Genomic DNA, 57017 nt, shown 5'->3' on the forward strand with positions numbered 1-57017 from the left:
ACCGAAAGGCACGCCCCCGGACAGAGTCTGGATGAACACTGCCACCGCGGCCATCAGGTCGGACACGGCCGGGTCCGGGCCGGCGCCCGGGGTCGTGTTCGCCTGGTGCGTGGTGTCGTTCGCCATAATTCAACAATACGCCCCGGCCCCAGAAATTGGTAGTAACCAAAAGGAAAGAAAACCCTTACCCATTACGGCCACCCGGCCAGCACCATCACCCATTTTCGGGCGCCCGCATTCACCGTGAAAATGGCCCTGCGGATAACCCCAAGGGGGTCTTTTTATCGGGCATTCCGGGGCAGGGAAATCCACGCTCACAAACTAAACCTCGCGCTAGAGAATCTCCAGAGCGATGCCCGTCGGCGCAGTGCCCAGCCGACCAAGCCCCGTCGGGTCGCCTCCGGGGATCTTGCTACTGGAGCCAATATCAGCGCTGAAGTCGGCTCTGGTAGCAAGATCCTCGGGATGGGGGTCCCGCACACGTGTCACCCCTGGCCTCAATGCTCGGCCCGGAGCGCCGGGGCCCGGAGGTCATCCGCACACGTGTCACCCCCGGCCTCAATGCCCCGCCGGGAGTGCGCGGGGCGCGCCTGTGCCGTTGCCGTCGCAGGAGCGAGCCACCACCCCCACACCGCAAGCGTCGGCCAGCAGTGTGGCCACCCCAGAGGGTCACCGCGCCGAAGGCGCCCGTAGTGCCACCGTTCCTTTGGGCTGGCGGGAGCCTCGGGGGTGAACGGGGTTCGTCGATGCGGGTCGGGTCAGCCCGGCGAACAGGGCCGGAACGCACACCCCGAGGCGCCCCGAACAACCCACCACAACACCGACACACAAACTCCACCCCGTAGAACTGGCGGGGCGCCGATGCGGGTTGCGAGAAGGCCCGGCCGGGCTACGATCCCGGCCCCGACGAACCACCACCCCCGAGGCAGCACCACAGAACACTCACTCCTCCCGTCTCACCGCCATAACCGACCCCAGTCCCGTCGACCTCGCCACCCCACCGGCCAGAGAGGCACGAACCCGGATCCGGGCAGACAGGGAAGCCCCGGGCCGGCCGCTCCGATTCCGCACGGGATACGGCCCGCCACCATCGCCGGCGAATTCGGCGGGGCACGGTCTCCCCGGTCCGCCCGGGCGGCCGCACTTCGCCCCTGAGCGCTCGGGAGGCGCTGCACCTCCGACCCCGGATACGGACCCACCACAACAACTGCGACCTGCGGTAACGGCTTCTGCCGGGGCCCGCACTCACGCCAGGATCGACCCCGACCCGAACAGGCTTTCGATCCGAGGAGTGCCATGGGCCGATCACCACAGGATTCCCGTACGCAGACCCGCACGAGGGCATCGGGCCCCTCCTACACGACCCCCTCCGACAGGAACGGCCCCGCCCCGGGGTCCCCCGATACCGGGGCTCCGACCGCACAGCTGAAGGACAGCCGCTACTTCCCGTGGCTGGACGACATGTCCCGGACCGCCGCGTGGAAGGTGCTCATGCGCCTGCCGCGGATGGTCGCCGGCATTCTCGCCGTCGCCTGGCGCGCGAACCGCCGCGACACCGCCCTGACCCTCGGGCTGCACACGGCGGCCGGCGCGGCCACCGCCGTCAGCCTCGTGGTGATCGTCGAGGTGCTCGACCGGCTCTTCACCTCCGACCTCGGCTCGGCAACGGTCGCCGACGCGGCCCCGAGCCTGGTGCTCCTGGCGGCCGTGGTGTCCCTGCGCGGGGCCGCGACCACCGGGGCCGGCTGGGCCCAGGCGCGCCTGGGCCCCCAGGTGGAACGGGTACTGGAGGTGGACCTGTTCTCCCTCACCTCCCGTGCCTCGCTCGAGGCGTTCGACCACAGCGACTACTACGACGCGCTCTCCCGCGCCCGTGACCGGGGCATCAGCGAGTCCAACAACCTCATCGCGCACTCGGTCGACGTGCTCACCGGACTGATCAACCTGCTGGCGATCGGGTCGGTCCTGGCGGTGCTCCACCCGGTGCTCGCAATGCTGTTGGTGCTCGTGGTGCTGCCGACCGGTTGGGCGGCGATGCGCGCGTCCCGGCTGCGCTACAACCGGATCCGTGCGCTGACCACGATCCGGCGCCTGCAGTACCTGATCGGTGACCTGCTCGCCGACCGCTACTCCGCCGCCGATCTGCGTTCCTACAACATGCGCTCGGGCCTGCTGCGGGAGTACACGGGCATCGCCGACCACGTCGTGGATCAGCTACTGGCGGTGGCCCGGAGCCAGACGGCCGTGCGCGCCGTCGGCGGGGCCCTGACCGGGGTGGTCACGGCGCTGGTCTACGGCACGCTCGCCGTGATGCTCATGGCGGGCGTGGTCCCCCTCGCCGTCGCGGGTGCGGCCTACTACGCGATCGGGCGCGGAACGTCGTCGCTGGAGCAGCTCACCAACGCGCTCACCCGCGCGTACGAGGCGGGCCTGTACGTGCAGGACGCGCACGAGGTCACAGCCCGCACCCGGGCGCTGATCCCGGCACCGGGGCCGGGCCAGGCCCCGGGACCGCTGGAGCACCTCAGCGTGCGGGGGCTCCGCTTCGCCTACCCGGGCCAGGAGGACACCGCGCTCGACGGGATCGACCTCGACCTGTTCCGCGGCGAGGTGGTCGCGATCGTCGGGGAGAACGGTTCGGGCAAGTCCACGCTGGCCAAGCTGGTCGGGGCCCTGTACACCCCCCAGGGCGGCCGGCTCGAGTGGAACGGCACCGACTACGCCGACCTGGACCCCGAGGGGGTGCGGTCCCGCATCGGGCTGATCGCGCAGGAGTACATCCAGTGGCCGTTCACCGCCGAACGCAACATCACGATGCAGGGCCCGGGCGAGGAACCGGACGGCTCACGTTGGGAACGCGCCCTGCGGTTGAGCGGCGCCGACCAGGTGCTGGGCGACCTGCCGGACGGGGCGGGTTCGATGCTGGACAAGCGTTTCGTGGGCGGGCGCGACCTGTCCGGCGGGCAGAAACAGCGCATCGCCACCGCGCGCGGGCTGTACCGCGACGGTGAGCTCGTCATCGCCGACGAACCGACCGCGGCGCTGGACCCTCGTGCGGAGAAGCGGGTGTTCGAGGCGGTGCACTCCTTGAAGGGCCGGGCGACGGTCCTGCTCATCACACACCGGCTGGACTCGGTGACGCTCGCCGACCGGATCGTCGTGCTCGGCCACGGGCGCGTCGTGGAGAGCGGGACCCACCGCGAGCTCATGGCCGCGCGCGGGCGTTACGCGGAACTGTTCGCGCTCCAGGCGGACCGGTACCGGGACGGCCTGGCCACGGAGGGCGCCGTGGAGACGGGGGCCGCCGCGGAGGAGTGAGCCGGGCGGTCCGGGGGCCGTCGCGCACAATGGTGGCCATGCTCACCATCGGCGAGGCGGCCCGCCTCCTCGGCACCACCCCCCGGACCCTGCGCTTCTACCATCAACGCGGTCTCGTCCCCGAGCCGGAAAGGGACGAGCTCGGCCACCGCCGTTACGGCATCGCCACCGTGCACGCCCTGAAACAGCTCCTCGACCTGCGCGGTCTCGGCCTTCCGCTCGCGCGGTGCGCGGAGCTCCTCGACGGCGACGGCGGGGACGTCGAGGAGGGGCTGCTGGCGTGGGAGGAGGAGATCGCGCGTCGGCAGCAGGAACTGGAGGAGCAGCGGCTCATGGTCGTGCGGCTCCGGGAGAGCCGCAGCCGCGCCCGCGCCTCCGCCGAAGGACAGGGCTGGGCCGAGTGGGCCGGGACCCTCACGGACCGGGGGGTGCCCTCCGACCTCGTCTCCCGCGAGAGGGCCGCAGCACAGCTCTTGTCGATCGTCGGGGACGGGGAGCCTCTCGCCACCCCGGTCCTCGAAGGCCTGGACCAGGGGGCCGCGGCCGACGCCGTGTCCAGGTTGGCCGAGCTCTCGCCGGCGGACGAGGACTCCCCGGAGACCGCGGAGCTGGTCGAGGACCTCGCCGGGATGATCGGCCCGTTCGTGCGCTCGCTGGTGGACGCCCCTCCGGCCCCGGTCTCGGCGGACGGCCTCGCGTCCGGACTGCTCGCGTCCTTCCCTCCCGCCCAGCGGCGTGTCATGCGCCGTGTGATGGCGCGCGTCGGGGAGGAGACCCCGCCACCGGCGAAGTGAACCGGAAGCGGTCCATGTTCCGTGTCTCCCGCGGCTTGGCTTGACGCCGCGTCAACCCCCGACGCTGTCCACACAGGGGCCCGGACCGCGACTCCGGCCCGGGCAGCGAGGGGAAAGGAGAACACGATGCTTCGTTACCCGAAGGTGGCCGCGTTCCTGCGCTGGCTGCCGTTCATCATCATCGCCGTCAACCTGACACTGCTCTTCACGGGTGTGGTGAACCTGGCCCAGGCGGCGGTGCTGATCGTCGTCCTGGAGATGTGCCTGTTCGGTGTCGTGGTGGTGGAGTTCGCCGCCATGCGGATCGCGTTCCGGCGGGCACGCACCCGTGGGGCGACCCGGACCCAGGCGCTGATGGCGAGCCTGGACGCGTGCCTGCCGCCCGCGGTGGCGTTCGTGATCAGGCAGGAGCTCCTGGTCATGCTCGCGATCCCGCGTGTGTTCCGCCGGCGGTCGAAGGACACCGGGACCACCGAGCTGCGTTCGGCCGGGCTCGCGCCGCCGGTCTCCACAGGGATCCTGCTGGTCACCGTGCCGGGGTGCGTGCTCTCGCTCATGTTCGTCGGCGGCCCTGAGTGGCTGGGCTGGGTCCTGTTCGGGGTCTGCCTCTACTTCGCGCTCTACGCCCTGGGGTTCCGCGCCCTGTACACCACGACGGCGCACTCCGTCGGCGGCGGCGAGCTGCGCGTGCGGCACGGCGCCACCGTGGACCTGCCCTTCCCCACCGCCGGCATCACCGGCGTGCGCGAGGAGGAGGGGCTGAACCGCGGCAAGGCCGTGGACGTGGCCGACGGCACGCTCACCGCGAGCCTGTTCGGGCGGACCAACGTGGTCGTGGAGTTCGGCGCCCCGGAGAGGGTCGGCTTCTTCGACCGGGACGAGGAGCAGGTCACGCGCGTGCGGTTCTTCACCGACGAGCCCGCGGTCGCCGTCGACACGATCCGGGCGCACAGCCCCTCGACCGGGTCGCCCACCGGGGGTTCGGTGCTCCACCCGCTCCCCGGAGAGACGCCGGTCCAGGAGGGCTGACCCGAGGGCCGATCGTCGGTACGCGGTTCCCCTCGGGGTGGGGTCCGGCTTGTCGGCCTCCGAGGGTTAAGGTTAGGCTCGCCTTGCCTTACCCGCCCTCACCTCGGGAGTCCCCCATGCCGCGTACCTCGCGTCCTCTGCAGATCCACCCCATCGTGCTGCGGCGCGCCGAGGTGCTCCGCGTCGCCGACATCAGCCCGAACATGCGCCGCATCACGCTGACCGGCGACGACCTCACCGTCGGCGAGATGGGCGAGGGGTTCCACCGGCCGGCGTTCCGGTCCGACGGGTTCGACGACCACGTCAAGCTCGTGGTCCCGCCCGCCGACGGCGCACTCCCCCGCATCGGCACGCAGGAGGAACAGCGCTTCGCCTGGAACCCCGAGGCCCTCGCCCAGACCCGCGACTACACGGTGCGTGCGTGGGACCCCGAGGCCAACACCTTCGACGTGGACTTCGTACGCCACTCCCACGGTCTCGCCGCGGCCTGGGCGTTCCGTGCCGAGCCGGGCGACGCCATCCACTTCGCGGGCCCCAAGTCGTGCGCCCTGCGCAACGACGCGGCCGAGTGGCACCTCCTGGCCGGCGACGAGACCGCGCTCCCGGCGATCGGCCGCTGGCTCGAGGAGGCGCCCGAGGGCACTCGCGGGCACGTGATCGTCGAGGTCCCGACCGAGGAGGACCGGCAGGAGATCGCGACCGCGGCGGACGTACGGATCGACTGGCTCGTGCGCGGCGACACCCCCGCGGGCACGAGCACCCTGCTCTCCGACGCCGTGCGGCAGCTGTCCCTGCCCGATGTGCGCGTGTACGCGTGGGTCGGCGGCGAGGCCATGACGATCGCGCCCATCCGCCGGTACCTGCGCAAGGAACTCGAGCTGCCCAAGGAGGACGTGGAGGTCGTCGGCTACTGGCGGCGCCCCAAGGCGGCGGGCGCGCAGCAGAGCGCCCAGCGCGACAACGCCGAGAGCCTCACCCCCGCGCACTCCGCCGAGGGTGAGGAGACCTCGGCCGAGGTGCTCCACGACGTGCACGAGATGACCGAGCTCGGCCCGCCGATGGTCACGCGCGCGGCCGCCACGCTCGGCATCGCGCCGACCGTCGCGCAGGGCACGACCACGCTCGAGGGGATCGCCCGTGAGACGGGGGTGGAGCCCGCCCTGCTGCGTCCGCTGCTCGACGCGATGTGCGCGCTCGGCCTGCTCGAGCGGGACGGCGACCACCACCGCAACACCGCCCGGAGCGGGGTGCTCATGGAGGACTCCGTGCTCGACAAGCTCTCGCTGGACAACCCGGCCAACCGCGAGGCCCTCGCCCTGGCCGACCTGGTGGACGTGCTGCGTTCCGGTGCACCGTCGGCTCGGGTGGGCACCATCCCCTGGCACGGGCGCCGGGAGACCGACCGGCCCCTGGACTCGGCCCTGCAGGACCGGGCCGCCGACCAGCTCCAGTTCGTGGTCGGTCCCCTCAGCCGTACGGCCCCCGTCTCCGGTGCCCGTACCCTCGCGGTGGCCGGTGACGCCGCCCCGTTCGTGGCCTCGCACATCGCGCAGGGCCGCACCGTGCACCTGCCGGGTACCGCCGAGCCGGAGTGGCCGGCCAACGACTGCACCGTGCTGGTCAGCGCACTGGAGGGCCGCACCGACGAGGAGGCGGCGGGGCTGCTGCGGTCCGCGCTCGCCGCGAGCCCGGCGGTGGTCCTGGCCGAGCGCGCCTGCGACAAGGCCCCCTCCGACGACCACGCCGCGGAGTACGCCCTGACCAGCCTCACGATCACCGGGTCGCCCCTGCGCACCCGGGACCGGATCGGCGAGCTGCTGCGCTCGGCCGGTGCCACGAAGGTGGAGACCACCACCCTGGGGTGGGGCTTCGGCCCCTTCGGCACCGTGACCGTGGCCCATGCCTGAGCAGACGCGGCGGGCCGACCGGGCACGTGCGGGCACAGGCCCGGCCGCGAAGGGTCCCGGCGGGCCGCGGATGCCGCTCGTACTGTCCGGCCTGGTGCTGGCCCTCACCGTGGCGGCCGCCGTGAGCCTCTTCGTCGGCACCGAGAGCACCGGCGCCGCACGGGTGCTGGCGGTGCTGACGGGCGGCGGTGACGCCGAGGCACGGGCGCTCGTGCTGGAGTACCGCCTCCCGCGGACGCTCGTCGCGGTCGCGGTCGGTGCGTCGCTGGGCGCGGCGGGCGCCCTGATCCAGGCCTACACCCGCAACCCCCTGGCCGACCCCGGGATCCTGGGCGTGAACGCCGGCGCCACCCTCGGTGTGGCCCTGGCGCTCGTGGCCGGGATGGCCTCCACGGTCGGAGCGCTCGTGTGGCCCGCGCTCGCAGGCGCCTGCTTCGCGACGATCGCGGTGCTGCTGCTCGCGTCCACGGGGCGCGGGCCGGCGACCCCGGTGCGCATGACCTTGTCGGGTGTGGCGCTGACCGCGGTGTTCGCCGGCATCACCACGGCCATCCGGCTGTTCGACCCGGCCACGTTCGAGCGGCACCGGTCGTGGGTGGCCGGTTCGGTGGCGGGGCGTTCGCTCGACGACCTGGCGACCGTGGCGCCCTTCCTCGCGGTGGGCCTGCTCCTGTCCGTGCTGCTCGTACGGCCCCTGAACGCGATCGCGCTCGGTGAGGACATGGCCTCCTCGCTGGGCGTGGACACCGCGCGCACCCGCCTGCTGACCATCGGGGCCGTGACCGTGCTCGTGGGCGCGTCGACGGCCGTGGCGGGCCCGATCGGCTTCCTCGGGCTCATGGCACCCCACGTGTGCCGGCTGCTCGTGGGCAACGACCACACCCGCATCATCCCCATGTCGATGCTCGTCGCCCCCGTCGTACTGCTGACAGCCGACATCGTGGCGCGCGTGATCGTCCCGCTGCGCGAGGTGCCCGTCGGCATTATGACGGCCTTCCTCGGTGCCCCGGTGCTCATCTGGCTCATCTCCGATCGGAAGGTGAACACACAGTGACCGGCCTGATCACCCCCGAGCGGGGTTCGCTGGTGCTGCGGTCGTCGGGACGGGTCCCGGTCTCCGGGCGGTTCCACGTCAGGACAGTGCTGGTCTGTGCCGCGCTCCTCCTGGCGACCGCCGCCGTCACCTTCGCCGCGCTCCTGCTCGGCGCCGTCGTGCACACCCCCGCCGAGGTCGTCAGGGCGCTGGCCGGCGACGCACCGCCGTCGGTGGAGCTGTTCGTCGTCCAGTGGCGCCTGCCTCGCGCCCTGGCCGCGGTGGTCTTCGGTGCCCTGCTCGGGGTGGCGGGCGCGCTGTTCCAGAGCATCACCCGCAACCCGTTGGGGAGCCCGGACATCATCGGCTTCACGGCCGGCTCCTCCGCGGGCGGCGTGGCCGTCCTGGCGTTCGTCGGGTCGAGCTACCTGCTCGTGGCCGCCGGGGCCCTCACCGGAGGGCTCGTCGTCGCGGCGATCGTGCTCCTGCTCTCGCGCGGGGGCGGGGTGGCCGGGTTCCGCCTGGTGATCGTGGGCATCGGCCTCAGCGCGATGCTCACGAGCCTGGAGACGTGGGTGGTGCTCACCGCCGACATCGAACAGGCCCAGATCGCCGCCCTGTGGGGAGCCGGATCGCTCAACGCCGTCAGCTTCGGTTACACCGGCCCTGCGATGGTCATCGGCCTCGTGGCCCTGATCGTCACGGGGGTCCTGCTCGACCGCCGGCTCACCCTGCTCGAGCTGGGTGAGGACGTGTCGGCCTCGCTCGGTTCCGACCCCGGGCGCACGCGCCTGGCCGCGGTCCTGGCGGGTGTCGTGCTGGTCGCCGTGGTGACCGCCGCGGCCGGACCGATCTCGTTCGTCGCGCTCGCCGCACCGCACGTGGGCCGGCGCCTGGCCGGGGCCACCGGGGTCTGCCTGGCCCCTGCCGCCTGCACGGGCGCGCTCATGCTCGCCAGCGCCGACCTCGCCGCGCAGCACGCGATCCCGGGGCACTCCTTCCCCGTCGGCGTGGCCACGGTCGCGGTCGGCGGCCTCTACCTCGTCACCCTGCTCATCCGCGAGAACCGCAAGGGAGCCCTGTGAACACGCCCGAAGGCCGCCCCGGCGACGGTCCGACCCCGCTGCGGGCCCACGACCTGACGATGGCCCACGATCAGCACGTGGTCGGCGAGCACCTGGACCTGGAGATCCCCGCCGGCAGGTTCACGGTCGTGCTCGGCCCGAACGCGTGCGGCAAGTCGACCCTGCTGCGGTCCCTGTCGCGCCTGCACGAACCGCGGGCGGGGACGGTGTACCTGGACGGCAGGGACATCCACCGGATGCGCGCCAAGGACGTGGCCACCCGGCTCGGTGTGCTGCCCCAGTCGGCGGTCGCCCCCGCGGGGATCTCCGTGTTCGACCTCGTGCGCCGCGGCCGCTACCCCCACCAGTCGTTCCTGTCCCGGTGGGGCCCGGAGGACGAACGCAGCGTGCGCCGTGCCCTGGAACGCACCGGGATGGCCGAGCTCGCCGACCGGCCCGTCGACGCCCTCTCCGGTGGCCAGCGCCAACGCGCCTGGGTCGCCATGGCGCTCGCGCAGGAGAGCCCGATCCTGCTGCTGGACGAGCCGACGACGTTCCTGGACGTCGCGCACCAGATCTCGCTGCTGGAGCTGCTCTCCGAACTCAACCGCACGGGCGGGCGCACCGTCGTGGCCGTTCTGCACGACATCAACCACGCCGCCCAGTACGCCGACCACCTGGTCATGATGTCCGGCGGCCGCATCGTCGCCGAGGGCTCCCCCGCCGAGGTCCTCACCTCCGAGCTCCTCGCCGCGGTCTTCGACATCGACGCGACCATCATCGAGGACCCCGTCAACGGCGGCCCTCACGTCATCACCCGGCACCGGGCACCGGCCCCGGTCCCCACCACTCCCACGAAGAAGGTCATGCCATGAAGCGGTCCATCACACCCACTGCGGCAGGCGCCGCGGTCCTGGCGCTCCTCGCGGCCGGATGCGGTTCGTCCGACGCCGACGGCGCGCAGGAGCAGGGCGAGGTCCGTACGGTCACCGACGCCACGGGTTCCGAGGTCGAGGTCCCCGAGACGCCCGAGCGCATCGTCACCCTCCACTACGCCGCCACCCAGCCCGTGCTCGACCTGGGCTTCACCCCGGTCGGCCAGGGCCAGTTCGAAGAAGGCATCATCCCCGAGGACCAGGCCGCGGAGGTCGAGGAGATCCCGGTCGTGGCCGACGGCGTCGAGCCGAGGCTCGAGGAGATCGCCGAGCTCGAGCCCGACCTCGTCCTGGCCCCGAACGTGCTCGAGGAGGAGGTCCACGAGCAGCTCGCCGCCGTCGCGCCCGTGTACACCTTCACCCTGCGCGGTGACGACCGCGAGCACTGGCCGCAGCGCACCGAGGAGGTCGCCGACGCGCTCGGGGTCCCCGAGCAGCCCGAGGAGCTCGCGGCCGAGCTGGAGACGCGCCAGGAGGAGATCGCCGAGGAGTACGCCGACGAGATCGAGGGGCGCACGGTCACGGTGCTCAGCTCCTACGAGGAGAACAGCGTCTACGTGTGGGGTGAGAACAACATGACCGGCTCGCTCCTGCTGCCGCTCGGCTTCACCTGGTCGGAGCAGGCCAACGCCGCCGTGGAGGACGAGGACGAGGCGGAGGCGACCCTGTCCGGCGAGTCCCTGGCCTCGGCCGCCGACGACGCCGACCTCGTCTTCTACGACACGAACCTGCGCGCCGAGCCGAACGCGTTCATGGAGGACCTCCAGGGCACCGCCCTGTACCAGGATCTCCCGGCGGTCCAGGACGGCCACGCCTACCCGGCCGGCAAGAGCACGGTCGCGGGTTACACCGACGCGCACTACACGCTGGACCTCGTGGAGGAGGCCCTGGAGGACCTGCGCGAGGGGTGATCCGCGCGCCGCGGTCGCCCACCGGGGGTCAGGTGGCGGGGTCGGGCTCGGTGGGGGGCTCCGGGACGGTCCCGGCGTGCACCCCGTCGAGCACGACCCCGCCCGTGTAGGTGCGGGACGGGTCCTCCTCCACGAGGTAGACGCGGTCGAGCGTGAGGGGGTGTCCGGCGTTGTCGGGCACCTCGAAGCGCACGTCGCGCCACCCCTCCCAGTCGACCTCGGGGCCCTGGAGCGGGTGGGCGACGCCGTGGTCGTCGGTGAGGGCGAGAACGAGGCGCGCCCCGTTGCCGTCCCCGCGCACGCCGGCGGTGAACGTGAAGGCCTGGCGGTCGAGCACGATCGGTTCCGGCGGGTGGAGGGCGGCGTCGCGGGTGCGGATGTCCCGGGTGAAGTCGTAGTCCAGCGCCAGGGCCGGGCCGTCGCGGCCCTCCACGGTCTCGACCTCGGCCTCACCCCGGGTGGACCGCGCGGTCCACCCCTCGGCGTCGGCGAGGTCGGCGACGGGTGTGGTGGTCGACCCGACGGAGAAGGGGACCTCGGTGGACGCGCCGCCCGCGGTGACGGTCAGGGTTCCGGACCCCTCGCCGGTGCGGGCGCGCACCTCGAAGCGGCCGTCCCCGTGGCCGGACACCTCGACGAGGTCGGGGTCGGCGTCCACCTCGGCGTCGAGGGGTTCGACGGGCGCGGTGTCCCCGTCGGCGGTGGCGCCGGTGAGCACGAAGGACGCGGTGTCGTCGGCGGAGGCGAGGCCGAGGCGCTGCGGGCTCGCGTGGATCGAGTCGGGGCCGGGGAGCACCTCGAGGTCCACGGTGTCCCGGAGCGTGTCGTCGGGGTCGGCCGCGTCCGGGATGGCGGGACCGGCTTCCCCGGTGACGGTGACCGGGCCGGGATCGCCCGCGACGTAGCGGTTCCCGTCACCGTGGCCGGTCGGCGCGGAGAGCACGAGGTCCCCGGTGCGGTCGTCGGGGGTGTCGGGCGCGCCCGGTCCGGAGGGCCCGAAGGCCTCGTCGTGGCCGGTGGCGGCGAGGGTGCGGTGCATGCCGGTGAACACCCGCCGCGGGTCGGCCTGGGGCGGCGCGGGAGAGCCGTGTTCCGGGCGGGGTTCCAGGGCGGTGTGCACCCGGAGCCCGGAGGTCCGGCCCGACCCCTCCGGCGCGGTGACGAGCAGGCCGTCGGGGACCTCCCGCGGTTCGCCCCCGGGGCGGTTGCGCTGGACCGGTCCGGTGCCGCCGGGTTCGCGGGCGACGAGGGTCGAGGAACCGCCGCCGTCCAGTTCCAGGGCCCGGTCGGCCCCGGCCGCGGCGAGGAGTTCCGCGGCCTCGGCGAGGGTGGTCCCGTCGGTGGAGGCGTTGCGGCCGTCGGTGGTGACCGCGTGCATGGCGCGGCCGTCCGCGGAGAAGCCGACGGCGGTGCGGGGCGCGCGGGAGTCGTCGTCGACGGGCACCGGTTCGCCGTCGCGGACCAGGACGTGGCGGCCGCCCAGCACGGTGCCCGGGTCGCCGTCGCCCGCGGTGAGGGTGTGTTCGACGCCGACCGGGTCGCCCTCGGCCAGGGCCGCGAGGGATGCTGCGGCGGACCCGCGGGCCACGAGGACCTGCTCGTGCTCGGCGATGGGGCCGCTCCCGGGGATCTCGGTGACGCGGTCGACGGTGCCGTCGGAGACCACGGCCTCGGCGACGTCGTCGGACGGGGGCGCGTCCGAGGGGGCGGGCTCGGGTGTGCCTGCTTCGCCCTCCCCGAACACCTCTTCCTCGGGCGGGATCTCCGGTTCGTGCACGACGTGCTCGCGCGGGTGCTCGCCCCAGTCCGAGGTGTACAGCGCGAGGCCGTCCGCGGGCACGGTCGCGGTGTTGAGCGCGTCCAGGGCGAGGTCGCCGGAGGGCAGGGTGACGGTGCCGTCGAAGCCGACCTCCCGCACCGTGCCGGTGCCGTCCGCGTCGATGACCACCGCATCGGTGAACCCCTCGTCCGGCGAGGTCAGCGCGCGTCCGTCCCGCATCCCGGCGCCGCTGGGGGCCTGGGTCGCTCCGAGGTCGAAGTAGCCGCCGTTGAACGCCGCGACGACGGTGGACCCCTCGGGGGGTTCGGCGGCCGCCGCCATCTCGGGCACGGTGGCCGGGGAGGTCAGGCTGCCGCCGTCCATGTGCACGACGCCGGTGTCCTCGGTGAGGTCGACGGTGAGCAGGCTCCCGAACCGGTCGCCGCCGTCCCCGGGTTCACCGGACGGAACGGTCCCGGAGGCGAGGTCGATCCCGGTGGCGATGCGTTCCCGTTCGGCGCCGGATCCGAACCCCGCGGTGATGTCGGCCGGGGCCACGGGGACCGCGTGGGCGGCCGGGGCGAACAGGACCACGACCAGGGCCGCCGAGCCCGCGAACAGGGGGAACGTCGTGCGGACGGGGAACCTCGGGGGGATGCGGGTCAACGGGCCGCCCTTCCGTGTCGGGACACGTCACGGCGCCGCCCGGCCCGCCCCGGGGCGGGGACCGCGCGCACCGTCCACGGCGTGATCCTTCCAGGGCGGGCCGACCCCTGCGAGGGGTGTACGTGAACGGAGGGCAAAAAGACCCCGGGTTCCGGGCCGAAGGGACCGTGGCCGTCACCGGTGGCCGGCGCCCGGCCGTACCCGGCCGGAGTACCGGTCGAGCGTGAGGGCGAGCGCCTGGCGCAGCGGCGTGGGCGCGACGCCGAAGCGGGACTCGAACGCCGTCGAGACCATGTTCTGCGGGATGAGGTGCTGGTAGAACATCTCCGCGTACTCGGCCATGAACTCGGCGTCGAAGGGACCGTAGGGGCGTGCCTCGGGGAGCACGGTGACCTGGAGCGGGCGACCGACGAGCTCCGCAACCATCTCGTGGACGGCCTCGGTGCTCACCGCAGGCACGGTGGGCAGGTGCCAGACCCGGCCCCAGGCGTCGTCGGCCGCCTCACCCAGGAGTGTCATCCCCGCGGCCACGTCCGGCATGAACGTGTAGCTGTGCGGCAGTGCGATGTCTCCGAACGCGAGGACCGGTTCCCCTGTGAGCGCCCCGGGGAAGAACGCTCCGCCGAGCGTGGAGTTGAGGACCTCGGGGCCGAAGAAGTCGGCGGAGCGGCCGAGGACGACGCGCACGTCGCCGGCCGTGTGCCGGTCCAGGTAGTACCGGTCCAGCTCGGCACGCATTCTGCCCTTCCGGCTGGTGGCAGCCCACGGGGTGGCCTCGGTGATCGCCTCCCCATCGCTCTCTCCGTAGGGGTAGAGCGTGTCGAGCACGACCAGCCGCGCACCGTGCCGCGCGGCCGCGGCGGTGATCGAGCGTGCCAGACGCGGCATCGACTCGACCTGGTGCTGGTAGGGCACGTTGACGCAGTGGTGGATCACCGCCGCGCCTTCGGTCGCGGCCAGCGCCTGTTCCGGGTCCATGAGGTCGGCGGCCCGTGATTCGACGGCCGGCCCCAGGTCCACCGTGTTCCGGCTGACGATGCGGACCGGGGCTCCGTCGGCGGCGAGGCGGCGGGCGAGCGTGCGACCCGCCGGCCCTGCGCCGAGGACGACGTGGCGTTGTTGCGTGGACATGGGAATGCCTTCCTCTCGTAGTTCCCGGTGACCGCTTCCGGCGGCCTTCCCTCAAGTGAGTGATTGAGCAATCACTCTTGTGGGCGAAAAAGACCCGGACGCGTGCCGGGGCCGGTCGGGGACTGGGAACAAACCCCGGTCAGCCCGACTCTCCGCCGTCGGTCCGATCAGGGGCGGCGTGGCGGATGTCCATGTCGAGGGTCCGCGCCCACGACTGGTCGACCCGGTCCAGCTCCAACGTGGTGACCAGGTGGCACAACTGGCCGGTGGCGATGAAGCGCTGCACCTGCCGTGCGCTGCCCCCGGAGCGGCTCGAGGCGAACCTCGTGGTCTCGGCCATGCCACGCCTCATGGCTTCCCCGATCTCCGGCACATCCGCGGCGGAGAGCGCGTGCACCTGCAGCATCAGCAGGTCGCGGTCGGCGATCAGCGCCGCGTACGCGCCGCCCATCGCGTCCAGCACGTCCTCGGCCTCGCCGGAGGCCGCGGCCTCCGCACCCTCGGCGAGCGCTTCCCGGATCAACTCGAAGCACCGGTCGAGCGCGGCGACGAACAGCTGTTTCTTGCCCGGGAAGAGCTTGAACACGTACGCCGGTGAAATGCCGGCGTGCTCGGCCACGGCCGAGATCGGCGTACCCAGGTAGCCGGAAGCGGCGAAGACGTGGATCGCACTGGCGACCACGGTCGCCTTTCTGGCCTCTGCGGTGGACGTGAGCTCTCGTGGCATATGAGTGACTGTACACTCACTCTCTCAGGAGGCACAAGTGCCCGACGATCGGCCGACCCGCGCCCCGAGGCCGGAAATGCGATTGCGCGTGCCTCTCACCCGCGTGACGATGTGCGGATGGCACCCGAGCAGATCCACCTGCCCATCGCCGACGGCGCCCTCGCGGCCCTGGACTTCGGCGGCCCTGACCCAGGATCCGGTTCCGGCTCCGGCACCGCTTCCGGCCCGCCCGTCCTGCTCGTGCACGGTTCCGGGCACAACGCCGCCGCCTGGACCGACGTGGCTCCGCACCTGGCCCAGCACCGCCGGGTGGTCGCCGTCGACCTGCGCGGGCACGGCCGCACCCCGCTCGAGTCCGACCGCGCCGAGCAGTACTGGCGGGACCTCGCCGCCGCCACCCGGGCCCTGGGCTGGGAGAACCCCCTCCTGGTCGGCCACTCCATGGGCGGGTACGCGGTCACCGCAGTCACCGCGGCCGGCCTGGTCGACCCCGCGGCCGTCTGCATCGTGGACGGGCTGGTCCTGGACGACCGGCGGACGGCCGTCACACAACAGGCGTACTGGAGCACACCCGAGGCGCTCGAGCAGATCCGCGACCGGTTCGGGTACGGCTGGTCGGCGACCGAGGACGAGATGCGCGCCTACATCGACCGCAGTGTGCGCGAGGCGCCCGAGGACTGGCTCAACGCCGGTTCGCGCCCGGAACTGGTCCGGGACGTGCTCGAGCGCTCGTTCACACGCCGTGGCGACCGGTGGCTGCGGCGCCCCACCGCCGAACAGATCGCCGTCATCAGCTCCCCCGCCCCGGACGCGGACGTCTACCCGAGCGTGGACGTGTACGACCTCCTGACCTGCCCCGTCACGATCGTCCTGCCCGACGAGGGGTTCTACGCCGACCGCCGGGACGAGGTGCGGGCACTGGTCGAGGGTCGGCCGGAGCGCGCGCTCGTGGAGATGCACACGCACCACAACGTCCCCATGGCAGCACCGGAGGAACTCGCCCGGATCATCCTCGCGACGCCGTGACCTCGCCGGGGCCCTCGAACCGCCCCGGCGACCGCCCTCCCGGCCACGGAGTGTCACACCCGCGCAGTAGGTTCTACGCGCGATCACTTCCCCGCCGGAAAGGCCCCCATGGAGTTCCACACCCCCGGACGCCCCGACGACCTGCCCCCGTTCGAGACCCTCTGGGCCCGCGCCTCCGCGCTGTCGGTCCTGGAAGCCGCCGGCGCCGAGAACGGGCACGAGTACGTGGGCCCGTTCGTGCACCACGACGACAGCGGTGGCAATGAATGGCGGCTCACCCGTCTCGAAGGCGGGCGCGGTGTGCTCGTGGGCGCCGACCACGAGTGCGACGACCACTCGTCGGTCGAGGGTTTCGACCCCTACGCCGGCCCCGACTGGCTGCCCTGGGACCTGCTGGCCGAGTTGGAGGACGACCGCGAGCAGGGCTTCGCCTACTGGTGGGACGGTGCACGCTGGGACCGCATCGACTACCCGGACATCATCGGGAACGACGGCCTGAACCTGCTGCTCAAGCACCTGGCCACGAGGGAGAGCGCGCTGAGCCGGGTGATGCAGCACCTCGACGTGCCCTCCGGCTCCGACGCGTGGGACGAGGGCGCTCCCCGCCTCGACCGTGTCCTGCAACTCGCCGAGGAGCGCACCGGCACGGAAGAGCAGTGGCGGGCCGTCCTCGACGACGCCGTTGTCTTCATCGCCAAGGCCCAGGCGGACTCCGAATACCGCTTCCGCGAGCCCGACGAGTGCGAGGCCGCCCCCGCGCTGGAGGTCGCCGAGCGGTGCGGCCTGATCGCGGGGACCTCGCCCGAGGAGCTCCCCGCAGGCAAGGGCCGCCCCGACGACTGGTCCTGGACCCCGCGCCCACGTTGGTGAACCACCATCCGGGCCGCATCAGGTTTCCAGGTCCAGCCGGAGCCGGCCGATCGTGAAGTGGAAGGGCGCGGGAACCGGCGGGCGCCTGCGCGCGGCGAGGCTCCGGAGCGCAAGCGCCGGCCAACCGACCGACGCGTTGACGCCGGTGAAGAACACGTACCTGGCACCGTCGCCCTGCGCCTTTCCCTCTCCCCCGGCGCACAGGCTGGAACCGAAGAAGCCGTTGCGCGCCCACTCGGGCCCGTCCTCCGCCAGGAGCACGGGTTCCGGGCGTGTCCAGTCGGCGGGGTCGCCGCTGGGGATGTCCGACACGCTCAGCCAGAGCCCCTGCTCCGGGTGGTCGGGGTCGCCGTACAGGTTGGGGCTCGTGCTCAGCAGCATCTCGTAACGCGAGGCCCCTCCGTGCACGTACGCGTGCGCGAAGCCCTCCGAGGCCGGATGCAGCACCCGCGGTTCGGTCCATCCGGATACGCCGTCCGTGCTCTCGGTGTAGTGGATGGCCGAGACCGGTTGTTCGCCCTTGGCCGGCTCCCGGGGCGTGGCACGGAACCACATGCGCCACTTTCCGTCCGCGTACAGGACCTTGGGACCGAGGACGCTGGGGTTGCGGTTGTCCCCGACCACGACGGGGTCGGGGTGGCGGCGCCAGCCGTCGCCGGAACGCTCGAGGAACCCGATGGCGAAGGGCGTGTCGTTGCCCTGGACCCGTCGTGAGCTGCGGCCCGTGTAGTAGATGCGTTCCGTCGGCACCGTTCCTCCGTCGGGAGCGGGACCGCGGACGTAACAGGGTTCGTGCAACCCGTGGTGGTCCCAGGACCCGCGGGGCGGTTGCGGCACGAGCGGTTCGGCCCGGTGGGGCTTGCCGGGGGGCCGTGGTGATCTGCCACCGCGCCCCGTCGTCGAGCCCGGCCCCCTCGGGCAGGCGCGCGGTGAAGAGGTTGTTGCGGAAGTCGCGCTGGAACCCGCCGAGGAACATCGTCCACCGGCCGTCGACCCGTCGCACGTCGGGGTCTCCGGCGCCGAGCAGGTTCCGGACGGGCCGGTATCCGTCGAGCATGCTGAACAGCGCGTTCGGTTCACCGGTTCTCATGTGTTCCCCCTGCTTCTGCTGCGCGGGGTGCGGTCCGCCGTCACAGCCGACGTGGATGAGTACACCGTACGCATCGTGTGGGTGCAGCGTACGCATACCGGTAGGCTCGCACCAGACCCCGACCGTTGGAGTGCACAGGTGAACAGGCGAACCCCCCTCACGCAGGACCGCATCGTCACCGCGGCGATCGAGGTCGCCGACGAGCAGGGCTTCGACGCGGTCTCCATGCGCCGGGTCGCCCTCCACCTGGGCACCGGAACCATGTCGCTCTACCGGCACGTCGCCGACAAGGGCGAGCTGGTCTCGGCCATGGTCGACCGCGTGACCGGTGAGTACTCCTGCACCGGCGCCGACACCTCGGGCATGGGATGGCGCGAGCGCATGCACCTGCTCGCACGGTCCGACTGGCGCATGTTCATGGAACACCGGTGGATGCTCGCGGCCACGACCACACTCGCTCCGCCCTTCGGCCCCGACTCCCTCGCCTCGATGGAGTGGGCATTGGAGGCCCTCTCCCCGCTCGGCCTCGCACCCCACGAGGCCGCCCGCGTGATCATGACGGTGACCACCTACGTCCAGGGCAGTGTGCGGGTCGTCCTGGGCGGCCCGGGGCAGGTTCGCGACCAGGACTCCCCCGGGGCCGCCGACCCCGGCCTCCAGTGGCAGGCGCGCCTGCGTGACCAGGACATACACCGGTTCCCCAGGCTGGAGGAGCTCGTGCACGGACACCGGCCCGAGGCCGACCGGGACTGGTTCGCCGACGGGCTCGACCTGATCCTCGACGGGGTGCCGGACCGGAGCCGGTGACGGGCGCGGGCCGCAGTCAGAAGGCCGCGTTCCGGGCAACGGCGGCACATCCGTTACGCTGCAGGACGAACCCTCACCTCTTCGGAACAGTCCCCCATGGAACCCCTGCGCCCTGACGATCCGCGCGAGCTCGGCGGCTACCGGCTGCTGCGGCGCGTCGGCGAGGGCGGTATGGGCGTGGTGTACCTGGCGACCTCGGCCGACGGGGCCGGGGCCGACCTGGCCGCGGTCAAGGCCGTGCGTGCCGAGTACGCCGGCGACCGGGAGTTCCGGGCACGCTTCACCGTCGAGGCCGACCTCGCGCGCCGCGTCCGAGGGCCCTACACCGCGCGCGTTCTGGACGCCGACACCGACGGACCGCGCCCGTGGCTGGCGACGGAGTACGTTCCGGGACCAGCGCTGCAGGACGCCGTCCGGGAGACCGGGCCCTTCCCCGAGGACTCGCTCCTGGCCCTGGCCTCCGGGCTGGCGCGGGCGCTGTCGGCCATCCACGAGGTGGGACTGGTCCACCGCGACCTCAAACCCTCCAACGTGCTGCTGTCCTCGCGCGGGCCGCAGGTCATCGACTTCGGGATCGCCCGCGCCGCCGACGCCACCGCGCTCACCCGGACCGGGCAGGCGCTGGGTACCCCCGGCTACATGTCCCCGGAGCAGGCCACGGGGAGCGGGCTGCACGGCGCGAGCGACCTCTTCTCGTTCGGCGGGGTGCTGGTGTTCGCGGCGACCGGGCGCGCGCCGTTCGGGGCGGGCGAACCCGCGGCGCTGCTGTACCGGGTGGTCAACGAGGAGCCGGACCTGGATGGGCTCCCCGACGCCTTGTTCCCCCTGGTCAGCGCCTGCCTGGCCAAGGACCCGGAGGAGCGGCCGGGGCTGGACGCGGTGGTCGCGGAGCTGAGCGGGACGGCGCTGCCGTCCGCGGACGACGAGACGACGGAGTGGTTGCCGGGCGCCATCGGTGCCACGGTTCACCACACGCTGGTGGCCGCGACGCGGGTCCTGCCCGGCGGGGAGACCGGCGACGAGCCCGGAGGCCAGCGCGGCGAGAGCGAGCAGGACACTGAGGGCGGTCCGGCCACCGATGCGGAGGACGGCGGCACAGCCCGGGCCGAGGAGGGCGTTCCCGAGCGGGCCGGGGACGAGGGCACCGGGCACTCGGCCGACGAGGACGAGGGCACCGGAGCGGAGCCCGTTTCCGAGGCACGGCAGACGCCCGAGGCGGCCACGGTCGTGGAGGACCGCTCCCCCTCCGAAGAGGCCTCGGACGCACCGCAGGACACCCCCACGAACGAACACGGGGCGGTCTCGGCAGAGCACGTGCCCGACGGGCAGAGCTCCGCCGAGCGCGACGCCCCGGAGCCGGAACCGTCCGAAGAGGCCGCGTCCGAGGCGAGCCCTTCCGATGACGATGCCGCACCGGACGAGGACAACCGGGACCGCGCCTCCGGGCACGAGGAACACCCCGCCGAGGGACCGAACCCAGGCCACGCACCGACCGCAGCCGCGGAGGCCTCGGCCACCGACACCGGCCGGGACCCACGTGCGCCGGAACCGTCCGAGAGCGAGGCGCCCCGGCCCGGTTCCCGCGCGCCCGCACGCGTCCCCGACGCACGCCGAGCTGCCGCATGGCGCGCCGTCTTGGCCACCCCGTCACCGGCCCCAGACCGCACTCCTGCGGCTGACGATGAGCACGACGACCGCGGACCCAAGGCGCTCCTGTTCGCCGGAGTGCTGGCGCTTGCGCTGGTCATCGCCTTGGCCTTGGCCCCGGACGCTGAGGAAGACACCGCCGCCGACGACAGCGGCGTGACCGGCGGGGGCAGTTCCCCCTCCTCGTCCTCCGCCGGATCCTCGGACGTGGAGGAAGAGCCCGACCCCGCAGAGGTCGCCGACATCGCCCCGCTCTCCGACGACCGGTTCGCCGTCCTGTCCAACCACGGGGTGCACGTCTACGACGTCGACGACCCCGAACCCGTCGAGCAGCTCCCGGAGACCCCCGAGAACGACGAAGAGCCCGGGGACAACCCGCGCATCGGCGGGCCGCCCGAGGGTGAGAACGGTCCTGACTTCACCTATTCCACGTTGGAGACCTCCTCGGACGGCAACGTCGTGGCCGCGTTCTCCACCACGGGGGCGGTCCAGAGGATCCATGTGTGGGATCTGGAGAGCGGCGACCACCACAACGTGAACCCGGCAGGCAGCGGCCGCTTCGAGAGGGACTTCGCGCTCGCCCCCGACGGCGGGACGGTGTTCACCAGCGTCAAGACCGAGCCCGACCGCGAGACCGTGGTGCGAGCCGTCGACACCGAGAGCGGGGACGAGGTCTTCACCGCAGAGATCCCCGAATACGAGGACGGGATCCAGGCCCAGGTGCAGGCTGTGGAGGCCTCACCCGACGGTTCGGCGCTCGTGGTCGCCCTGAGCCAGGGACTGTCCGTGTGGGATCCCGCGACCGGGGAGCCCCATCCCTCCTCACCGCAGATCCGGGAATGGCCGAGGAGCCACAACGGCCCCACGGCGATCGGCGACGGCTTCGTCGCCACCGCTGCCTACGAACAGCTCCTGCAGTGGGACATCCACTCCACCGGACAGCCGCAGGAGTCCAGCGTCCCCTACGAGTCCCAGCCGGACGAGGACGACGACAACCCCTGGATCACGGCGCTCTCCCTCAGCGACGACCAAGAACGGATCGTCGGCACGGGGCACCACCTCTCCGAGGGGTTGGTTCTCGTCTGGGACCGCTCCGGGGAGCTGCTCGAGGAACACCGCACAGACGATTACCAGTACTCCGCCTCGACGGCCGCACCCTCCGGACACGGTGTCATCGTCGCCGATCACACCACCGGGGACGAGATCGGTGACCCGACCGGCCCCCACCGCCTCCGCCTCCTGGACGAGAACCTGGAGACCTCGCAGGAGTACGAGCTGCCCGCGCCGGACCCCGACGACGAACCGTCGGACTGACCGGCCCGGCGCGGACAACTCTGCGCGCCACGCCCTCTACATCGCGTCGGCGCGGGCCATCACACAGTCGAACTCCAGCACGCGGCCGGTGGTCTCCTCCCGTGTCACCGGGTACATGCCGGTGATCTCGAACCCGTCCGCCTCGAACGTGGCGACGGCCTCGGCCATCCGGGGCATGCCCTCGTAGATCTGCATGAGCGCGACCTCCGACTGCAGCCCCACGAACTCGCGCACGCGGTCGCCGCCGCCGGCGTAGGCCTCCAGGTCGAAGCCCTGCGTGTCGAGCTTGAGGTAGGGCCGCGGGTCGTCGAGGCCGTCGAGGACCTTGTCGAGCAGCCCGTCGAGGCGGCGCACCTCGATCTCCTGCCCGCGGCTGCGTTTGAACCGCTTGTACCGAGTGGTCCCGAACTCGCTGGGCCCCAGCATCGAGCTCATGGACCCGTACACGACGTTGATGGTGTCGGTACGGTCCTCGCGCCCGAGCGCGTACGGGTACACGTGCCAGTCGGGGTCGTTCGCGGAGGCTCTTCGCAGTTTCTCGGTGATCTCCGGGACGGGTTCGAACGAGACGATCCGTCCCCGGTACCCGTACCGGCGCAGTTGTTTGGCGTACTGGCCGGTGTTGGCGCCCACGTCGAGCACGCAGTCGGCACGGTAGTGGTACAGGAGGGAAGCCACGTGTTCTGCGGCCAGGTGGTTCATGACCGCCTTGTGGGTGCGCTGCACGTCGGGTTTCCCGCGTCGTACGACCCAGCTCCCGCGCCCCAGGGGGACGACCTCGTACCCGTGATTGCGGCTGACCAGCGCAGTCCCGGGTTCGAGATCCTGCACACGGACGTTGAGAGTTCGGAGCAGGTTCAGGCCACGTCTGAGCAATGTCGGCATAGTGGGCCCCACGCTAAGCACCAGGCACCCGGTGTGTCAGGGGACACGCAAAAATTTGTTTGGGGAACGTAAAAACGGCCGGCCCGCCCCCTCGGGGACGGGCCGGCCGCCGGTGCAGTTCCGGATCACCCCGCGGGGTTCACCGGTGTCGGGCCGGAGCTCGGCCGGGTCGGATCAGACCAGGTCGAAGCGGTCGGCGTTCATGACCTTGTTCCACGCCTCGACGAAGTCCTGCACGAACTTGTCGGCGGCGTCGTCGGAGGCGTAGACCTCGGCCAGGGCCCGCAGCTCGGAGTTGGAGCCGAAGACCAGGTCGGCGCGGCTACCGGTCCACTTGACCTTGCCGGACTCGTCCTTGGCCTCGTAGGAGGTGGAGAAGTCGGCGTTCTTGTCGGTGGCCGTCCACTCGGTCTCCATGTCGAGCAGGTTGACGAAGAAGTCGTTCGTCAGCGCGCCCGGCTGCTCGGTGAGCACGCCCACCTGCGAGTTGTCGTAGTTGGCGCCCAGCACGCGCAGGCCGCCGACCAGGACGGTCATCTGCGGGGCGCTGAGGCCGAGCAGGTTGGCGCGGTCGACCAGCAGGTACTCCGCGGGAAGACGGTTGTCCTTGCGGTAGTAGTTGCGGAAGCCGTCGGCGACCGGCTCGAGGTAGGCGAAGATCTCCTCGTCGGTCTGCTCGGCGGAGGCGTCGACGCGGCCCGGGGTGAACGGGACGGTGACGTCCTTGCCGGCGGCCTTGGCGGCCTGCTCGACACCGGTGTTGCCGGCGAGCACGATCAGGTCGGCGAGGGAGACCTTCTTGTCGGAGGAGGCGTTGAACTCCTCCGCGATCTTCTCGAGCTTGCCGAGCACGGGGCGCAGCTCGTCCGGGTTGTTGACCTCCCAGTCGATCTGCGGCTGCAGGCGGATGCGCGCACCGTTGGCGCCGCCGCGCTTGTCGCTGTCGCGGTAGGTCGAGGCCGAGGCCCAGGCGGTGGAGACCAGCTGGGGCACGGTCAGGCCGGACTCGGCGACCTTGGCCTTGAGGGCCGCGATCTCGGAGTCACCGATGGTCTCGCCCTGCGCCTCGGGCAGCGGGTCCTGCCAGAGCAGCGTCTCGGACGGGACCTCGGGGCCGAGGTAGCGGACCTTCGGGCCCATGTCGCGGTGGGTCAGCTTGTACCAGGCGCGCGCGAAGGCGTCCTTGAGCTCCGCCGGGTTCTCGTAGAAGCGGCGGGAGATGGGCTCGTAGACGGGGTCGAAGCGCAGCGCCAGGTCCGTCGTGAGCATCGTCGGCTTGTGCTTGACGCCGGCCTTGTGGGCGTCGGGCACGATCTCGGGAGCGTCCTTGGCGATCCACTGGTTGGCGCCGCCGGGGCTCTGGGTGAGCTCGTACTCGAACTCGAACAGGTTCTTGAAGAACCCGTCGCTCCACTGGGTGGGCGTGGAGGTCCAGGTGACCTCGAGGCCGGAGGTGATGGCGTCGCCGGCCTTGCCGGAACCGTGGGCGTTCTTCCAGCCCAGGCCCTGCATCTCGAGCGGCGCGGCCTCGGGCTCGGCGTCGAGGTTGCTGTCGGGCGCGGCACCGTGGGTCTTGCCGAAGGTGTGGCCGCCGGCGATGAGCGCGACGGTCTCCTCGTCGTTCATGCCCATGCGGCCGAACGTCTCACGGATGTCGTGGGCGGCGAGCAGCGGATCCGGGTTGCCGTTCGGGCCCTCGGGGTTGACGTAGATCAGACCCATCTGGACGGCGGCCAGCGGCTTCTCGAGCTCGCGGTCGCCGCTGTAGCGCTCGTCGCCGAGCCAGGTGGTCTCGGGGCCCCAGTAGACGTCGTCGTCCGGCTCCCAGACGTCCTCACGGCCGCCGGCGAACCCGAAGGTCTCGAAGCCCATGGTCTCGAGGGCGACGTTGCCGGACAGGATGAGGAGGTCGGCCCAGGAGAGGTTCTGGCCGTACTTCTTCTTCACGGGCCAGAGCAGACGGCGGGCCTTGTCGAGGTTGCCGTTGTCGGGCCAGCTGTTGAGCGGGGCGAAGCGCTGCTGGCCGGCGCTGCCGCCGCCGCGGCCGTCGTGCTGGCGGTAGGTGCCGGCGCTGTGCCAGGCCATGCGGATGATCAGCGGGCCGTAGTGGCCGAAGTCGGCGGGCCACCAGTCCTGCGAGGTGGTCAGGACCTCGGCGATGTCGGCCTTGACCGCGTCGAGGTCGAGCGCCTGGAAGGCGGAGGCGTAGTCGAAGCCCTCGCCGAGCGGGTTGGACACCGCCGGGTTCTTGGCCAGGACCTTCAGGTTGAGCTTGTTCGGCCACCAGCCGCGGTTGGCGTCGCCCGCGGTCGGGTGCGGAGCACTGTTGCCGTGGGCAACCGGGCAACCGCCCCCGGTCTCGGTGTTTTCAGACATCGGCGTCCTTCCGGAGCAGGGAGGATGTGGTTCAGGAACTGTGCGTGCCGGAGCACTCGGGGCATGTGCCCCAATAGACGACCTCGGCCTCGTCGATCGAGAAGCCGTGGTCGTCGGATGCGGTGAGGCAGGCGGCATGGCCGACGGCGCAGTCGACGTCGGCTATGGCCCCACACGATCGGCACACGACGTGGTGGTGGTTGTCTCCCACCCGTGTCTCGTAGCGCGCCACCGACCCCTGTGGCTGGATGCGGCGAACCAGGCCGGCGCCGGTGAGTGCTTTGAGCACGTCGTAGACGGCCTGGTGTGACACGGCACCGAGCCGCCCACGCACGGAACCGATGATCGTCTCGGTGTCGGCGTGCGGGTGTTCGTGCACTGCGGAGAGCACGGCGACCCGAGGGCTCGTCACCCGCAGTGCGGACTCCCGGAGCATGTGCTCGAAATCCGTAGGGGTTGGCATACCTCGAAAGTTAGCCGACTTTTCTTGACTGAGTCAAATGATGTAGCCGGTCAGCCCATGCCGCACGTGGTGACCCGCGCCACACGGCCGGTTCCGGCCGCCGAGCCCCGTGGTCGGCCGGGGACAGCGGGGAACGCTCCCTGTGTGGCGATCTGTCACGATCCGTTCACCGTGCCGACGGTCCGGGATCTCCGGAATGCAACGAATCGTTCTCCTTTTCCTTGACCCGTCAACGCCGGGAAGGAGACGTTTGTCCTGTCTCGGGACGCCGTGTCCGCGGCGACCGACCTGTCACAGACCTTCGCGTGCCATCCCCGCCTCCCCCCGACACACGGAAGACACCGACGCATGCCTCTGAGGACCCGCATCAAGCAGACCGGAGAGCTGTTCCTCCCCCGGCAGGCCCGAGAACGCCGCGAGAACGAACGCCGCGCAGCGCAGGAGGCCACCTCCGAGGAACGCCGGCTGGCCAAGATCGCCCGCAGGCGTGAGGACCTGCTGGCCTCCGACCCCGACACCCGCACGTTCGACCACCACGGCGAGGAGCGCATCGGGCGTGTGGTCGAGGGGTTCACCTCCGACGGTGCAGCCGCCCACCACCTGGAACTCGTCACCCGCGCCCTCGACCTGGCCGAGGCCCCCTACTTCCTGGTGAGGGGGCGCTCACCCCTGCGCCACGTCGTGGGGGTGCACCGCGACCGGCGCAAGGACGTGCTCGACGCCATGCGCGAGCTGTACGCCTCCAGCGCGGTGCACGCCGCCACACCTGTGCGGGGTGGCGGGGTGGAGGGCGTCAGCGCCTACGTCGACGGTGCCCTGGACGCGGGTGTGAAGTCCGGGCTCACCATCCGTTTCGCCGAGTACCTGCTCTCCCCCGCCGGGCGCCTCATGGGCGGGTTCGAGTACGGGTGCGACGTGGAGTTCTGGCGCGACGGCGAGACCGTGTCCGCGCGGGACAACGCCGACGAGGTCCTGTCGAAGCTGCGCACCGTGATCCCCCGGCAGGCGATGACCGGAACTCTCGTGGCCCCGCGCCGGAACCGGGTCTCGGACCTGCTCACGCCCGAGGCGCGCGTGCCCGCGACCCTGCGCGTGCGCGACCGCGACCACCCGACGTACGAGCCCTTCACCTGGCGACTGGTCGACGACGCGGACTTCCCCGTGGACGTGGTCTACACGTGGGTGGACGGCGCCGACCCCGAGCACGCCGCCAAGCGCGCCCGCCACAGCGGGGCCGCCGCCTCGTCGCTGGCGGCCAACCGGTCGCGGTTCGTGGACCGGCAGGAGCTGCGGTACTCGCTGCGGTCGCTGCACACCTACGCGCCGTTCGTGCGGCACGTGTACCTGGTGACCGACGCCCAGGTCCCCGGGTGGCTGGACCCCTCGGCGGAGGGGATCACCGTGGTCGACCACCGGGACGTCTTCGACGACCACGACGCGCTGCCCACGTTCAACTCCCACGCCATCGGTGCGCGGCTGCACCACATCGAGGGGTTGTCGGAGCGCTACCTGTACTTCAACGACGACGTGTTCCTGGCCGCCCCGGTGCGGGCCGAGGACTTCTTCCACGCGAACGGGATCGCGCGCCTGCCGTTCTCCCCGTTCCAGTTCGGGGCGGGTGCCCCGCTGCGGGACGAGGTCGCGCCCAACTCGGCCGGCAAGAACGTGCGGCGGCTGCTGCACGAGAGCTTCGGTCGGCGGATCACGCACAAGTTCAAGCACGTGCCGCACCCGCAGATCCGCGAGGTCATGCTGGAACTGGAGGAGCGCTACCCCGAGGACGTGGCGCGTACGGTGCGCTCGCGTTTCCGCTCACCCGACGACGTGGGTTTCGCCGCGACCCTGCACCACCACTACGCGATGCTGACCGGACGTGCGGTGCCGGAGGAGTTCCGGCTGCGGTACGTGGACGTGGGCGCCGGCGACGCCGAGGAGAAGCTGGCCGGCCTGGAGGAGGGCGATGAGGTGGACTTCTTCTGCCTCAACGACCTCGACACCCCGCCCGAGGCCGAGGAACGGGTGGGCCGGATGGTGCGGTCGTTCCTGGAGCACCGGTTCCCGTTCCCGTCGCCCTACGAGAAGCCCGAGGCCTGAGCCGGAACGGGCCCGAGGAGCGCGCGCCCGATGGCCGGGCCACCGGGCCGCGCCTCGTTCCCGCACACGGGCGAGCTCGCGCACACGGACACGGGACGCAGGAGCAGGACGAAGCCGACCGGCTTCGCGCGGTGCGCAGCACCCAGGCCGCGAGGCCTGCCCGGCACACGCGTGCGGAGCGGAGCGCCGCGCGCACCGACCACGGCACGGAAGTCACGCGTCCAGGGGCACAGGTACGCGGGACCGGGGATTCCGCCCGGCCCCGCGTCGCGCTGCGTCCCGGGCCAGGGGGTGAACCCAGGTCGAGAGTGCCCGGCCGAAGGCCGAACCGGCCGGGCGAGCTCAGCTCCCGAGCTCCGGGCACATGCATCCACGAGGCGCCGGGCACATCACGTGCCTCGGCACGAGGCCGAGACCGAGGCCCTCGACACTCTGCACCACGCATCCCACGCAGGTGATGCACCTGCGTCCCGGGCTCGCATCGCGCGCCCCCGTCGGGGATGAACCCAGGTCGGGGTGCCCGGCCGAAGGCCGGACCAGCAGGGCGAGCTCCCGTACAAGCACACGGGGACGCAGGAGCGGGGCGCTGTCGGCCGAAGGCCGTGCGGGAGGCCCGGCTACGTACGGCGCAGCGCGGAGCGCCGCACCAGCGCCGGGGACCGCACGAGGGTCACGCGTCCAGGGGCACAGGTACGCGGGGCCGGGGATTCCGCCCGGCCCCGCGTCGCGCTGCGTCCCGGGCCAGGGGGTGAACCCAGGTCGAGGGTGCCCGGCCGAAAGCCCGGAGGCCGACCGGAGGCCGGACCGGCCGGGCGAGCTCGGCACACAGGGCTCGGGGGGAGGTCCCTACAGCGCCGGGCACACGACATGCCACGGCAGGGGACCGAGGCACTCGGCGCACTGCAGCACCACAGGGGCGGGGCCGGGAGCTGTGTCCCGGGCCAGGGGGTGACCGGGTGGCGGGGCCGGCCCCGGACCGGTCCCGCCACCCGGGGTCAGGAGGAGGGCACCAGGTGGTCGAAGCGGTCGTCGACGAACTCGGCCATGTCCGGCGCGTCCGGGATCTCCCCGGCCTCGGCGAAGTTGTCGGCGAGCACCTGCTGGTCCTCGATCAGCGCGGCGTCCACCTGGCGCGGCGAGGGTTCGCGCCGTTCCGCGGCGAGCGCGGTGACCTCCGCGGGCAGCCCGCTGTGCTCGGCCCAGACCTGCGCGTACTCCTCGGGGTTCTCCCGGGACCACTCCACGGCGCGGTGGATGCGTTCGACGTAGTCCTCGACGGCTGCCTCGCGGACCGGGTCGTCGAGTGCGTCCTCGCTCGCGACCTGGAAGTTGAACGTGTTCGTGTGGCCCTCGGCGTTGACGAGGATCTCCGCGCCGGCCTGGTCCTCGGCCTGCGACACGTACGGGTCCCAGGTCGCCCAGGCGTCCACCTCGCCCTCGGAGAACGAGGCGAGCGCGTCGGCGGGCTGCACGTAGTTGACGTCGAGGTCGTCGAAGTCCAGGCCCTCGGCGTCGAGGATCCCCAGCAACAGCCCGTGCGCGGAACTCCCCCGGGCCACGGCCACCGAGGCACCCTCCAGGTCGGCGGCCTCCTCGATGCCGGAGTCCGCCGGCACGACGACGGAGGTGCCGTCCGGGGTGGTGTCGAAGGCGGAGACGATACGCACCGAGGAGTCGGCGGCCGCGGCGAAGACCGGCGGGGTGTTGCCGACCTGCCCGATGTCGACGGCGTCGGCGTGCATCGCCTCCAGCAGCGGCGGTCCGGACGTGAAAGTGGACCACTCGATCTCGTACGGGGTGCCCTCGAGCTCCCCGGCGGCCTCCAGCAGCGGTTCCGCACCGGCGAGCTGGTCGCCGACCCGCAGCGTGAGCTCGGAGATGTCGTCGGCGCTGCCGCTCGCGGTGGAGCAGCCGGTGGCGGCCACGGCGAGGGCCAGGGCGGTGGCGGCGAGTGGGGTGGTGTGTCTGGTCATGCTGTTCCGTTCTGGGCCACACCGAGTTCGGTAAGGATCTCGGTGCGCAGGTCGAGCAGGCGCGGGTCCTGGCGGTGGCGCGGGCGTTCCAGGTCGATGTCGGCCTCCCACGAGATGCGGCCGTCGGTGAGCACGAGCGCCCGGTCGGCGAGCTGGAGCGCCTCGTCGACGTCGTGGGTCACGAGCAGGACCCCGGGGCGGTGCTGCTCCCACAGGCGCAGGACCAGGTCGTGCATGGTGGTCCGGGTCAGGGCGTCCAGCGCCCCGAAGGGTTCGTCCAGCAGGAGCAGGCCGGGGTCGCGCACCAGGGCGCGGGCGAGGGAGGCGCGCTGGGCCTCCCCGCCGGAGAGCGTGGCGGGCCAGGCGTCGGCGTGGTCGGCCAGCCCGACCTCGCCCAGCGCGGAGGCCGCACGGCCGCGGGGTTCGTCGGTGTCGAGGCCGAGCACGACGTTGGCGCCGACCTTCTTCCACGGCAGCAGGCGGGGTTCCTGGAACGCCACCATGACCGAGTCGGCGGTCCCGACGTCGCCGCCGTGTTCGAGGTCCAGCCCGGCGAGCAGGCGCAGGAGGGTCGACTTCCCCGATCCGCTGCGCCCCAGCAGCGCGACGAACTCGCCGTCGCCGATGGTCAGGTCCAGGTCGTCGAGCACGGTCCGTCCGTCGAAGGCCTTGTGCACCCCTCGGACGGCGGCCGCCTCCCCGGCGGTGGTCAGGGTCGCAGTCCGCGGCGCCATACGAGGGCCTTCCTTTCGAGGAGTCGGACGAGGGAGTCGGTGGCCAGCCCCAGCAGGCTGTAGACGATGAGGCCGAAGACGACGATGTCGGTGCGCAGGAACTCGCGGGCGCTGTTGATCATGAACCCGAGCCCGTCGTCGGCGTTGATCTGTTCGGCGACGATGAGCGCGAGCCAGGCCGAGCCGAGGCTCAGGCGCAGCCCCACGAGCAGGTTGGGCAGGGCGCCGGGCAGCACCACGTGGCGCAGGATCCCGGCCCGCCCGAGCCCGACGACCTGGGCGACCTCGTGGAACTTGGCGTCGACACCGCGGATGCCCGCGTAGGTGTTGACGTACAGCGGGATCACCACGGCGATGACGACGAGGGCGACCTTGGGCAGTTCCCCGATGCCGAACCAGAGGATGAACAGGGGGATCAGCCCGAAGATCGGCACGGTGCGCAGCATCTGCATGGGCGGGTCGACGAGGTTCTCGCCCCAGCGGGCGAGCCCGGCGGCGACCGCGAGCGCGATGCCGGCGGCGGCGCCGATGCCGAACCCGATGAGCACCCGCTGCAGGGAGGTGCCGATCGCCGGGAGCAGGGTTCCGTCCTGGAACAGTTCGACCCCGGTGAGCGCGATGGCGGAGGGTGCGGGCAGCAGGCGTTCGGGGATCAGCCCGACTGCGGACCCGACCTGCCAGATCAGCAGCAGGGCGAGGGGGCTGATCCACCGGTGCCAGGCCCGGGGATCCGTGCGGCCGGCCGGGCGGCGGCGCGCGGTCCCCCGGCCCCGGGGTGCGGTGGTGTCGGGGGCGGGAGGGCTGTGTGGTCGTCGGCGCGTCGACAGACTCAACGTGGACCTCTTTCGAGGGAGGGACCGGGGCGGTCAGCTCAGGGCGGTGAAGGAGCCGAACGCGCCGCGGTGGTAGAGCAGGGGCGGGCGGGGGTCGTCGAGTTCGAGGCAGTGGGTGACCTCGCCGACGACGAGCCAGTGGTCGCCGACCAGGCGGGTGTCGTAGCGGCGGCACACCAGGTGCACGGCGGTTCCGTCCAGCAGCGGGACGTCCTCGGGGCCGGGCCGCCAGGAGGTGGGTGCGGCGAAGCGGTCCACGCCCTTGGTGGCGAAGCGTGCGGCCAGGTCGGACTGGTCCTCCCCGAGCAGGTGCACGGCGAACTCCCCGGAGCGGCGCAGTTTCGGCCAGGTGCTGGAGGTCTCGGCGACGTAGAAACCGACCAGGGGCGGGCTGAGGCTGATGCTGGTGAAGGAGGTCGCGGTGAGTCCGACGGGCTCCCCGGCCACGTCGGCGGTCACGACCACGACCCCGCCCGGGTGGTGCGAGAGCGCGGTACGGAACCGGCCGGGGTCGACGGCGGTGGCGGTGTCGGTACCTGGTGCGGCGGTCATGCGGGTCTCCCTTCTCAGCCGACGGTGGGGACGTCGGCCCGGTGCACGGGCGGGGTCGCCGGGAACAGCGCGGGGTGCACACGCTCGAGCCATTCGGTGAGCACCCCGTCCAGGGGCGCGTCGGCCGCGTCGCCCTCCTTCGGGATGTCGTTCTGGTCGATCGCGAGCCCGGGGAAGGGCACGTCCGCGCCCAGTTCCAGGAGCAGGGGCCGCAGGTGCACCTCGACGGCGAGGGTGTGTGCGGGCGAGGCCATGACCATGAGGGGCACGGCGGTGACCTCGGACAGGCCGCCCCCGGGGAGCAGGTCGAGGAAGACCTTGAGCAGCCCGGTGTAGGTGGCCTTGTAGGTGGGTGTGGCGACCACGAGCAGGTCGCTGTCGCGCGCGCGTTCGAGGGCGGCCTCGACGGCCGGCGGCGGCGTGGGTTCGAGGAGTGCGGGCCCGAGATCGGCGAGCTCGATGGTGCCGGGTTCGGTGGTGCTCGCGGCCCGCTGCGCCAGGCGCCGGGCGGTGTGCTCGGCGGCGGTGCGGGTGCGGGATCCGGGCCGGGGGTTGCCGACCAGGGCGGTGATGGTCATCGTCGGTGGCTCCGTGGTCAGGACGCGGGCGTGGCCGTACGTTCGGGTGTGGCGAAGGGGACGCGGGGGCCGCTGGTGGATCCGCCGGCCGTGGTGGCCGCGGGGGTCTCCTCGGGCGGGGTCCACACGCCGCGTTCGCGCAGGATCGGCAGGACACCCTCGCCGAACCAGTAGGCCTCCTCCAGGTGGGGGTAGCCGGAGAGCACGAACTCGCTGATGCCGGTGCGGGCGTACTCCTCGAGGAGGTCGGCGACCTCGGTGTGGCTGCCCACCAGGGCGGTCCCTGCGCCGCCGCGGGCCAGGCCGACCCCGGCCCAGAGGTTGGGGTGGATCTCGAGGTCCTCCGCGCGGCCGCCGTGCAGTTCGAGCATGCGGCGCTGACCCTCGGACTCGCTGCGGCCCAGACCCTTCTGCACCTGGGCGATGGTCTCGGGGTCGAGGTGGTCGAGGAGGCGCGCGGCCTCGGACCAGGCCTCCTCGGAGGTGTCGCGGGTGATGACGTGCAGCCGGATGCCGTAGTCGAGGGTGCGCCCCTGTTCGGCGGCCAGGGCCTTGACGCGGTCGATCTTCTCGGCGACGGCGGCAGGCGGCTCGCCCCAGGTGAGGTAGGTGTCCACGCGGGAGGCGGCCACGTCGAGGGCGGCCGGCGAGGACCCGCCGAAGTAGATCGGGGGGTGCGGGTCGGGGCGGCGGTGGAGGGTGGCGCCCTCGACCTTGATGTGCTCGCCGTCGAGGTCGACGGTCTCGCCCTTCCAGAGCCCGTCCACGACCCGGAGGAACTCGTCGGTGCGGGCGTAGCGCTGGTCCTTGTCGAGGAAGTCGCCGTGGGTGCGCTGTTCGGCGCTCTCCCCGCCGGTGACGACGTTGAGCAGCAGCCGCCCCTTGCTGAGGCGCTGGTAGGTGGAGGCCATCTGCGCGGCCAGGGTCGGCGAGAGGAGGCCGGGCCGGAACGCGACCAGGAACTTCAGGCGCCGGGTGGCGTTGACCAGCATCGCGGTGCTCAGCCAGGCGTCCTCGCACCAGGCACCGGTGGGGGTCAGGGCACCTTCGAAGCCGAGCTGCTCGGCGGCCTGGGCGACCTGGGTCAGGTACTCGGTCGTGGGTTCGCGGGTGCGCCACGCGGAGTCGACGGCCACACCGTGACCGCCGCCGACGATGCCCCGGCTGTCGCCCTGGGTCGGGAGGAACCAGTGGAACGTGAGTGACATCGGGGGGTGCACTTCCTCTCTGCACGGCGGGGCTCTCCGGGCCTGTCCCCGCCCTCGCACACAAGAGTGATCCGCCAAACGGACTTTGTCAACCAATAAAGTAGGGAATAGGGGAAATCGCCACACGGGCCGAGCGGGGCAGGTCGAGGCGTCCGGCGCACCGGAGAGTCCCGGCCCGGCGCGGCCTGTGCCGGTCCCCGGAGTGTCCGTCCTAGGGTCGGGGCCATGGTGACTCTGCCGGCACCCCCGGAAGCCCGCGCGGCCGCCCCGACCTGGGACGCCCTGATCCCGCAGACCCCGACCACCGAGGGTTTCGACCCCGCGTCCGTGGTGGGCCTTCCCGCCCCCGTGCGCCGCTGGACCGGGCACACCATCGCCCCGGGCGCCCCCCTGTCGACGACGGTCGCCCTGACCCTGCACGGGCGGCTGTGGTTGGGCAGCTGGCGCCGGTTCCGGGCCCGGCAGGTGGTCAGCGCCGCCCACGGGTACGTGTGGGCCGCGACCGCGCACGTGGGCCCGGTGTCGGTGCGGGGCTTCGACCTCTACCACGCGGGCACGGGCCGGATGCGCTGGACCGCCGCCGGCCTGGTCCCCCTGCTCAGCGTCGAGAACGCCGACATCGCACGGAGCGCGGCGGGGCTGTTGGCGGCCGAGCTCGTGCTCACCCCGGCGGCGGCGCTGCTGCCGTCGGTGCATTGGGTCCACGTCGACGACGACACCGCGCACGCGGACGTGATCGTCGACCGGCGGGTCCACCGGGTCACGATCCGGGTGAGCCCCAAGGGCCGGCTGGAGTGGATCTCGCTGCCGCGGTGGGGCGACCCGGACGGGCACGGGTTCGACTTCCACCGCTTCACGGCCGCCTTCAGCGGGGAGCAGGACGTCGACGGCCTGGTACTGCCGCGGCGGATCCGGGCCGGGTGGGGGCTGGACGCGCACGAGGGCGCGCACGAGTTCTACGACGCTGAGATCGACGCCGCGGTCTGGCTCTGACTGCAACCCCCGGGGATCTTGCTACTGGAGCCGATATCGGCGCTGAACCCGGCTCTGGTAGCAAGATCCTCGAAGGTCTGTGCGCACCGACCGACCCCACGAGGAGAACCGCCCCGCCCGGGCATCCCGGACGGGGCGGTTCGCTGCTGCGGGGAGGGCGTTCCCCCGAGCGTTGCTGTCAGGTACCGGCCCTAGTCGTTGCCGGACTCCAGGGCGGCGTGGTCGAGCAGGCCGGTCTCGTCCGTGGCCTCGCCGCGGGAGGCGATGGCCTCGGCGCCGCCCTCGGGCATCGCGCCGATGAGCCCGGTCGAGGCGGCCTGGGCCGCGCCGACGGTGTTGGGCTGGGTGGCGTCGCCGACCATGCCGAGGCGGGAGTAGTCCTCGAGCTTGGCGCGGGAGTCGGCGATGTCGAGGTTGCGCATGGTGAGCTGGCCGATGCGGTCGACGGGGCCGAATGCGGAGTCCTCGTTGCGCTCCATGGACAGCTTGTCCGGGTGGTAGCTGAACGCCGGCCCGGTGGTGTCCATGATCGAGTAGTCCTCGCCGCGGCGCAGGCGCAGGGTGACCTCACCGGTGACGGCGGTGCCGACCCAGCGCTGCAGGGACTCGCGCAGCATCAGGGCCTGCGGCTCGAGCCAGCGGCCCTCGTACATGAGGCGGCCCAGGCGGCGGCCCTCGGAGTGGTAGGCCGCGATGGTGTCCTCGTTGTGGATCGCGTTGACCAGGCGCTCGTAGGCGTTGTGCAGCAGCGCCATGCCGGGGGCCTCGTAGATGCCGCGGCTCTTGGCCTCGATGATGCGGTTCTCGATCTGGTCGGACATGCCCAGACCGTGGCGGCCGCCGATGGTGTTGGCCTCCAGGACCAGGTCGACGGCGGAGTCGAAGCTCTTGCCGTTGATGGTCACCGGACGGCCCTGCTGGAAGCCGATGGTGACGTCCTCGGTCTGGATCTCGACCTCGGGGTCCCAGAACCGCACGCCCATGATGGGGTCGACGATCTCGATGCCGGTGTCGAGGTGCTCCAGCGACTTGGCCTCGTGGGTGGCGCCCCAGATGTTGGCGTCGGTGGAGTAGGCCTTCTCGGTGCTGTCGCGGTAGGGCAGGCCGCGCTCGACCAGCCACTCGGACATCTCCTTGCGGCCGCCGAGCTCGCCGACGAAGTCCGCGTCGAGCCAGGGCTTGTAGATGCGCAGGCCGGGGTTGGCGAGCAGGCCGTAGCGGTAGAACCGCTCGATGTCGTTGCCCTTGAAGGTGGAGCCGTCGCCCCAGATCTGGACGTCGTCCTCGAGCATGGCGCGCACCAGGAGGGTGCCGGTGACCGCGCGCCCGAGCGGCGTGGTGTTGAAGTAGCTGCGCCCGCCGGAACGGATGTGGAACGCCCCGCAGGCCAGGGCGGCAAGGCCCTCCTCCACCAGGGCGGCGCGCCCGTCGACCAGTCGCGCGACCTCCGCGCCGTAATCGTTGGCGCGCTCGGCCACCGCGGGCATATCGGTTTCGTCGTACTGGCCGATGTCGGCGGTGTAGGTGCAGGGGACGGCGCCCTTCTCGCGCATCCACGCAACCGCCACCGAGGTGTCGAGACCCCCGGAGAAGGCGATTCCGACACGTTCACCGACAGGCAGAGAGGTGAGTACCTTGGACATGAATATAAGTATGCACGATCCTGTATGCACATACAATTCGGTGGTCAGGGCCGGGCCCGTGAGTCCGCTCACAGCACGCTCTGCGTGCGCTTGCTCGCGGCGTACCCCAGCGCCTCCTCCAGCTCCCCGACGGCCAACCGCACCCGGTCGACCACCGCCGGATCCGTGTACCGCCCGTCGCCGTCGGTGCGCGCACCCGCGCGCGAGACCACGACGCAGTCCACCAGGACCGCGCCCAGCAACGTCAGCGTAGGCATGAGCGGGGCGTGCGCGCGCATCCCGCCGGCCTGGCCGGGCGAGGCGCTGACCAGCAGGGTGGGACGACCGACGAGCCCGCCCGAGCCCACGAGCCAATCCAGCGCGTTCTTGGTGGCACCGGCCGGGCCGTGCGCGTACTCGGGGGTCGCGATGACGACGCCGTCGGCCTCCTCGGCCAGCGCACGGAACTCCCGTACCGCCTCGGGCCAGGCCTCCTCGTCGTTCTCCACGTCGGGGTTGAACAACGGCAGGCGACCCGCGAGGTCGGACCCGACCACCCGGAACCCGCCCGAGAGCCCGTCGACCAGGTCGAGCAGCGCGGCGTTGTAGGAACCCCGGCGCAGGCTCCCGCAGATCCCCAGCACCGTGCGTCCGGCCATGTGCCTCTCCCCCGGTCCGGCTTCGGCGTTCCGACGATCCTCGCACCCCGCGGCGGCCGCCGCCACCTGGTCCGGCGCCGGTGCCGGGGCCAGGAACCGGCGCCCGGCCGGAAAACCCCATGACACCCGCGCACGGGCCTGTCTAGGGTTCACGGATGAGCGCCAAGGAGAACCACTTCGCCGGTGAGTCCGCCCGGCGCTACGACACGAGCCACGCCGGGATGTTCACGCCGGAGGAGGTCGACCCGGTCGTCGGCCTCCTCACGGAACTGGCCGGCGAAGGCCGCGCCCTCGAGCTCGGCGTCGGCACGGGCCGCATCGCCCTGCCGCTGTCGGCGGCCGGGGTCCCGGTGCACGGAATCGACCTGTCCGAGGACATGGTCGCCGAGCTGCGCACCAAACCCGGGGCCGAGCAGATCGGCGCGACGGTGGGCGACTTCGCCACCACCCGCGTGGAGGGCGCCTACTCGGTCGCCTTCCTCGTCTTCAACACCATCAACAACCTGACGACCCAGGACGAACAGGTCGCCTGTTTCCGCAACGCGGCCGAGCACCTGGAGCCCGGGGGCCGCTTCGTCGTCGAGGTCGGGGTCCCGCCGGTGCGCCGGCTCGGCGAGCTCGACGACACCGTCCTGTTCTCGACCGGACCCACCCACTGGGGTTACGACGTGCTCGACACCGCGACCCAGTCGATGGTCTCGCACCACATCACCGTGGAGGGCGAGCACGGCCGGTACCGGGCGATCCCCTTCCGGTACGTGTGGCCCTCGGAGCTCGACCTCATGGCACAGCTCGCGGGTCTGGCCCTGGAGCACCGGTGGGCCGACTGGCACCGTGCGCCGTTCACCTCCCGCAGCACCGCGCACGTGTCGGTGTGGCGCAAGCCCGCCTGACACGGGTCGGCCGCCGGGCCCTGGCGGGTCCGGCGGCCGGAGCGGTGCCACGGCCGGGTCAGCCGGCGACGAAGTCCAGCAGGGCGTCGTTGACCTCCTGCTCGTGGGTCCACAGCAGCGCGTGGGGAGCACCCTCGATCTCGACGTACCGCGCCTCCGGCAGGGCCCGAGCGAAACGGCGCCCGGTCGCGTCGACCGGCAGGATCCGGTCCTCGGTACCGTGCACGATGAGCGCAGGGACGTCGATGCGTGGCAGGTCCTGGCGGAAGTCGGTCAGCCACGTGGGCTGCGCGGCCACGGACGCGTGCGGCGAGGCGCCGAACGCCACGGCCATGTGCGCGTCGAAGGCCTGCTTGCTCACCCGGTTGCCGAGGAAGGTGTCGGCGTTGAAGAAGTCGCCGAGGAAGTCCTCGAAGAAGGCGTAGCGGTCCCGGGTGACACCCTCGCGGAGCTCGTCGAAGACGCCCTGCGGGACCCCCTCGGGGTTGTCGTCGGTCTGCAGCAGGAACGGCTGCAGAGCCCCGAGGAACGCGGCCCTGGCCACCCGTGCCGATCCGTACCGGCTCAGGTACCGGGTCACCTCGCCGCTGCCCATGGAGAACCCGGCCAGCACGGCGTCGCGCAGGTCGAGCTCGGTCATCACGCGGTCGAGGTCCGCGGCGAAGGTGTCGTAGTCGTAGCCGACCGTGGGCTTGTCGGAGCGCCCGAAGCCGCGCCGGTCGTAGGTGATGACGCGGTACCCGGCGTCGAGGAGCGCGGCGGTCTGCCGCTCCCACGACGTGCCGTCCAGCGGGTACCCGTGCACGAGGACGACGGGGCGTCCGCTGCCGTGGTCCTCGTAGTACAGGCGGATCGGTGCGCTGTTCTCGGTTCCGACCTCGATGTGTCCCATGACTCCCCCTGTCGTCGTGGGTTCAGGGCCTTCACGGGCTGTCCTTCCTGCCCTGGGCCGTCCTAAGCATGCGGGCGGGGTGCAAGATCCCACCACCGAGGGGCGCACGGCGGCCGGTGCCCTTTTGCCCCAGGGTCAGACATTCCAGCCATTGGCGACGATCGACCGATAACCCCTGCGCGTGCGTGGATCCGGGACACACGGCTCAGTTGTAACTACCTTGTGCAATTAATCGTAACTCTCAGTTATGCAACATGAGGGAGTCGCCCGCCATGCACCGACCTGTCAGGCCACCCGGACGAACACGGACACGACACCTCACAGCGCTCACCACGTTCTCCGCGGCGGGGGCGCTTGCCCTGCTCCTCCCGTTGTTCGGTCCCGGCGCGGCCGCCGCGACCGATGCCGTGATCCCCGAACCGGACGAGGACGAGGCGGTCATCAACGTCAAGGTCGGCGGGGATCGCGACAGCCGGTCCACGAGCGCCCCCTTGGAGGGTGTGCGGCTGCAGCTCCTGGACTCGGAGGGCGAGCCCATCGCGGAGCCCTGGGTCTTCTGCACCTCGGACGACGAGGGTGACTGCTCGTTCGTCGTCCCGGTCGGTGACGGCGGGGTGGAACCGGGCACGTCGTTCGTGGTCTCCCAGCCCGAGGACGGGGCGCCGGACGGCTGGTTCACCAACCCGGCTCTGCGTGTGGGGCCCGGCTCGGGGACCGGTTCGATCCGGCTCCCCTACCGGTTCGCGACCTCGGAGGTGTACCCCGGGCAGACCTACACCTCGACCCAGGACTTCATGCGCAACACCAGCCAAGTGGGCGCGGCCTCCGAGGGTGTGTGGCAGAACTCCCGGAACAACCCGCAGCTGCCGCGGCGCTGCGGTTTGGACCTGGCCGTGGTGCTCGACCTGTCCGGGTCGGTCGGTGGCAGCCTGCCGGCGCTCAAACGGGCCGCGGACTCCTTCACCGACGCGCTGGTCGGCACCCCGTCGAACATGGCGCTCTTCTCTTTCTCGAACAACTCGCCCGCGAGCGGGGCCGACGTCAACTACCCGGAACTGCACCCCGTCTCCACGCAGGAAACGGCCGACGAGTTCAAGGCCCGCTACGCCCCGTGGCGCTCCAACGGGGCCACCAACTGGGACCGCGGCCTGGCCGCCACGGCCGAGGGCGACGCGGCCCAGCACTACGACGGCGTCATCTTCATCACCGACGGCAACCCCACCCTGTACCGCGCTTCCAGCGGGTACGGCAACGGCAGCAACACACGCGCCATCGAGGTCGAGAACGGCATCTTCTCCGCCAACTCCGTCAAGGCGCACGACACACGCGTCCTGGCGCTCGGTGTGGGCGCGGGCGTGGGTGACAGCATCACCGCGCTGAACCTGGCCTCGGTCTCGGGGCCGACACCGTACGACGGCACCAACATCCACGAGGCCGACTACCTGCAGTTGGAGAACTACGACGAGGCCGCCCAGGCCCTCCGGCAACTGGCCCAGGACAACTGCAACGGGTCCCTCTCCGTGGTCAAGCAGATCGTCCCGGAGGAGAACGACCAGGACGACATCACCGGGGCCGTGCCGGCCGGACCGGGCTGGACCTTCGACGCCGACACGACCACCCCGGGTGTGATCGGGCTCCCGGACGAGGCCACCACCGTGGACGACACCGGCAGCGTGAACTTCTCCTACGACAGCCCCGACTCCGACGAGATCCACCTGCAGGTGGAGGAGCAGCAGCAGGACGGCCACCGCCTGGTGACCCCGGAGGGCGCCCATGCCGAGTGCTCCGACCTGAACACGGGCGAGCAGTACCCGGTCACCAACACCGGCGATCCGGACGGCACCTCCCCGGGCTTCGAGGTGGACGCCCCTGCGACGGCCGCGGTGACCTGCAACGTCTACAACCAGCTGCATTCCGACACGGACGCGCGGCTCACGCTCGAGAAGGAGGTCGACAACACCGGGGGCGGCGACGCCGACCGCACGGACTGGATCCTCCTGGCGGAGGGACCGACCCGGGGGATCGAAGGCCGCCACGGCGAGGACACCGTCACCGACGTCCCGGTGGAACCGGGCACCTACGACCTCTCCGAGTTCGACGGGCCCGACCGGTACACCGCCTCGGACTGGACGTGCACGCACGACGGGGACCCCGTTCCCGTGGAGGACGACGCGGTCGAGATCAACGAGGGCGACGATCTCACCTGCCAGGTCACCAACACCTACGACGGACCGACCCCGACACCCACACCGACACCGACGCCTTCGCCCACCCCGAGCCCGACACCGAGCCCCACGGAGACGCCGACGCCTCCGGAGCCGACGGACCGGCCCACCGGGGAGCCGACCGACGACACGGGCCTGGCAGCGACCGGCGCGAACCCCTGGTTCCTGGGTTTCACGGCGCTGGGCCTCGCCCTGATCGGTGCAGCTCTGATGGTGGCGACCAAGATGCGGAGGAACAACGGCGGCCTCTGACGGGCCCTCGAGAGTTCGACCGGTGGCCGCACGGTCACCGGTCGAGTTGTGTCCGGGGCCCGGTGGAACTCCCCCGGCACGGCGCTCTCGGGGGGTTGCGCGCGCCCGCCGCGCGGTATGACGCTGGGGGACGTTCCGGAGGATGGAGGGTGCTTCGTGCGAGTCCTGGGTCTGTCCTCCGGCACCTCCGCGGACGGCATCGACGTCGCCGCCGCGGACCTCACCCTCGACGGGGACCTCGTCCGGCTCCGGCCCCTGGGCCACCGCACCGTCCCCTATTCGGCGCCCCTTCACGAGGAGCTGCGTTCCGCTCTTCCGCCCGGCACCACGACCATGGAGACGGTGTGCCGGCTGGACACCGGCATCGGGCAGGCGTTCGCCGCGGCCGCGCGCGAGGCCGTTGCCGACCTGGCCGGCGGGCACGCGGACCTCGTCGCCTCCCACGGTCAGACCCTCTTCCACTGGGCCGACGGGGCCTCCGTGCACGGAACCCTGCAACTGGGCCAGCCCGCGTGGACCGCCGAGGCCACCGGGCTCCCCGTCGTCTCCGACCTGCGCACCGCCGACGTGGCCGCCGGAGGACAAGGGGCCCCGCTGGCCGCGCTGCTCGACACCCTGCTGCTGAACGGGCGGGGCGTACCCGCGGCCGCGCTCAACATCGGCGGCATCGCCAACGCCACGGTCGTGCCCACCTCCGGGGAACCGGCGGCGTTCGACACCGGCCCCGGCAACGCGCTCATGGACGCCGCCGTGCGCCGCGCCACCGGGGGCCGTTCCGGCTTCGACCTCGACGGGCGTCTGGCAGCCGAGGGCCGTGTCGACGCCGCGCTCCTCGACCGCCTGCTCGCCGACCCGTACTACCGGCTCGCCCCGCCCAAGTCCACGGGGCTGGAACTGTTCGGCCCGGCGTACCTGGAGGAGGCCCTGCACGAGCACGGGCCCGTGGAGACCCCGGACCTCCTGGCCACGCTCGTGGAACTCACCGCACGCACCGTCGCCGACGCGCTGGCGTCCCGCGCGGTCGCCGAGGTCCACGTGTCCGGCGGCGGGGCCCGGAACCCGGTGCTGACCCGGCGCCTGGCCGAGCTCCTGCGGCCCGCACGCCTGTCCCCCGCCGAGGACCTGGGCCTGGACGGGGACGCCAAGGAGGCCTACCTCTTCGCGCTGCTGGGCTTCTTCACCTGGCACGGTCTGCCCGGGGCCCTGCCGTCCTGCACCGGGGCCCGCCGGGCCACCCCGGCCGGGCGCCTCACCCCCGGTTCCGGTCCACTGCGCCTTCCCGAGCCGGCCGCCACCGTGCCCCGCCGCCTCGAGGTCACCGACCCCGCCCAGGAGCCGGCCCCTGCCCCGGACGGCTGAGCCCCCATCCCCCCACACGGCCAACGGAGGTCAACCGCGTGCACACCATCGACCTGGCGGTCATCGTCGTCTACCTGCTGGCCTCGGCCTGGCTCGGACTGTGGCTGTCGGGAAAACAGCGCACGGTCCGCGACTACTTCATCGGGAACCGGCAACTGCCCTGGTGGGCGGTGTGCCTGTCGGTGGTGGCGACCGAGACCAGCGCGCTCACGGTGATCAGCACACCCGGGATCGCGTTCCTGGACAACGTCACGTTCCTGCAGGTCGCGGTCGGATACTTCATCGGGCGGCTGGCCGTGGCGTTCGTGCTGCTGCCCCGGTACTACCGCGGTGAGATGACCACCGCCTACGCCTACCTGGGCGTGCGGTTCGGGCGCGGGATGCAGGGCACCACGGCGGTGACGTTCCTGTTCACCCGGCTGCTCGCCGACGGTGTGCGGCTGTTCGCGGCGGCGATCCCGATGAAGATCGTGCTGGACTCCTTCGGCATGGAGCTGTCCTACTTCACGATCGTGGCGCTGCTCGGTGTGGCGACGATCCTGTACACGCTCGTCGGCGGCATCAGGGCCGTGGTGTGGGTCGACGTGCTGCAGATGGGCGTGTACATGGTCGGCGGGATCGTGGCGCTGGCCGTGATCGTGCAGAGCCTGGACGTGAACTTCCTGGCCGTGGCGCACGACGCCGGCAAGACCCAGTTCCTGGACTTCGCGTCGAGCCCGATCTCGGCTCCCTACGCCACCGTGACGGCGCTGGTGGGCGGTGCGCTGCTGTCCACGGCCTCCCACGGCGCGGACCAGATCATCGTGCAGCGCCTGCTCGGGTGCAAGAGCCTTCGCGATGCCCAGATGGCCGTGGTCGTCAGCGGGGTCGTGGTCTTCTTCCAGTTCGCGCTGTTCCTGACCGTGGGGCTGGCGCTGTACTCCTACTACGAGCAGCGGACCGTCGACCAGCTGGGGCTGGCCAACTCCGACGAGCTGTTCCCGACCTTCATCGTCGAGGGCATGCCGGTCGGTGTGGCCGGACTGATGCTCGCCGGGATCATGGCGGCGGCGATGAGCACCCTGTCGTCGTCGCTGTCGGCCCTGTCGTCCTCGACCATGTCCGACCTGTACCAGCGCTTCACGCGGCGGCCACTCGAGGAGGAGCGCGCGCTGAAGCTGAGCCGGCTGTTCACGCTCGGGTGGGGGCTGGTCTTCATCGGCGCGGCGGCGATGTTCACCGGGACCGAGAACCCGGTGGTCGAGCTCGGACTGTCGGTGGCGAGCCTGACCTACGGCGGGCTGCTGGGCGCGTTCTTCCTGGGGATGTGGGTGCACCGTGCCCGCCAGGTGGACGCCGCGATCGCCTTCGGGGTCGCGATCGTGACGATGTCGGCGCTGTTCCTGTTCGCCCCGGAGTTGGTCGGGTTCACGTGGTACACGGCGATCGGCGTGGCCATCACCGTCGGCCTGGGGTACCTGCTCTCGCTGCGCCACCGGGACCCCGACCCGCGCGCCGGAACCGCGGCGCTGCCTCCGCGCCCCGACACCGAGGAGCGCGCCTGACCCGCAGCGGGACCGCCGCGTGCCGGCACCCGTCATGCGGCGGTCCGCTGCCTTGACCGAGCCTTTGACATCCGCGGGTGAACGCCGCACCGATCTCCGTCGTATCCACGGTCAGCGTGACCCGTAACACACGAGCGACGACGGAGGAGACAGCCATGAGGGCGACGACACGGCGGTCGAGCACGGCCCTGGCGGCGACGGCGGCCGCGGGGGCGCTGGTGGTGGCGCAGGGCGTACCCGCGCACGCGGACGAGGAGGTCTCCGAGCCGCACGAGTTCACCAGCATGTACACGGTCGAGGCCGATCCCGACATGGTGGTCGACGACGAGGACCAGCCCGTCCCCGGGGAGGAGGGCGCCTGGGGCACCTTCGACTTCCGCATCAACAGCGATGAAGAGGTCATCTGTTACGACATCGAGTTCGAGGGTGTCACACCGCCCTACGAGAGCCCGGCGCGCACGGCCACGCACATCCACGAGGCCTCCGCCGATGCGTTCGGCCCGCCGCGGCTGGCCTTCCCCGACCCCGAGGACGACGGTGACGGTGTGCTGCGCAGCTCCGGCTGCATGCAGGGCCCGTTCACGACCGGGGTCGAGGACGACGAGGGCAACGACACGGGCGAGGGCTTCACCCTGGCCCAGATCGAGGAGGACCCGGAGAGCTTCTACGCCGACACCCACACGGCCGACTTCCCCGACGGCGCGATCCGCGGCCAGCTCTGGGAGGTGCCGATGGGCGGCATGGAGACCGGTGGCGGCGGTGCCGCCGACCTGTTCCCGAGCTTCCTGCCCGGTGCGAGCCGGTAGGAAAGGTGCGGTGTCCCTGACCGCGGCGCCCCTGATCTGGGTCGCCGCGGCGGGGTGCGCCGCCGCTCCCCCGACCGATGGCCCCCCGCCCACCGAGACCTCACGTGCCCCGGACGCCCCCGCCGACGAAGAACCGTCCCAGCCCCAGGCCCTGCCCGAGGAACCCGCGGACGGTGACCCCGCCCAGGTGCGGGTCCCCGGCATCGACGTGTCGTCGGAGCTGTTGCACCTCGGTGTGGAGGAAGACGGCAGCGCGGTGGTGCCCGAGGACCACGATCTGGCCTCCTGGTACGACCGCAGCGGGCGTCCCGGCCAGACACGGCCCACCGTGGTGCTGGGCCACGTCGACTCGGCCGACGGCCCCGCGGTCTTCCACCGGCTGCAGGAGTTGGAGGAGGGCGACACCGTGGAGATCGACGATGCCGCAGGGGACACGGCGTCCTACTCCGTCACCGGGGTGCACACGTTCCCGAAGGACGCCTTCCCGACCTTCGAGGTCTTCGGGGCCACGGGGGAGGACGTGCTGCGCCTGGTGACGTGCACCGGCGACTTCGACCCCGACGAGCGTTCCTACACCGACAACCTGGTGGTCTTCGCCGAGCGCTCCACCGGCGGATGACCCGGCCCCCGGCCCCGCCCGGCGCTCGTACCGGGCGGGGCCGACCGGGCTCAGAAGGAGGAGGTGACGACCGGATCGCCCGACTCGTCGGTGATCTCGAAGCCGGCCGCGTCCTCGCGCAGCAGGGAGCTGTTGAGGTTGCAGACCATGGGGTTCTCGCCGACACCGATGAACTCGCCTGCGGGGTGGGCGCCGCCCGACTCGTCGAACAGGGTGGCCCGGTAGGTCTCCCCGGCCCCGAAACCCTCACCCGTCAGGCGGATCTCCACGCCCCACGTGTGCGGAACGAGCAGCGCCTCGGCGTCGACGCGGTCGTCGTGCACGGTGGCGGCGACGTGTTCCTGCGGTTCGGGGTCGGGGGCGAAGGCGGCGTACCCTCCGGCGACACCGGCGCCCACACCCACCAGGAGGGCGGCCGCGCACGCCGCCACCAGCATGCGCGTGCCGTTGCGGCGTGCGGGGCGTTCGGCGCGGATCGTGCTCAGGACCCGGTCGCCCAGGTCGGGGGGCGGTGCCGGCTGCGCCGTGACACGCTCGGGGTCGGCGAGGGCGAGGGCGGAGGCGGCAGGGGCGATGAAGTCGAGTTCGCGGCGGCACTCGTCACAGCCGTCCAGGTGCGCGGTCGCGGAGGCCCGCTCGGCGTCGTCGAGCAGGTCGAGCGCGTAGGCGCCCAAGAGGTCGCGGGCCTCGCGGTGTGGATCCCTGCTCATTCTCGCACCCCCATCTCATCCATGACCACGCGCAGAGCCTTGAGCCCGTAGAAGAGCCGGCTGCGCAGCGTGCCGACCGGGATGTTCTGCTCTGCGGCGACCTCCGCGTAGGGACGCCCCCGCAGATAGGTCTCCACCAGGGCCACCCGGTGTTCCTGGCCGATGCGTTGCAGTGCCTCCTCGACGAGCCAGGATCGCATGACCTGTTCGTCGACCCCGCCGCGGGCGAGGTTGGTCCGGGACCGGTCGTTCTCCTCCGGCGGCACGGGTACGGGACGCCTCCCGGCCCGCCGGAGTTCGTCGAGAAGGACGTTGCGGGCGATGGCGAAGAGCCACACCCGCAGGCTGGCCAGTTCCGGGTCGAACCGGTCGCCGGCCCGCCAGGCGCGCAGGAAGGTCTCCTGGACGGCGTCCTGGGCGGCGATCTCGTCGCCGAGTTGCCGGAGCGCGAAGCGGTAGAGCTCGGGGCCGTGCGCCTGGTAGGCGGTTCTGACCCCCTGTTCGCTGCGCAGGTCGACCTCCGGGGCCGCAGTCCCTTCGCTCTTGCGGCGCCGCCTCAACAGTCGGCCCATCCGTCCCCCGTCCCTCATCGGCCAGACGTCCCGGTCGTTCAGTGAGGTGTGAATACTCCCCGAGGCGCGCCCGCGTTCACCGTTCCGGCCCCGGGTTCCCACCCTGCCCGAAGCCGCGGCACGGCGGGGAGCGTATCCGCCGATCGGGATCCCGGTGTCGGTGCCGGTGGGGACGCTGTCCTAACGTGGACCGGTGCTCGACTCGGTCCTCCTCCTGCTCGTGTTCGGTGTCCTCACCGGACTGACCACCGTGCTGTTCGGGTTCGGCGGCGGCTTCGTGACCGTCCCCGTGGTCTACGGCGTGGTGTCGGCCGCGTCCGGCCCGGGCGCCGACCCGATGCACGTGGCGGTGGCGACGTCGACGGCGGTGATGATCGTCAACGCGGCCGGCGCGACCACGGCGCAGCTGCGCACGGGGAGGCTGCGCCGGGAGTACGTGTGGCCGCTGATGGGGTACATCGCCGTCGGCGCGGCGGTCGGCTCGGTGGGCGCGCTGCTCCTGGGCGAACGCGCACAGCACGTGCTCTTCAGCGTGTACTTGGTGTGGACGATCCTCGACAGCGTCCTGCGGCGCGGGTTCCTGTCCCGCGACGAGGACCGCGAGCCCCGGCTGCTCGGGCGCGGCACGGTGACCGCGGGCGGGGTCGGGATCGGCGGGGTCGCCTCGTCCCTGGGCGTGGGCGGCAGCGTGCTCACGGTCCCGCTGCTGCGGCGCCGGGGCCTGCCCATGGCGGACGCCGCGGCGATGGCCAACCCGCTGACCCTGCCGGTGGCGGTCGTGGCCACGGGCGTGTACGCGCTGGCGGGCGGCCCCGACGCCGGCGGACACCTGGGGTACGTGGACCTGGTCGCCGGGGCCGCCCTGCTGGCCGGGTCGCTGCCGACGATCGCGCTCGCGCGGCGGATCGTGGGCCGGATGCCGGACCGGGTGCACGCGTGGGCCTACGTGGGCCTGCTCGTGGCGGCCCTCGTGGGCATCAACGCCGTCTGACCCGGCCCGGCCCGCACGTCAGCGCCCCAGGAGGGCTCCCCCGTTGACGTCCACGACCTGCCCGGTGATCCACGAGGCCTCCGGCGACGCCAGGTGCGCCACGGCCGAGGCGATGTCGGCGGGCACCCCCGCACGGCCGACGAGGGTCTGGCCCACGAGGGTGTCGTGCCGCGTCGAGCGCCCCTGTTCGTTGAAGAACTCCGTGTCCTGGACGTACCCGGGCGACACCACGTTGGCGGTGATGCCGTCGGCCCCGCCCCGGGCGGACAGCCCGTGCGACCAGCCCACCAGGCCGGCCTTGGCGGCACCGTAGGCGCCCGCGCCCCGGTTGGCGGCGATGGAGCCGATGCTGACGACCCGCCCGCCGGGACGCCGCAGGCGGGGCCAGAGCGCCTCGGTGAGCATCATCGCCGAGAGCAGGTTGGCGTCGAGGGTGCGCCGGAACGCGTCGAAGGCGGCCTCGAGGCCGTCTCCGGCGGGTGGGACCGTCCCGCCGGCGTTGTTGACGAGGACGTCGACGGTCGTGTCGGCCAGTTCGCCGGCCAGGCGCAGGACGTCCTCGTCACGGGTGAGGTCGGCGGTGTGGACCCGCACTCGGCCCGCAGGGTGCCCGGCGGCGACCCGTTCCAGGACCTCGGTGCGACGGCCCACCACGTGGACCTGCTCGCCGGCGACGGCGAAGTGTTCTGCGACGGCGCGTCCGATGCCGGTCCCGCCTCCGGTGACGACGACGGTGCGTACTGTGTCCGAGCTCAAGGGGGCTCCCGGTCGTGGGGATGGAGGTGTCGCGCTCGGATCTACCACGCGGTCGCGGCCCCGGGCGAGGGGTTTTCCACGGCAAGCCCTCGGCGATGCCGGGCCCCGGGCACAGGTCCGCCCCGTCGCGGGGGCTGACGGGGCGGCCTGCGGGGGACGGGGGCGTGGTGGGTCAGCTGCCCTCGGCGGGGATGATGCTGCCCTCGTACTCGTCCTCGATGAACTCCAGGGTCTCGTCGGCCAGGAGCAGTTCGCCGAGGGTGGCGATGCGCGGGTCGTCAGCGTTCTCGGTGCGGGCGGCGAGGACGTTGACGTAGTCGTTGCCCTCGACCTCCTCCAGGAGGACGGAGTCCTCCTCGAAGTCGAGCCCGGCCTCCTGCGTGTAGTTGTTGTTGACGATCGCCGCGTCGACGTCGCCGAGCGAGCGCGGCAGCTGGGGCGCCTCGACCTCGTGGAAGTCCAGGTCCTTGGGGTTGTCCTCGATGTCGCCGAGCGAGAAGTTCGACTCCTCGACCCCGTCGGCCAGCGTGATCAGGCCGCTCTCCTCCAGCAGCAGGACCGCGCGGAACTCGTTGGTGGGGTCGTTCGGAAGCGCGATCTCCGCGCCGTCCTCGAGGTCGTCCACCGAGTCGACCTGCTCGGAGTAGAGCCCCAGCGGCGGCAGGTAGGCCTGCTGCACGGCGGTCAGGTCGGTGTCGTTGCCCTCGTTGAACTCCAGCAGGAACGGCTCGTGCTGGTAGAGGTTGGCGTCGAGCTGCCCCTCGGCGAGCGCGGTGTTGGGCGCGACGTAGTCGGAGAACTCCTCGATCTCCAGCGACAGCCCGGCGTCCTCGGCGAGGTTCTCGTCGATGAACTCCAGGATCTCCCCGGCCGGGACGGCGGTCGCACCGACGACCAGCGTATCCTCGGTACCCGCGGCGTCCGCGTCGTTCTCGGACGGCGCACCGCAGGCGGCCACCGCCAGGACGGCCACTGCGGCGGGGGCGAGGACTGCGGAGCGGTGCATCGGAGAGGATCCTTTTCGTGAACGGGATGGAAGAGGCCTGAGGGCGGTTCGTGCCCAGTTCGGCCGGTATTTCCGATTTACCCGACCATAATGGCAGGGTATGGCGCCGCGCCACCCCGGGTGAGCAACCGCACACGGACACCCCTCCCGGACGGACGCCTCCAACGCCGCACACCCTCCGACACCACCCGGCACGCACACATCGGGCATAACGGGAGAAGTGCCGATTTTCCCCCTCGGGGCCAGCACTCCTCCGAGACTTCGGAAGATTTTTCGGCGGAGATTCTCCGTTCCCACCCCACGGCACCCCGCGATGGGGCAGGATGAACATCGAAGGCGGAACACAGGTCCCGGCCATTCTCCGCGCCCCCTGTCGGAGACGGCCCCTCCCCCGGCGCCGGGACCTTCCCCCCTTCGTTCCCCCTCTGCCCCCGGTGCCCCGTGCACCGGGGGCGCTCCTCTTCCACGGGCACCCCGAACGCCCCGATCGCCCCTTACGCGGGCCTTACCGGGTCCGGGCAGACACTGCACGGGTCCGCCCGGACACATCACGAGAACGAACGGGGCGCAGATGATCAGCGAAGCGATCGATTGGATCAAGGGGCTCCTCGGGGGCGAGGCGGGGCAGCTCGTCCAGGACGTCGCCGAGTCCTACGGCCAGGAGGCCGCCGAAGGCGTGCAGGACTCCAGCCAGGCCTTCCAGGACGGCGTCGAGACCGCCACCGACGTGGCCGAGGACCCGGGTGGCGCGGCCGTCGACGCCGCACGGGACCAGCTCCTCGGCGACAACTGACCGGGGCCCTCAGCCGGGGCGGCGGGAATCCCTCCGGGCCCGCCGCCGGCACCCCCTCCCCTCCCCTGTCCAGGAAACCCACGGACCCTTGCCGCCCCTTATATCTTGCACCTAAGATTCTCTTGACCAAGAATTCAAGAGAAAGGTCCCCCCATGGCCGACATCGCCGTCTGCGGCGCGGGTATCGGAGGCCTGTGCGCAGCCATCGCACTACGGGCGTCAGGACACGAGGTGACCGTCTTCGAGCAGGCACGCGGGTTCGGCCGTGTCGGTGCGGACATCAACCTCACCCCCAACGCCGTCCGGGCCCTCGACGGACTGGGCGTGGGAGAAGCGCTGCGCGAGACCGCCGCGCGCCCCGTGGCCCGCATCAGCCGTACGTACGACACCGGTGAGGAGACGTCCCGGCTACCGATGGCCGAGACGGCCGAGGAACAGTACGGCGCGCCCCAGCTGACCATGCACCGCGCCGACCTCATGGCCGCCCTCGAACAGGCCCTGCCCTCCGAGGTCCTGCGCCTCGGGCACCGCCTCACCGGCGCCGACCAGGACGAGACCGGCGTGACCTGCACCTTCGCCGACGGTTCCACCCACCGTGCGGACCTGCTCATCGGCGCCGACGGCATCCACTCGGCCGTGCGCACCGCGCTGCTCGGCCCGGAACACCCGACCTTCACGGGGGTGGTCGCCTTCCGCTCGGTGGTCCCGGTGGATCGCCTCGCCGGCACCCGCGACCTGGACTCCTTCACCAAGTGGTGGGGCCCCGACGCGAACACCCAGATCGTCACCTTCCCCCTCAACCGCGGCCGCGACCTGTTCGTCTTCGCGACGATCCCCCAGGAGGGCTGGCACGAGGAGTCCTGGACCACCCCGGGCACGGTCGAGGAACTGCGCGCCTCCTACGCGGGCTTCCACCCCGACGCCCGCGCGCTCCTCGAGGCCTGCGACGAGGTCCTCAAGTCGGCCCTGTACGTGCGCGACCCGCTGCCGGAGTGGAGCGCGGGCCGTGTCACCCTGCTCGGCGACGCCTGCCACCCGATGATGCCGTTCATGGCCCAGGGCGCCGGCCAGGCCGTGGAGGACGCCGTCGTGCTGTCCCGCGCGCTGCAGGCGGCCCCGTCCGTGCAGGAGTCCTTCACCGCCTACGAGAAGGCCCGCCGGGAGCGCACCGCGCGCATCCAGATCAGCTCGCGCGACAACGCCTGGCTCAAGGACTCCGGTACCGGCGACTGGGTCTACGGCTACGACGCGTGGTCGGTTCCGGTCTGACACCGCCGGGGCGGTTCGCGCCCGGGCCCCCGGTCCCCGCGTAACCGCCCCCGCACGCACGAGCGGGCCCGCCCCCGGGAAAGGGAGCGGGCCCGCCGCACGTGTGCTCCGCTCAGTCGCGGGTGACGCCGTGCATCTCGGAGGTCTCGGGATAGGTCGGCAGCTGCGGCTTCTGCGTCCCGATGATCACGCAGATGCGCGCGTCCTCGTCGCTGACCGTCTTCAGGCTGCGCGGCACACCGGCGGGCACACGCAGCAGGTCGTAGCTGCCGAGCACCCGGCTGGCCTTCTTGTTGCCGTCCTCGGCGTCGTGCACGGAGAACTCGACCTCGCCCTCGAGGACGAAGAAGACCTCCTCGACGTCGTGGTGGGTGTGCTCGGGGCCCACGCAGCCCGAGGGCAGCACCATGTTGGAGAAGGTGAAGTGGTCGGCGGGCAGGATGTTCTCGTCGCCGTCGTGGTTGCCGGTGGCGCCGGAACCGATGTAGCGCACCTGGGCCCGGCGGAACTGCGCACCGGCCTTGGTCTGGAACGCGAGGGTGTCGAAGTCGACGTTGCGCGAGGCGTTGGTGGCCAGGGCCTCGTCGATGGCCTTCTCGAGCTCGGGGGTGGAGTTCTCCGGAACGGTCTCGGTCATGACGCTCTCCTTGCTCTCGTGGAGGGTTGCAGGGGTGATGCGGGGGCCGGAACCGGGCCCGGGCGGGGCTCCGGCGCCGTGGGGTGGGCTGCGGCGGGCGACCGGTCGGCCCGGACCCGCCGCGCAGGGCTCAGGCCCACCCCGGATCGGGGACACCGCCCATGTGCTCGCGGACGCGGGGCGAGGGCGGGCCGGCGGTGCGGAACAGGTCGGACAGCTCGGGGGTGCGCGGCCACACCCTCGGCATCCAGGTCTCCTCGTCGATCTGCAGGACCTCGGCGGTCATCTCCGGGACGAGCCCGGCCGGGTCGATGTAGTAGGCGAAGGCGTTGTCGCCGGGGCCGTGGCGCCCGGGTCCCCACGCGGTCTCGTGCCCGGCGACCTTGAGGCGGCCGATACTGCGCATCCACGCGTCGAGGCTGCCGACCTCGTAGGCGACGTGGTTGGGTGCGGTCCACTCGGCCTGATTGAAGGCGATGACGTGGTGGTCGCCGATCGCTCTCAGGAACACCATCTGGTGCTCGGACCAGTCGCTCACGCGCAGCCCGAGCACCCGGGTGTACCAGGCGGTGGCGGCGTCGATGTCGGTGGTGTTGAGCACCGAGTGCGCGACCTTGCGTGGCACGGGGCGGTCCTGGGGCAGTTCGGGGACGGCGTGCACGTGGGCACTGATCTCCAGGACCCGGTTCTCCGGGTCGAGGAAGCGCACGGCGTACCCGCCGCCGGGCCGGTCGGTGCGGCCGGGTTCCTCGAGCAGGGTCACACCCTCGGCGCGCAGCCACTCGGCGGCCGCGTCGACCTCGGCGGGGTCCTGCACGGCGAAGGCGATGTGGTGGAGCCCGTTGCGTTCGGCGGCGTGGAGTTCGAGCACGTGGTGTTCGGGACCGGCCGCGCGCAGGTGGGCGGTGGTCTCGGTGCGCTGGACCAGGTCCAGGCCCCACGGGCCGGTGTAGAAGTCGACCGACCCCTCGAGGGCGGTGGTGCGCAGGGCGACGTGGCGCAGTGCTCGGATCGTGGGCGGGTGCGGGGCCGTCATCGGCGCTCCTCCTCGGTTCCGGGGATGCTGACCGGCGGGGTGAAGGGTTTGGGGATGGGGCCGAGGGCGTCGACGTCGACCTCGACGACCGCGGGCCCGCGGGTGGACAGGGCGGAGGCCAGGGCCTCCTCGACGTCGTCGGTGCCCTTGACCGGGAAGTGCGGGATCCCGTACGCGCCGGCGAGCTGCGCGAAGTCGGGGGTGGCCAGATCGACGCCGGAACGCCGCCTGACGTGCACGTCCTGAGTGTTGCGCAGGACCCCGTACCCGCCGTCGTTGAAGAGCAGGAGCACCAGCCAGGGGCGCTCCTGGGCGAGGGTGCCCATCTCGCCGAGGTGGACGGCCAGGCCGCCGTCGCCGACGAGGGCGAGGGCGGGCAGGTCGGGGCGGGCGAGCGCACCTCCGATGCCCATGGCCAGCCCTTGGCCGATGCCGCCCCCGCGGGGGAAGACGTTGATCTCGGGTTCGTCCACGGCCAGGAGCCGGTTGCCCCACATGCTGGACGGGATGGTGACGTCGCGGGCCAGGACGGCGCGGCGCGGCAGGGCCGAGCGCACGGCGTCGCAGATCTCGGCCTGCCATCCGATGTTCTCGCGCATGCCCTGGCGGGAGGTGCGGCGGGCGGAAGCGACCTCGGCGAGCCAGCCCTCGTCGGTGGCGGTGCGTTCGGGCAGCCGCTCGGCCAGGGCGGTGAGCACGGGTGCGGCCTCGCCCTCGACGCCGACGGTGGCGGGGTACACCCGGCCGAGGGCGGCGGGGTCGGCGTCGATCTGCACGTGCTGTCCGGGCAGCTCGAGGGCGTAGTCGCCGGTCTCGTTGCTGCGGAAGTGGGTGCCGATCGAGACGAGCAGGTCGGCGCGGTCCAGGAGGGGACGGACGGCGGGGTTCATGGCGAAGTTGCCGATGCAGGCGCCGTGGCCCTCGGGGACCACACCGCGGCCGGAGTTGCTGGTGAGCACGCCGGCGCGGGTGCGGGTGATCAGATCGAGGACCTCGTCGCGGGCGTCGAGCGCTCCCCCGCCGATCCAGAACAGGGGGCGTTCGGCGGCGGCGATGCGGGCGGCGGCGTCGGCGAGCACGTCGTCGGAGGCGCGCACCGCCGGGGCGGCCGGGGTGATCTCGAGGTCGCCGAACTCGTGCCGGGCGTACTGCAGGTCGATGGGCCACTCGACACTGACCGGCCCGTAGGGGGCGCTGAGGGCCTCGGACGCGGCGGTGGTCAGCACCTTCGCGGCGTCGTCGGGGCCGGTGACGGTGTGCGCGGCCTTGCTGACCGCGGCGAGCATCCCGTACTGGTCCTTGGTCTCGTGGATGAAACCCCGGCCCTGTCCGAGGTAGCGGCTCTCGATCTGCCCGGTCACGTGGAGGACGCGCGAGCCGGTGGAGAGGGCTTCGACGAGGGCACCGGCGGCGTTGCCGGACCCGGTTCCGGTACTGGTCAGGGCGATACCCACGCCGCCCCGGACCCGCCCGTGGGCGTCGGCCGCGTTGACCGCGGCCGCCTCGTGGCGCACCGGGACGAACCGGCGGCGCGCGGCGACGGCGTCGACGAGGGGGAGGTTGTGCACGCTGACCACACCGAAGACGGTGTCGACGCCGAGGGCGTCCATGAGGGCGACGAGAAGGTCGCCACCGTGGGTGTGGCCGAGCACGTCGTTGCTGTCAGACATCAGAGGCGACCACCGATCCGTGTTCCATGCGAGCACGCTAGCATATATCTGAGCGCTAAGACACTTTGTACTGTGAGGTTTTTTGGGAGAGGTTCCGGGGCGGTGCCGCAGGTGCGCCGGGCGGCCGTCCGGCACCGCCCCGGGGAGCCCTCCGGGGTCAGGAGTCCGAGGGCAGGAAGCCGGTGGAGCGCCAGAACACGACGCGGCGCTCCACGATGTCGACCGCCAGGTAGAGCAGGTAGGCGAAGGCGGACAGCAGCACCACGAAGGCGAACAGCCGGTCGAGCGCGAATCCGACGCTGGCCATCTGCACCATCACGCCCAGTCCTTCGCCGCCGCCCAGGAACTCGGCGACGATCGCGCCGATGACCGCGAGCACGGCCGCGCTCTTGAGGCCGGCGAAGACGAACGGGAGCGCGTTCATGAGCTTGAGCTTGTAGAACCGCTGCCAGCGCGAGGCCCGCATGGACTTGAAGAGCTTGTCCTCGTTCTCGTCCACGCTGGCCAGGCCGGCGGCGGTGTCGACCATGACCGGGAAGAACGCGATGACCGCGGCCATGACGACCTTCGGGGTCATGTCGAAGCCGAACCAGGCCACGAACAGCGGCGCCAGCGCGACCTTCGGGGCTGCGTACAGCGCGACCATCATGGGCTGCAGGACACGGCGTCCCAGTGTGGTCTCGGCGATGAGCACGCCCAGGACCACACCGGCGACCGCCGCGATGATCAGGCCGTACAGCACCTGCAGCGCCGAGATGACGAAGTTGTCCCAGACCGGACCGCCCGTGACGAGGTCGAGGGTGACGTCCCAGAGGGCGATCCCGGTGGCGGCGGGGCTGGGCATGACGTACTCGGTGACCCAGCCCAGGGACACGACGGTCTGCCAGACGCCGATGACCAGCGCCAGCGCGGCAGTCATGAGGATCGGGACGGGCACCCGCTCCAGCAGGGGCTTCGGGGTCTCCTTGCGCGGGGGCCGCGGCGGCTCCCCGGTCGTTCCGGCGGGGGTGGGGGTCGTGGTGGCGGCCATGGTGGCTCAGGCCTCCTTGTCGGCCGTGGCGGCGGCCTCGTAGCCGGTGCGCAGCAGGTCGCGGGCATCGCGCACGTGGTCCTGGAAGGTCGCCGAGGTCATGATCTCGGGGTCGCGGGGCTTGGGCAGATCGATGTCGAGTGTTCCGGCGATCCGGCCGGGACGCGCGCTCATCACCACGACCCGGTCGGCGAGGAAGACCGCCTCACTGATCGAGTGGGTGACGAACAGTGCGGTCCGCCCGGTGATGGAGCAGATGCGGGCCAGCTCCACGTTCATGTGCTCTCGGGTGAACTCGTCGAGGGCGCCGAAGGGTTCGTCCAGCAGCAGGACGTCGGGTTCCTGGATGAGCATGCGGCAGATCGCGGCGCGCTGCTGCATGCCGCCGGAGAGCTCGTTGGGCATCTTGTCGGCGAACCCGGTCAGCCCCACGAGCTCGAGGAGTTCGGCTGCGCGGTCGGCGGCCTTGCGCGCGCCGCGGCGGCCCTCGGAGACCTCCACGGGCAGCAGGACGTTCTGCTGCACGGTGCGCCAGGCCAGCAGGACCGCCTGTTGGAACATCATCCCGACCCGTTCGGGGACACCGTCGACCTCCTCCTCCCCGACGCGGATACTGCCGGAGGTGGGCGGCAGCAACCCTCCGACCAGGTTCAACAGGGTGCTCTTGCCGCAGCCGGAGGGGCCCAGCAGGGCCACGAACTCACCGGGTCGCACGTCGAGGGAGACCGGACCGAGCGCGTGCACGGTCTCACCCGCGCGGGTGAAGGTGCGCACCGCGTCCTCGACGGTCACGGCGGCGCCCCGGTTCTCGGAGGGCGCGGGCGGCCCGGGGGCGGTGTGGTCGGTGGTCTGTTTCAGCATGCTCGCCTCTCGGTGGGGATCGGGGTGGGGGCGGTGCGCGGGGTCGGCGGTGTGTGCGGGGTGCGGTGACGGCGCGCGGGGTCGGGGGCGTGCGCGGC

The 57017-nt window shown here is 72.1% G+C and carries 48 protein-coding genes; 23 read left to right on the plus strand and 25 right to left on the minus strand.

The window, feature by feature from the left end; all coding sequences use genetic code 11:
- The first annotated feature begins 1296 nt into the window (after positions 1-1296).
- From IDM40_RS19195 to IDM40_RS19230, 8 genes are all read left to right on the plus strand, one after another.
- Positions 1297-3318: an ABC transporter ATP-binding protein gene (locus tag IDM40_RS19195; protein WP_235997756.1), complete on the plus strand. Its 2022-nt coding sequence runs from the start codon at positions 1297-1299 to the stop codon at positions 3316-3318.
- A gap of 38 nt (positions 3319-3356) precedes the next feature.
- Positions 3357-4112, plus strand: coding sequence for a MerR family transcriptional regulator (locus tag IDM40_RS19200; protein WP_193123408.1), 756 nt, complete (start codon positions 3357-3359; stop codon positions 4110-4112).
- Between the two features lie 126 nt (positions 4113-4238).
- Positions 4239-5141 (plus strand): hypothetical protein, encoded by a 903-nt coding sequence (locus tag IDM40_RS19205; RefSeq protein WP_235997757.1) that lies wholly within the window; start codon positions 4239-4241, stop codon positions 5139-5141.
- A 116-nt stretch (positions 5142-5257) separates the two neighbouring features.
- Complete coding sequence (locus IDM40_RS19210; RefSeq protein WP_193123409.1) at positions 5258-7048, plus strand: siderophore-interacting protein; 1791 nt, start codon at positions 5258-5260, stop codon at positions 7046-7048.
- Between the two features lie 70 nt (positions 7049-7118).
- On the plus strand, positions 7119-8102 hold the full coding sequence (locus tag IDM40_RS19215) for a FecCD family ABC transporter permease (protein WP_193123410.1): 984 nt from the start codon (positions 7119-7121) through the stop codon (positions 8100-8102).
- On the plus strand, positions 8099-9166 hold the full coding sequence (locus IDM40_RS19220; protein ID WP_193123411.1) for a FecCD family ABC transporter permease: 1068 nt from the start codon (positions 8099-8101) through the stop codon (positions 9164-9166). The genes IDM40_RS19215 and IDM40_RS19220 overlap by 4 nt, the downstream gene beginning before the upstream one ends.
- Entirely contained in the window at positions 9163-10020 is an 858-nt protein-coding gene (locus IDM40_RS19225; RefSeq protein ID WP_328807068.1) for an ABC transporter ATP-binding protein, read from the plus strand. Before IDM40_RS19220 ends, IDM40_RS19225 begins: the two co-directional genes overlap by 4 nt.
- Positions 10017-10991, plus strand: a complete 975-nt coding sequence (locus tag IDM40_RS19230) for an ABC transporter substrate-binding protein (protein WP_193123412.1) — start codon at positions 10017-10019, stop codon at positions 10989-10991. The genes IDM40_RS19225 and IDM40_RS19230 overlap by 4 nt, the downstream gene beginning before the upstream one ends.
- Positions 10992-11019: 28 nt before the next feature.
- Here the strand turns inward: IDM40_RS19230 and IDM40_RS19235 are convergent, their stop codons facing one another.
- The 3 genes from IDM40_RS19235 to IDM40_RS19245 all read right to left on the minus strand — a co-directional run bounded on the left by IDM40_RS19235 (position 11020) and on the right by IDM40_RS19245 (position 15274).
- Positions 11020-13416, minus strand: a complete 2397-nt coding sequence (locus IDM40_RS19235; protein ID WP_235997758.1) for a phosphodiester glycosidase family protein — start codon at positions 13414-13416, stop codon at positions 11020-11022.
- 174 nt (positions 13417-13590) lie between these two features.
- Positions 13591-14547 carry an NAD-dependent epimerase/dehydratase family protein gene (locus IDM40_RS19240; RefSeq protein ID WP_193123413.1) on the minus strand — a complete coding sequence of 319 codons (957 nt, stop codon included), beginning with the start codon at positions 14545-14547 and terminating at the stop codon, positions 13591-13593.
- A gap of 139 nt (positions 14548-14686) precedes the next feature.
- A complete protein-coding gene (locus tag IDM40_RS19245; protein WP_193123414.1) occupies positions 14687-15274 on the minus strand; it encodes a TetR/AcrR family transcriptional regulator in 588 nt (195 codons plus the stop codon).
- 117 nt (positions 15275-15391) lie between these two features.
- Between IDM40_RS19245 and IDM40_RS19250 the strand changes: the two genes are divergently transcribed.
- Entirely contained in the window at positions 15392-16300 is a 909-nt protein-coding gene (locus tag IDM40_RS19250; protein WP_193123415.1) for an alpha/beta fold hydrolase, read from the plus strand.
- Between the two features lie 108 nt (positions 16301-16408).
- Entirely contained in the window at positions 16409-17170 is a 762-nt protein-coding gene (locus IDM40_RS19255) for a hypothetical protein (protein ID WP_193123416.1), read from the plus strand.
- A gap of 18 nt (positions 17171-17188) precedes the next feature.
- Here the strand turns inward: IDM40_RS19255 and IDM40_RS19260 are convergent, their stop codons facing one another.
- Entirely contained in the window at positions 17189-17920 is a 732-nt protein-coding gene (locus tag IDM40_RS19260) for a hypothetical protein (protein ID WP_193123417.1), read from the minus strand.
- A 478-nt stretch (positions 17921-18398) separates the two neighbouring features.
- Between IDM40_RS19260 and IDM40_RS28855 the strand changes: the two genes are divergently transcribed.
- Together IDM40_RS28855 and IDM40_RS28290 are read left to right on the plus strand one after the other, a co-directional pair.
- Positions 18399-19067: a TetR/AcrR family transcriptional regulator gene (locus tag IDM40_RS28855; protein ID WP_328807069.1), complete on the plus strand. Its 669-nt coding sequence runs from the start codon at positions 18399-18401 to the stop codon at positions 19065-19067.
- 96 nt (positions 19068-19163) lie between these two features.
- On the plus strand, positions 19164-22028 hold the full coding sequence (locus tag IDM40_RS28290; RefSeq protein WP_235997759.1) for a protein kinase domain-containing protein: 2865 nt from the start codon (positions 19164-19166) through the stop codon (positions 22026-22028).
- 36 nt (positions 22029-22064) lie between these two features.
- Here IDM40_RS28290 and IDM40_RS19275 read toward each other — a convergent pair whose 3' ends face one another.
- From IDM40_RS19275 to IDM40_RS19285, 3 genes are all read right to left on the minus strand, one after another.
- The gene (locus IDM40_RS19275) at positions 22065-22859 is read right to left on the minus strand and encodes an FkbM family methyltransferase (RefSeq protein WP_328807070.1); all 795 of its coding nucleotides are present in this window, start codon (positions 22857-22859) and stop codon (positions 22065-22067) included.
- Between the two features lie 228 nt (positions 22860-23087).
- On the minus strand, positions 23088-25289 hold the full coding sequence (gene katG / locus IDM40_RS19280; protein WP_193123419.1) for a catalase/peroxidase HPI: 2202 nt from the start codon (positions 25287-25289) through the stop codon (positions 23088-23090).
- 31 nt (positions 25290-25320) lie between these two features.
- Positions 25321-25752, minus strand: coding sequence for a Fur family transcriptional regulator (locus IDM40_RS19285; RefSeq protein WP_193123420.1), 432 nt, complete (start codon positions 25750-25752; stop codon positions 25321-25323).
- A 348-nt stretch (positions 25753-26100) separates the two neighbouring features.
- Here IDM40_RS19285 and IDM40_RS19290 point away from each other — a divergent pair, with 348 nt between their 5' ends.
- Entirely contained in the window at positions 26101-27846 is a 1746-nt protein-coding gene (locus tag IDM40_RS19290) for a stealth family protein (RefSeq protein WP_193123421.1), read from the plus strand.
- Between the two features lie 995 nt (positions 27847-28841).
- Here the strand turns inward: IDM40_RS19290 and IDM40_RS19295 are convergent.
- The 6 genes from IDM40_RS19295 to IDM40_RS19320 are packed head-to-tail and all read right to left on the minus strand — an operon-like array spanning position 28842 to position 33724.
- Positions 28842-29819 carry an ABC transporter substrate-binding protein gene (locus IDM40_RS19295; RefSeq protein ID WP_193123422.1) on the minus strand — a complete coding sequence of 326 codons (978 nt, stop codon included), beginning with the start codon at positions 29817-29819 and terminating at the stop codon, positions 28842-28844.
- Positions 29816-30553 (minus strand): ABC transporter ATP-binding protein, encoded by a 738-nt coding sequence (locus tag IDM40_RS19300; RefSeq protein ID WP_193123423.1) that lies wholly within the window; start codon positions 30551-30553, stop codon positions 29816-29818. Before IDM40_RS19300 ends, IDM40_RS19295 begins: the two co-directional genes overlap by 4 nt.
- A complete protein-coding gene (locus tag IDM40_RS19305) occupies positions 30529-31386 on the minus strand; it encodes an ABC transporter permease (protein WP_235997760.1) in 858 nt (285 codons plus the stop codon). The genes IDM40_RS19300 and IDM40_RS19305 overlap by 25 nt, the downstream gene beginning before the upstream one ends.
- A 33-nt stretch (positions 31387-31419) precedes the next feature.
- Positions 31420-31938 (minus strand): flavin reductase family protein, encoded by a 519-nt coding sequence (locus tag IDM40_RS19310; RefSeq protein WP_193123424.1) that lies wholly within the window; start codon positions 31936-31938, stop codon positions 31420-31422.
- Between the two features lie 14 nt (positions 31939-31952).
- Positions 31953-32516, minus strand: a complete 564-nt coding sequence (locus IDM40_RS19315) for an NADPH-dependent FMN reductase (RefSeq protein WP_193123425.1) — start codon at positions 32514-32516, stop codon at positions 31953-31955.
- 17 nt (positions 32517-32533) lie between these two features.
- On the minus strand, positions 32534-33724 hold the full coding sequence (locus tag IDM40_RS19320) for an LLM class flavin-dependent oxidoreductase (RefSeq protein ID WP_193123426.1): 1191 nt from the start codon (positions 33722-33724) through the stop codon (positions 32534-32536).
- A 225-nt stretch (positions 33725-33949) separates the two neighbouring features.
- Between IDM40_RS19320 and IDM40_RS19325 the strand changes: the two genes are divergently transcribed.
- Complete coding sequence (locus IDM40_RS19325) at positions 33950-34717, plus strand: DUF6544 family protein (RefSeq protein WP_193123427.1); 768 nt, start codon at positions 33950-33952, stop codon at positions 34715-34717.
- 191 nt (positions 34718-34908) lie between these two features.
- Here IDM40_RS19325 and argG read toward each other — a convergent pair whose 3' ends face one another.
- Positions 34909-36360 carry an argininosuccinate synthase gene (gene argG / locus IDM40_RS19330; RefSeq protein WP_193123428.1) on the minus strand — a complete coding sequence of 484 codons (1452 nt, stop codon included), beginning with the start codon at positions 36358-36360 and terminating at the stop codon, positions 34909-34911.
- 68 nt (positions 36361-36428) lie between these two features.
- Entirely contained in the window at positions 36429-36998 is a 570-nt protein-coding gene (locus IDM40_RS19335) for an NADPH-dependent FMN reductase (protein WP_193123429.1), read from the minus strand.
- A gap of 155 nt (positions 36999-37153) precedes the next feature.
- On the opposite strand from IDM40_RS19335, the gene IDM40_RS19340 reads away from it, so the two are divergent.
- Positions 37154-37891, plus strand: a complete 738-nt coding sequence (locus tag IDM40_RS19340; protein ID WP_193123430.1) for a class I SAM-dependent DNA methyltransferase — start codon at positions 37154-37156, stop codon at positions 37889-37891.
- Between the two features lie 58 nt (positions 37892-37949).
- On the opposite strand, the gene IDM40_RS19345 is transcribed toward IDM40_RS19340, so the two are convergent.
- Complete coding sequence (locus IDM40_RS19345) at positions 37950-38783, minus strand: alpha/beta fold hydrolase (protein WP_193123431.1); 834 nt, start codon at positions 38781-38783, stop codon at positions 37950-37952.
- Between the two features lie 272 nt (positions 38784-39055).
- Here IDM40_RS19345 and IDM40_RS19350 point away from each other — a divergent pair, with 272 nt between their 5' ends.
- The 5 genes from IDM40_RS19350 to IDM40_RS19370 all read left to right on the plus strand — a co-directional run bounded on the left by IDM40_RS19350 (position 39056) and on the right by IDM40_RS19370 (position 45588).
- Positions 39056-41260 (plus strand): VWA domain-containing protein, encoded by a 2205-nt coding sequence (locus IDM40_RS19350; protein ID WP_193123432.1) that lies wholly within the window; start codon positions 39056-39058, stop codon positions 41258-41260.
- A 156-nt stretch (positions 41261-41416) separates the two neighbouring features.
- Positions 41417-42619, plus strand: coding sequence for an anhydro-N-acetylmuramic acid kinase (locus tag IDM40_RS19355; protein ID WP_193123433.1), 1203 nt, complete (start codon positions 41417-41419; stop codon positions 42617-42619).
- 38 nt (positions 42620-42657) lie between these two features.
- The gene (locus IDM40_RS19360; RefSeq protein WP_193123434.1) at positions 42658-44163 is read left to right on the plus strand and encodes a sodium:solute symporter; all 1506 of its coding nucleotides are present in this window, start codon (positions 42658-42660) and stop codon (positions 44161-44163) included.
- 155 nt (positions 44164-44318) lie between these two features.
- Positions 44319-44969 carry a CHRD domain-containing protein gene (locus tag IDM40_RS19365; RefSeq protein ID WP_235997762.1) on the plus strand — a complete coding sequence of 217 codons (651 nt, stop codon included), beginning with the start codon at positions 44319-44321 and terminating at the stop codon, positions 44967-44969.
- Positions 44970-44979: 10 nt separating this feature from the next.
- Positions 44980-45588, plus strand: coding sequence for a class F sortase (locus IDM40_RS19370; protein WP_193123435.1), 609 nt, complete (start codon positions 44980-44982; stop codon positions 45586-45588).
- Between the two features lie 50 nt (positions 45589-45638).
- Here IDM40_RS19370 and IDM40_RS19375 read toward each other — a convergent pair whose 3' ends face one another.
- Entirely contained in the window at positions 45639-46298 is a 660-nt protein-coding gene (locus IDM40_RS19375; RefSeq protein ID WP_193123436.1) for a zf-HC2 domain-containing protein, read from the minus strand.
- A complete protein-coding gene (locus IDM40_RS19380; RefSeq protein ID WP_193123437.1) occupies positions 46295-46870 on the minus strand; it encodes a sigma-70 family RNA polymerase sigma factor in 576 nt (191 codons plus the stop codon). Before IDM40_RS19380 ends, IDM40_RS19375 begins: the two co-directional genes overlap by 4 nt.
- A 193-nt stretch (positions 46871-47063) precedes the next feature.
- On the opposite strand from IDM40_RS19380, the gene IDM40_RS19385 reads away from it, so the two are divergent.
- Positions 47064-47861: a sulfite exporter TauE/SafE family protein gene (locus IDM40_RS19385; protein ID WP_193123438.1), complete on the plus strand. Its 798-nt coding sequence runs from the start codon at positions 47064-47066 to the stop codon at positions 47859-47861.
- A gap of 18 nt (positions 47862-47879) precedes the next feature.
- On the opposite strand, the gene IDM40_RS19390 is transcribed toward IDM40_RS19385, so the two are convergent.
- A complete protein-coding gene (locus tag IDM40_RS19390) occupies positions 47880-48617 on the minus strand; it encodes an SDR family NAD(P)-dependent oxidoreductase (protein ID WP_193123439.1) in 738 nt (245 codons plus the stop codon).
- Positions 48618-48789: 172 nt separating this feature from the next.
- Entirely contained in the window at positions 48790-49623 is an 834-nt protein-coding gene (locus IDM40_RS19395; protein ID WP_193123440.1) for a MetQ/NlpA family ABC transporter substrate-binding protein, read from the minus strand.
- A gap of 571 nt (positions 49624-50194) precedes the next feature.
- On the opposite strand from IDM40_RS19395, the gene IDM40_RS19400 reads away from it, so the two are divergent.
- A complete protein-coding gene (locus IDM40_RS19400) occupies positions 50195-50416 on the plus strand; it encodes a hypothetical protein (RefSeq protein ID WP_193123441.1) in 222 nt (73 codons plus the stop codon).
- Between the two features lie 153 nt (positions 50417-50569).
- A complete protein-coding gene (locus IDM40_RS19405; RefSeq protein WP_193123442.1) occupies positions 50570-51685 on the plus strand; it encodes an FAD-dependent monooxygenase in 1116 nt (371 codons plus the stop codon).
- Between the two features lie 112 nt (positions 51686-51797).
- Here the strand turns inward: IDM40_RS19405 and IDM40_RS19410 are convergent, their stop codons facing one another.
- The 5 genes from IDM40_RS19410 to IDM40_RS19430 form a co-directional block, all read right to left on the minus strand.
- On the minus strand, positions 51798-52322 hold the full coding sequence (locus IDM40_RS19410) for a cupin domain-containing protein (RefSeq protein ID WP_193123443.1): 525 nt from the start codon (positions 52320-52322) through the stop codon (positions 51798-51800).
- 130 nt (positions 52323-52452) lie between these two features.
- A complete protein-coding gene (locus IDM40_RS19415; RefSeq protein ID WP_193123444.1) occupies positions 52453-53358 on the minus strand; it encodes a VOC family protein in 906 nt (301 codons plus the stop codon).
- The gene (locus IDM40_RS19420; RefSeq protein WP_193123445.1) at positions 53355-55028 is read right to left on the minus strand and encodes a thiamine pyrophosphate-binding protein; all 1674 of its coding nucleotides are present in this window, start codon (positions 55026-55028) and stop codon (positions 53355-53357) included. The genes IDM40_RS19415 and IDM40_RS19420 overlap by 4 nt, the downstream gene beginning before the upstream one ends.
- 157 nt (positions 55029-55185) lie before the next feature.
- Positions 55186-56058, minus strand: coding sequence for an ABC transporter permease (locus tag IDM40_RS19425; RefSeq protein WP_193123446.1), 873 nt, complete (start codon positions 56056-56058; stop codon positions 55186-55188).
- A gap of 6 nt (positions 56059-56064) precedes the next feature.
- Complete coding sequence (locus IDM40_RS19430) at positions 56065-56919, minus strand: ABC transporter ATP-binding protein (RefSeq protein WP_193123447.1); 855 nt, start codon at positions 56917-56919, stop codon at positions 56065-56067.
- Positions 56920-57017 lie beyond the last annotated feature (98 nt).

It is taken from the genome of Nocardiopsis coralli, from assembly GCF_014892575.1.
Classification (GTDB): Bacteria; Actinomycetota; Actinomycetes; order Streptosporangiales; family Streptosporangiaceae; genus Nocardiopsis; species Nocardiopsis coralli.

What these genes read in the sequence shown, in the direction of transcription:
- IDM40_RS19195 (WP_235997756.1), top strand. Translation starts at nt 1,297, where the DNA reads ATGGGCCGATCACCACAGGATTCCCGTACGCAGACCCGCACGAGGGCA.
- IDM40_RS19200 (WP_193123408.1), top strand. Translation starts at nt 3,357, where the DNA reads ATGCTCACCATCGGCGAGGCGGCCCGCCTCCTCGGCACCACCCCCCGG.
- IDM40_RS19205 (WP_235997757.1), top strand. Translation starts at nt 4,239, where the DNA reads ATGCTTCGTTACCCGAAGGTGGCCGCGTTCCTGCGCTGGCTGCCGTTC.
- IDM40_RS19210 (WP_193123409.1), top strand. Translation starts at nt 5,258, where the DNA reads ATGCCGCGTACCTCGCGTCCTCTGCAGATCCACCCCATCGTGCTGCGG.
- IDM40_RS19215 (WP_193123410.1), top strand. Translation starts at nt 7,119, where the DNA reads ATGCCGCTCGTACTGTCCGGCCTGGTGCTGGCCCTCACCGTGGCGGCC.
- IDM40_RS19230 (WP_193123412.1), top strand. Translation starts at nt 10,017, where the DNA reads ATGAAGCGGTCCATCACACCCACTGCGGCAGGCGCCGCGGTCCTGGCG.
- IDM40_RS19240 (WP_193123413.1), bottom strand. Translation starts at nt 14,547, where the DNA reads ATGTCCACGCAACAACGCCACGTCGTCCTCGGCGCAGGGCCGGCGGGT.
- IDM40_RS19245 (WP_193123414.1), bottom strand. Translation starts at nt 15,274, where the DNA reads ATGCCACGAGAGCTCACGTCCACCGCAGAGGCCAGAAAGGCGACCGTG.
- IDM40_RS19250 (WP_193123415.1), top strand. Translation starts at nt 15,392, where the DNA reads ATGGCACCCGAGCAGATCCACCTGCCCATCGCCGACGGCGCCCTCGCG.
- IDM40_RS19255 (WP_193123416.1), top strand. Translation starts at nt 16,409, where the DNA reads ATGGAGTTCCACACCCCCGGACGCCCCGACGACCTGCCCCCGTTCGAG.
- IDM40_RS28290 (WP_235997759.1), top strand. Translation starts at nt 19,164, where the DNA reads ATGGAACCCCTGCGCCCTGACGATCCGCGCGAGCTCGGCGGCTACCGG.
- katG (WP_193123419.1), bottom strand. Translation starts at nt 25,289, where the DNA reads ATGTCTGAAAACACCGAGACCGGGGGCGGTTGCCCGGTTGCCCACGGC.
- IDM40_RS19285 (WP_193123420.1), bottom strand. Translation starts at nt 25,752, where the DNA reads ATGCCAACCCCTACGGATTTCGAGCACATGCTCCGGGAGTCCGCACTG.
- IDM40_RS19290 (WP_193123421.1), top strand. Translation starts at nt 26,101, where the DNA reads ATGCCTCTGAGGACCCGCATCAAGCAGACCGGAGAGCTGTTCCTCCCC.
- IDM40_RS19295 (WP_193123422.1), bottom strand. Translation starts at nt 29,819, where the DNA reads ATGACCAGACACACCACCCCACTCGCCGCCACCGCCCTGGCCCTCGCC.
- IDM40_RS19300 (WP_193123423.1), bottom strand. Translation starts at nt 30,553, where the DNA reads ATGGCGCCGCGGACTGCGACCCTGACCACCGCCGGGGAGGCGGCCGCC.
- IDM40_RS19310 (WP_193123424.1), bottom strand. Translation starts at nt 31,938, where the DNA reads ATGACCGCCGCACCAGGTACCGACACCGCCACCGCCGTCGACCCCGGC.
- IDM40_RS19315 (WP_193123425.1), bottom strand. Translation starts at nt 32,516, where the DNA reads ATGACCATCACCGCCCTGGTCGGCAACCCCCGGCCCGGATCCCGCACC.
- IDM40_RS19320 (WP_193123426.1), bottom strand. Translation starts at nt 33,724, where the DNA reads ATGTCACTCACGTTCCACTGGTTCCTCCCGACCCAGGGCGACAGCCGG.
- IDM40_RS19325 (WP_193123427.1), top strand. Translation starts at nt 33,950, where the DNA reads ATGGTGACTCTGCCGGCACCCCCGGAAGCCCGCGCGGCCGCCCCGACC.
- argG (WP_193123428.1), bottom strand. Translation starts at nt 36,360, where the DNA reads ATGTCCAAGGTACTCACCTCTCTGCCTGTCGGTGAACGTGTCGGAATC.
- IDM40_RS19335 (WP_193123429.1), bottom strand. Translation starts at nt 36,998, where the DNA reads ATGGCCGGACGCACGGTGCTGGGGATCTGCGGGAGCCTGCGCCGGGGT.
- IDM40_RS19340 (WP_193123430.1), top strand. Translation starts at nt 37,154, where the DNA reads ATGAGCGCCAAGGAGAACCACTTCGCCGGTGAGTCCGCCCGGCGCTAC.
- IDM40_RS19345 (WP_193123431.1), bottom strand. Translation starts at nt 38,783, where the DNA reads ATGGGACACATCGAGGTCGGAACCGAGAACAGCGCACCGATCCGCCTG.
- IDM40_RS19350 (WP_193123432.1), top strand. Translation starts at nt 39,056, where the DNA reads ATGCACCGACCTGTCAGGCCACCCGGACGAACACGGACACGACACCTC.
- IDM40_RS19365 (WP_235997762.1), top strand. Translation starts at nt 44,319, where the DNA reads ATGAGGGCGACGACACGGCGGTCGAGCACGGCCCTGGCGGCGACGGCG.
- IDM40_RS19375 (WP_193123436.1), bottom strand. Translation starts at nt 46,298, where the DNA reads ATGAGCAGGGATCCACACCGCGAGGCCCGCGACCTCTTGGGCGCCTAC.
- IDM40_RS19380 (WP_193123437.1), bottom strand. Translation starts at nt 46,870, where the DNA reads ATGGGCCGACTGTTGAGGCGGCGCCGCAAGAGCGAAGGGACTGCGGCC.
- IDM40_RS19395 (WP_193123440.1), bottom strand. Translation starts at nt 49,623, where the DNA reads ATGCACCGCTCCGCAGTCCTCGCCCCCGCCGCAGTGGCCGTCCTGGCG.
- IDM40_RS19400 (WP_193123441.1), top strand. Translation starts at nt 50,195, where the DNA reads ATGATCAGCGAAGCGATCGATTGGATCAAGGGGCTCCTCGGGGGCGAG.
- IDM40_RS19405 (WP_193123442.1), top strand. Translation starts at nt 50,570, where the DNA reads ATGGCCGACATCGCCGTCTGCGGCGCGGGTATCGGAGGCCTGTGCGCA.
- IDM40_RS19410 (WP_193123443.1), bottom strand. Translation starts at nt 52,322, where the DNA reads ATGACCGAGACCGTTCCGGAGAACTCCACCCCCGAGCTCGAGAAGGCC.
- IDM40_RS19415 (WP_193123444.1), bottom strand. Translation starts at nt 53,358, where the DNA reads ATGACGGCCCCGCACCCGCCCACGATCCGAGCACTGCGCCACGTCGCC.
- IDM40_RS19420 (WP_193123445.1), bottom strand. Translation starts at nt 55,028, where the DNA reads ATGTCTGACAGCAACGACGTGCTCGGCCACACCCACGGTGGCGACCTT.
- IDM40_RS19425 (WP_193123446.1), bottom strand. Translation starts at nt 56,058, where the DNA reads ATGGCCGCCACCACGACCCCCACCCCCGCCGGAACGACCGGGGAGCCG.
- IDM40_RS19430 (WP_193123447.1), bottom strand. Translation starts at nt 56,919, where the DNA reads ATGCTGAAACAGACCACCGACCACACCGCCCCCGGGCCGCCCGCGCCC.